Source organism: Streptomyces sp. NPDC096040, from assembly GCF_040303265.1.
In the GTDB taxonomy this organism is placed as follows: Bacteria; Actinomycetota; Actinomycetes; order Streptomycetales; family Streptomycetaceae; genus Streptomyces.
This window is the reverse complement of the sequence record NZ_JBEOTA010000017.1, coordinates 115,344-169,801: the sequence shown is the minus strand read 5'-3', so window position 1 is coordinate 169,801 and position 54,458 is coordinate 115,344. Positions and strand designations below refer to the sequence as shown.

Genomic DNA, 54,458 nt, shown 5'->3' with positions numbered 1-54,458 from the left:
AGGGGGCCTGAGGTACCGATGAGCACTGTTGACATCCTTTCGCCCGCTGGCGAGAAGGCCGGTAGCGTCGAGCTCCCCGCGGAGATCTTCGACGTAGAGAAGGTCAGCGTTCCGCTGCTTCACCAGGTCGTCGTCGCACAGCTGGCCGCTGCCCGCCAGGGCACCCACAAGACGAAGACCCGTGGCGAGGTCCGTGGTGGCGGCAAGAAGCCGTACCGCCAGAAGGGCACCGGTCGCGCCCGTCAGGGTTCGACCCGCGCCCCGCAGTTCGCCGGCGGTGGCGTCGTCCACGGTCCGCAGCCGCGTGACTACTCGCAGCGCACCCCGAAGAAGATGAAGGCTGCCGCTCTGCGCCACGCCCTCACCGACCGGGCGCGCCACAACCGCATCCACGTCGTCTCCGGCGTGGTCGAGGGCGAGAACCCCAGCACCAAGGCCGCTCGCACGCTGTTCGGCAAGATCTCGGAGCGCAAGAACCTGCTCCTGGTCGTCGACCGCGCCGACGAGGCCGCGTGGCTGTCCGCCCGCAACCTGCCCCAGGTCCACATCCTGGAGCCGGGCCAGCTGAACACGTACGACGTTCTCGTCTCGGACGACGTGGTCTTCACCCAGGCCGCTTTCGAGTCCTTCGTCGCCGGCCCGAAGGCCAACGACACCGAAGGGACCGAGGTCTGATGGCTACCCGTCACCCGAGCATCGCCTCGAAGGCGGCCAAGGCCGCCAAGGCCGCGCGCGTCGCCAAGGCGCGCCGCCACGCCGCCGAGGGCAAGAACACCGTCGAGACCCCGCTGAGCAAGTCGTTCACGGACCCCCGTGACGTGCTGCTCAAGCCGGTCGTCTCGGAGAAGAGCTACGCGCTCCTCGACGAGAACAAGTACACGTTCATCGTCGCCCCGGGCGCCAACAAGACCCAGATCAAGCAGGCCGTCCAGGCGGTCTTCGAGGTCAAGGTCACCGGGGTCAACACGATCAACCGCCAGGGCAAGCGCAAGCGCACGAAGACCGGCTTCGGTCAGCGTGCCGGCAGCAAGCGCGCGATCGTGACCCTCGCCGAGGGCGACCGTATCGACATCTTCGGCGGTCCGTCCGCGTAAGCGGGTCGGATCGTCCGATATCGGACGAGGACTGAGAAATGGGAATCCGCAAGTACAAGCCGACTACGCCGGGCCGTCGTGGCGCCAGCGTCGCCGACTTCGTCGAGGTCACGCGGTCCACGCCGGAGAAGTCGCTGGTCCGCCCGCTGCACAGCAAGGGCGGCCGTAACAACGCCGGTCGTGTGACCGTTCGCCACCAGGGTGGCGGACACAAGCGCGCCTTCCGAGTGATCGACTTCCGTCGTCACGACAAGGACGGCGTGCCGGCGAAGGTCGCGCACATCGAGTACGACCCCAACCGCACCGCGCGCATCGCGCTGCTGCACTACGCGGACGGCGAGAAGCGCTACATCCTCGCCCCGCGCAACCTGCAGCAGGGCGACACCGTGGAGAACGGTCCCGGGGCCGACATCAAGCCGGGCAACAACCTGGCCCTCCGCAACATCCCGGTCGGTACCACGATCCACGCGATCGAGCTCCGTCCCGGTGGTGGCGCCAAGTTCGCCCGCTCCGCAGGTGCCTCCGTGCAGCTGCTGGCGCGTGAGGGTGCCATGGCGACGCTCCGTATGCCGTCCGGCGAGATCCGCATGGTGGACGCGCGCTGCCGCGCCACCGTCGGTGAGGTCGGCAACGCCGAGCAGTCGAACATCAACTGGGGCAAGGCCGGCCGTAAGCGGTGGCTGGGCGTTCGCCCGACCGTCCGTGGTGTCGTCATGAACCCGGTCGACCACCCGCACGGTGGTGGTGAGGGCCGGACCTCCGGTGGCCGCCACCCCGTGTCCCCGTGGGGCAAGAAGGAAGGCCGTACTCGTTCGCCCAAGAAGGCGTCGAACAAGTACATCGTCCGCCGCCGCAAGACGAACAAGAAGCGCTAAGGACGGGTTGAGATGCCTCGTAGCTTGAAGAAGGGACCCTTCGTCGACGACCACCTGATCAAGAAGGTGGATGTCCAGAACGAAGCCGGTTCCAAGAACGTCATCAAGACCTGGTCCCGTCGCTCGATGATCGTCCCGGCGATGCTCGGCCACACGATCGCGGTGCACAACGGCAAGACCCACATCCCGGTGTTCGTCACCGAGGCGATGGTCGGTCACAAGCTCGGCGAGTTCTCGCCGACTCGTACCTTCCGGGGTCACGTCAAGGACGACCGGAAGTCGAAGCGCCGCTAACAGCGGATCGCATTCAGACAAAGAAACCTGAAAGGGACAACCATGGAAGCCAGGGCCCAGGCGCGGTACATCCGCGTCACGCCCATGAAGGCCCGCCGCGTGGTGGACCTCATCCGTGGCATGGATGCCACGGAGGCCCAGGCTGTTCTGCGATTCGCTCCGCAGGCAGCCTCCGTGCCGGTCGGCAAGGTGCTCGACAGCGCCATTGCCAACGCCGCGCACAACTACGACCACACCGACGCCGACAGCCTCTTCATTTCCGAGGCCTACGTCGACGAGGGCCCGACCCTGAAGCGGTTCCGTCCGCGTGCCCAGGGCCGTGCCTACCGGATCCGCAAGCGGACCAGCCACATCACCGTGGTCGTCAGCAGCAAGGAAGGAACCCGGTAATGGGCCAGAAGGTTAACCCGCATGGGTTCCGGCTCGGCATCACCACGGACTTCAAGTCCCGGTGGTACGCCGACAAGCTGTACAAGGACTACGTCAAGGAAGACGTCGCCATCCGTCGGATGATGACGTCCGGCATGGAGCGCGCCGGTATCTCCAAGGTGGAGATCGAGCGCACCCGTGACCGTGTCCGCGTGGACATCCACACCGCGCGTCCGGGCATCGTCATCGGCCGCCGTGGCGCCGAGGCCGACCGCATCCGCGGTGACCTGGAGAAGCTGACCGGCAAGCAGGTCCAGCTGAACATCCTCGAGGTCAAGAACCCGGAGACGGACGCTCAGCTGGTGGCCCAGGCCGTCGCCGAGCAGCTCTCCTCCCGCGTCTCCTTCCGCCGCGCCATGCGTAAGAGCATGCAGTCGGCGATGAAGGCCGGCGCCAAGGGCATCAAGATCCAGTGCGGTGGCCGCCTCGGCGGCGCCGAGATGTCCCGCTCGGAGTTCTACCGCGAGGGCCGTGTGCCCCTGCACACGCTCCGCGCGAACGTGGACTACGGCTTCTTCGAGGCCAAGACGACCTTCGGCCGTATCGGCGTGAAGGTCTGGATCTACAAGGGCGACGTCAAGAACATCGCCGAGGTCCGCGCCGAGAACGCCGCTGCCCGTGCCGGCAACCGCCCGGCCCGTGGTGGTGGCGCTGGTGACCGCCCGGCCCGTGGTGGCCGTGGTGGCGAGCGGCGCGGTCGCAAGCCGCAGCAGGCTCCCGCTGCCGAGGCCCCCCAGGCCGAGGCCGCTGCCGCTCCGGCTGCTGAGAGCACCGGAACGGAGGCCTGACCGACATGCTGATCCCCCGTAGGGTCAAGCACCGCAAGCAGCACCACCCGAAGCGGCGTGGTGAGGCCAAGGGCGGTACCACGGTCGCGTTCGGCGAGTACGGCATCCAGGCCCTCACGCCGGCGTATGTGACCAACCGCCAGATCGAGGCCGCTCGTATCGCGATGACCCGCCACATCAAGCGTGGCGGCAAGGTCTGGATCAACATCTACCCGGACCGCCCGCTGACGAAGAAGCCTGCCGAGACCCGCATGGGTTCCGGTAAGGGTTCTCCGGAGTGGTGGATCGCGAACGTGCACCCGGGCCGGGTCATGTTCGAGCTGTCCTACCCCAACGAGAAGATCGCCCGTGAGGCTCTGACTCGCGCAGCCCACAAGCTGCCGATGAAGTGCCGGATCGTCAAGCGCGAGGCAGGTGAAGCGTGATGTCGGCCGGTACCAAGGCGTCCGAGCTGCGCGAGCTGGGCAACGAGGAGCTGCTGAACAAGCTCCGCGAGGCCAAGGAAGAGCTGTTCAACCTCCGCTTCCAGGCGGCGACTGGTCAGCTCGAGAACCACGGTCGGCTCAAGGCCGTCCGTAAGGACATCGCGCGGATCTACACCCTGATGCGTGAGCGCGAGCTGGGCATCGAGACGGTGGAGAGCGCCTGATGAGTGAGAGCAACGTGACTGAGCAGACTGCAGAGGCCCGCGGCTTCCGCAAGACCCGTGAGGGTCTCGTCGTCAGCGACAAGATGGACAAGACCGTCGTCGTCGCCGTCGAGGACCGCGTCAAGCACGCGCTGTACGGCAAGGTCATCCGCCGTACGAACAAGCTCAAGGCGCACGACGAGCAGAACGCCGCGGGTGTCGGCGACCGTGTCCTCCTCATGGAGACCCGGCCGCTGTCCGCGACGAAGCGCTGGCGCGTCGTCGAGATCCTCGAGAAGGCCAAGTAATTCTCCTGCGGGGCACCCCTCGCAGGACAGTTCCGCCAGGCTCCGGGGGCCGTTCCCACTGAACGGCCCCCGGGGAACCGGCAGACACACAGGAGATAGACGTGATCCAGCAGGAGTCGCGACTGCGCGTCGCCGACAACACTGGTGCGAAGGAAATCCTTTGCATCCGTGTGCTCGGTGGCTCCGGTCGCCGCTACGCGGGCATCGGTGACGTCATCGTCGCCACCGTCAAGGATGCGATCCCCGGTGGCAACGTGAAGAAGGGTGACGTCGTCAAGGCGGTCATCGTTCGCACCGTCAAGGAGCGCCGCCGTCCGGACGGCTCGTACATCCGCTTCGACGAGAACGCCGCCGTCATTCTGAAGAACGACGGTGACCCTCGCGGCACCCGCATCTTCGGCCCGGTCGGGCGCGAGCTGCGCGAGAAGAAGTTCATGAAGATCATCTCGCTGGCTCCGGAGGTGCTGTAAGCATGAAGATCAAGAAGGGCGACCTGGTCCAGGTCATCACCGGTAAGGACAAGGGCAAGCAGGGCAAGGTCATCGCGGCCTACCCCCGCGAGGACCGTGTCCTGGTCGAGGGTGTCAACCGGGTCAAGAAGCACACCAAGGCCGGTCCGACCGCTCGCGGTTCGCAGGCCGGTGGCATCGTCACGACCGAGGCGCCGGTCCACGTCTCCAACGTCCAGCTGGTCGTTGAGAAGGACGGCAACAAGGTTGTCACGCGTGTCGGTTACCGCTTCGACGACGAAGGCAACAAGATCCGCGTTGCCAAGCGGACGGGTGAGGACATCTGATGGCTACCACCACGACTCCGCGTCTGAAGCAGAAGTACCGCGAGGAGATCGCGGGCAAGCTGCGTGACGAGTTCAAGTACGAGAACGTCATGCAGATCCCCGGTCTCGTCAAGATCGTGGTCAACATGGGTGTCGGCGACGCCGCCCGTGACTCCAAGCTCATGGACGGTGCCGTCCGTGACCTGACCACCATCACCGGTCAGAAGCCGGCCGTCACCAAGGCCCGCAAGTCCATCGCGCAGTTCAAGCTGCGTGAGGGCCAGCCGATCGGTGCCCACGTCACGCTCCGTGGCGACCGCATGTGGGAGTTCCTGGACCGCACCCTGTCGCTCGCGCTGCCGCGCATCCGCGACTTCCGTGGTCTGTCCCCCAAGCAGTTCGACGGCCGTGGCAACTACACCTTCGGTCTCACGGAGCAGGTCATGTTCCACGAGATCGACCAGGACAAGATCGACCGTACCCGGGGCATGGACATCACCGTGGTCACCACGGCGACCAACGACGCTGAGGGCCGCGCGCTCCTTCGTCACCTCGGCTTCCCGTTCAAGGAGGCGTGAGCGAGATGGCGAAGAAGGCTCTGATTGCCAAGGCTGCTCGCAAGCCCAAGTTCGGTGTGCGTGGCTACACCCGCTGCCAGCGCTGCGGCCGTCCGCACTCCGTGTACCGCAAGTTCGGCCTGTGCCGCGTGTGCCTTCGTGAGATGGCTCACCGTGGCGAGCTGCCGGGCGTGACCAAGAGCTCCTGGTAATCCCCGCTTTCAGGGATTCCGGAAGCTCTCGGTAAGCAATGGGCGTGTCAGGTGCCCACCCTTCCATGGCTTAGGCTTGGAGGGTTGGGCGCCTGACGCCCCGTACGACTTACTACGCCGTAGGTCCACCGCACCGCACCCGCCTCGTCTCGGATCGAGGAGAGGGATGGGCACCTGGAAACCCCGGCGAGAGAGGCCGAAGGCCAATTCATGACCATGACTGATCCGATCGCAGACATGCTTACGCGTCTGCGTAACGCGAACTCGGCATACCACGACACCGTGACGATGCCGGCATCGAAGATCAAGTCGCACATCGCGGAGATCCTCCAGCAGGAGGGCTTCATCACGGGCTGGAAGGTCGAGGACGCCGAGGTCGGCAAGAACCTCGTCCTGGACCTGAAGTTCGGGCCCAACCGTGAGCGCTCCATCGCGGGCATCAAGCGGATCTCCAAGCCCGGTCTCCGGGTCTACGCGAAGTCCACCTCCCTGCCCAAGGTGCTGGGCGGCCTCGGCGTGGCGATCATCTCCACGTCGCACGGGCTCCTCACCGACAAGCAGGCCGGCAAGAAGGGCGTAGGCGGAGAAGTCCTCGCCTACGTCTGGTAGCAGAAGGGAACGGAGGAAACAGCTATGTCGCGCATTGGCAAGCTCCCCATCACGGTTCCCGCCGGCGTGGACGTCACCATCGACGGCCAGACGGTCTCGGTCAAGGGCCCCAAGGGCTCGCTGACCCACACCGTCGTCGCGCCGATCGAGATCGCCAAGGGTGAGGACGGCGTTCTGAACGTCACCCGCCCCAACGACGAGCGTCAGAGCAAGGCCCTGCACGGCCTGTCCCGCACGCTGGTGGCGAACATGATCACCGGCGTGACCCAGGGTTACGTGAAGAAGCTCGAGATCAGCGGCGTCGGTTACCGCGTGACCGCCAAGGGTGCGAACCTCGAGTTCGCGCTCGGTTACAGCCACCCGATCCTTGTCGAGGCCCCCGAGGGCATCAGCTTCAAGGTCGAGAACCCCACCCGGTTCTCGGTCGAGGGCATCGACAAGCAGAAGGTCGGCGAGGTCGCGGCCAACATCCGCAAGCTGCGCAAGCCCGACCCGTACAAGGCCAAGGGCGTCAAGTACGAGGGCGAAGTCATCCGCCGCAAGGTCGGAAAGGCGGGTAAGTAAGCCATGGCATACGGACAGAAGATCCTCAAGGGCGACGCCTACAAGCGCGCCGCGATCAAGCGCCGTCACATCCGGATCCGTAAGAACATTTCCGGTACGGCGGAGCGTCCCCGTCTGGTCGTTACCCGCTCCAACCGCCACATCGTGGCCCAGGTGATCGACGACATCAAGGGTCACACCCTGGCGTCGGCGTCCACTCTGGACACCTCGGTCCGCGGTGGCGAGGGTGACAAGTCCGCGCAGGCCAAGCAGGTCGGCGCCCTGGTCGCCGAGCGTGCCAAGGCCGCCGGTGTCGAGGCCGTGGTGTTCGACCGTGGTGGCAACCAGTACGCCGGGCGCATCGCTGCCCTGGCGGACGCCGCCCGCGAAGCCGGGCTCAAGTTCTGAGCCGCTTGTAGCTAGCGGAAAGAGAGAGGTAATCCAATGGCTGGACCCCAGCGCCGCGGTGGCGGTGCCGGTGGCGGCGAGCGGCGGGACCGGAAGGGCCGTGACGGCGGCGCTGCTGCCGCCGAGAAGACCGCGTACGTTGAGCGCGTTGTCGCGATCAACCGCGTCGCCAAGGTTGTGAAGGGTGGTCGTCGCTTCAGCTTCACCGCGCTGGTCGTGGTGGGCGACGGTGACGGCACCGTGGGTGTCGGTTACGGCAAGGCCAAGGAGGTGCCGGCCGCCATCGCCAAGGGTGTTGAGGAGGCCAAGAAGCACTTCTTCAAGGTCCCCCGTATCCAGGGCACCATCCCGCACCCCATCCAGGGTGAGAAGGCTGCCGGCGTCGTCCTGCTCAAGCCCGCGTCCCCCGGTACCGGTGTTATCGCCGGTGGCCCGGTGCGTGCGGTGCTCGAGTGCGCCGGCGTTCACGACATCCTGTCGAAGTCCCTGGGCTCCGACAACGCGATCAACATCGTGCACGCGACCGTGGCGGCCCTCAAGGGCCTGCAGCGTCCCGAGGAGATCGCGGCCCGCCGCGGTCTGCCCCTCGAGGACGTCGCCCCCGCGGCTCTCCTTCGTGCACGTGCCGGGGCGGGTGCGTAATGGCTCGCCTCAAGGTCACGCAGACGAAGTCGTACATCGGCAGCAAGCAGAACCACCGTGACACTCTGCGGTCTCTTGGTCTCAAGGGGATCAACACCGTGGTCGTCAAGGAGGACCGCCCCGAGTTCCGCGGAATGGTGCACACCGTCCGCCACCTCGTGACGGTCGAGGAGGTCGACTGATCATGGCGGAGAACAACCCGCTCAAGATCCACAACCTCCGTCCCGCCCCGGGCGCCAAGACCGCCAAGACCCGTGTGGGTCGTGGTGAGGCGTCGAAGGGTAAGACGGCTGGTCGTGGTACCAAGGGTACGAAGGCCCGTTACCAGGTTCCGGAGCGCTTCGAGGGTGGCCAGATGCCCCTCCACATGCGTCTTCCGAAGCTGAAGGGCTTCAAGAACCCGTTCAAGACCGAGTTCCAGGTCGTGAACCTCGACAAGCTGGCCGCGCTGTACCCGGAGGGTGGCGAGGTCACCGTCGAGGGGCTCGTCGCCAAGGGTGCCGTTCGCAAGAACAGCCTCGTCAAGGTCCTCGGCCAGGGTGAGGTCTCCGTGGCGCTGCAGGTGACGGTCGACGCCGTCTCCGGCTCCGCCAAGGAGAAGATCACCGCTGCCGGCGGCACCGTCACCGAGCTCGTCTGAGCATCTCGGACGTCATCGATGACGTAAGCGATCCCGACCGGGGATACCCTCACAGGGGGGTATCCCCGGTTGGTCGTTCCTAGGGGGGCGTGGTCGCCGGTATGGTGGCCTGCGCTGTTCTTTTTTCCTATTCGTCGAACCTCAAGACCGTCGCCCTTGACGCAGTTGCGCGGGGGTCGCAGGAGGCACCGTGCTCACCGCGTTCGCCCGGGCGTTCAGGACGCCCGACCTGCGCAAGAAACTGCTCTTCACGCTGGGCATCATCGTGGTCTACCGGGTCGGTACGCACATCCCGATCCCGGGTGTGGACTACACGTCTGTGCAGCAGTGCGTAAAGGAGGCCTCTGGTAACCAGGGGCTCTTCGGCATGATCAACATGTTCAGCGGCGGCGCGCTGCTGCAGATCACGATCTTCGCGCTCGGCATCATGCCGTACATCACGGCCAGCATCATCCTTCAGCTGCTGACCGTGGTCATCCCGCGTCTGGAAGCCCTGAAGAAGGAGGGCCAGGCCGGTACGACGAAGATCACACAGTACACGCGGTACCTGACAGTGGCACTCGCCATCCTGCAGGGCACCGGCCTGGTCGCCACCGCCCGCAGCGGCGCGCTCTTCAACGGCTGCTCGGTCGCGTCCAGCATCGTCCCTGACCAGTCGATCTTCTCGACGATCACGATGGTCATCTGCATGACCGCCGGTACGGCCGTCGTCATGTGGCTCGGTGAGCTGATCACCGACCGCGGCATCGGCAACGGCATGTCGATCCTGATGTTCATCTCGATCGCCGCGACCTTCCCGTCCGCGCTGTGGGCCATCAAGAAGCAGGGCACCCTGGCCGACGGCTGGATCGAGTTCGGCGCGGTCATCGCGATCGGCCTGGTCATGGTCGGGCTCGTCGTCTTCGTCGAACAGGCCCAGCGACGCGTCCCGGTGCAGTACGCGAAGCGCATGATCGGCCGTCGGTCCTACGGCGGTACGTCCACCTACATCCCGCTCAAGGTGAACCAGGCGGGTGTGATTCCCGTCATCTTCGCCTCGTCGCTGCTCTACATCCCGGCACTCGTGGCGCAGTTCGCAGGAGGCAGCTCGGGCTGGAAGAGCTGGATCGAGCAGAACCTGACCAAGCAGGGCGACAGCCCCACCTACATCACCCTGTACTTCTTGCTCATCGTTTTCTTCGCGTTCTTCTACGTCGCCATCTCCTTCAACCCCGAAGAAGTAGCCGACAACATGAAGAAGTATGGTGGCTTCATCCCGGGCATCCGGGCTGGCCGACCGACCGCTGAGTACCTCTCGTACGTGCTCAACCGGATCACCTGGCCGGGTTCGCTGTATCTGGGGCTGATCGCTCTCGTACCGACAGTGGCGTTGGTCGGCTTCGGGGCGAGCCAGAACTTCCCGTTCGGTGGCACCAGCATCCTGATCATCGTGGGTGTCGGTCTCGAGACGGTGAAGCAGATCGAGAGCCAGCTTCAGCAGCGCAATTACGAAGGGTTCCTCCGCTGATGCGAATCGTCCTCGTCGGGCCGCCGGGTGCCGGTAAGGGAACGCAAGCCGTTCGCCTCGCCGAGAAGCTGAAGATCCCGCACATCTCCACGGGCGACCTGTTCCGGGCCAACATCAGCCAGCAGACGGATCTCGGGAAGCTCGCGAAGTCCTACATGGACGCCGGCAACCTCGTCCCGGACGAGGTCACCATCGCCATGGCCAAGGACCGTATGGAGCAGCCGGACGCCACCGGCGGTTTCCTGCTGGACGGGTTCCCGCGCAACGTCTCGCAGGCCGAGGCGCTCGACGAGCTGCTGAAGAACGAGGGCATCAAGCTCGACGCCGTACTCGACCTCGAGGTCCCGGAGGACGAGGTCGTCAAGCGGATCGCGGGCCGCCGCATCTGCCGCAAGGACAACGGCCACGTCTTCCACGTGACGTACAGTCCGCCGAAGGTCGAGGGTGTCTGCGACATCTGCGGTGGCGAGCTCTACCAGCGCGACGACGACTCCGAGGACACCGTCCGTACGCGGCTGGAGGTCTACCACACACAGACCGAGCCCATCATCGACTACTACAAGTCGCAGGGCCTGGTCCGTACGATCTCCTCGCTGGGCCCGGTGGAAGAGATCACCCGGCGGGCGCTGGACGCGCTGGGGTGGGACGAGGACGACAAGAAGTAGTTCCACGGCGGTTCTGGCCGCGGTGCCCCCCCGGGTGCCGCGGCCGTACTGTTGTACAGGTATCCGGTTGACGTTGACGTGAGTGACGGAGAGCGCAGGCCCCCATGGTGCAGATCAAGACCCCCGAGCAGATCGCCAAGATGCGGGCGGCGGGCCTGGTCGTAGCCGCCATCCACGCGGCGACCCGTGAGGTGGCGGTCCCCGGTGCCAGCACCAAGGACCTGGACGAGGTGGCCCGCAAGGTCCTCGCCGAGCACGGCGCCAAGTCGAACTTCCTCGGGTACGGCGGCTTCCCGGCCACCATCTGCACGTCCGTCAACGACGTGGTCGTCCACGGCATCCCCTCGGACGACGTCGTCCTCAAGGACGGCGACATCATCTCCATCGACTGCGGTGCGATCGTCGACGGCTGGCACGGTGACGCGGCCTACACGGCCTTCGTGGGTTCCGGTCACGCGCCGGAGCTGATCGAGCTCTCCCGGGTGACCGAGGAGTCGATGTGGGCCGGTATCGCGGCGATGAAGCAGGGCAACCGGCTGGTCGACGTCTCCAAGGCCATCGAGACGTACATCCGCCGGCAGCCGAAGCCGGGCGGCGGCAAGTACGGGATCATCGAGGACTACGGCGGCCACGGCATCGGCACCGAGATGCACATGGACCCGCACCTGCTGAACTACGTCGACCGGCGGCGGGGGAAGGGCCCGAAGCTGGTCCCCGGCTTCTGCCTGGCCATCGAGCCGATGGTGTCGCTGGGGACGCCGCGGACCGAGGTGCTGGAGGACGACTGGACGGTCATCACGACCGACGGGACCTGGTCCTCGCACTGGGAGCACTCCGTCGCCCTCACGGAGGAGGGCCCGCTGGTGCTGACGGCTCCCGACGGGGGCCGGGCGAAGCTGGCGGAGCACGGGGTCACGGCGGCGCCCGACCCGCTTGCCTGAAGACGACGTAGTACAACAACGGCAACCACTTCACCCACTACCGGTTCGCGATCAATGCGAACTGGAAGGACGGCACGCACGACGGCGGCACGGCCTGCGAGACCGTCGAGAAGTAAGTCAGTAGTAGGCGCGGTAGGGGGGAACTACCGCTCGCCCCGCCCGTCGTGCATAACGTGCCGACGGGCGGGGCACTGTCATGTGTAGCTGCGGAGTCCGAGCGAGTTCGTCTTTTTCTGGGTGCTGACGTAGACTGACTCGTCGGCTCTCGTGCACCCGCATGTCCGCATGCCCCTCGTGAGTCGATCAAGGTAGTCGATTCGAAGGGCGAAGCGTGGCCAAGAAGCAAGGTGCCATCGAGATCGAGGGCACTGTCGTCGAGTCTCTTCCGAACGCGATGTTCAAGGTCGAGCTCCAGAACGGCCACCAGGTCCTGGCACACATCAGCGGCAAGATGCGTATGCACTACATCCGCATCCTCCCTGACGACCGGGTCGTGGTGGAGTTGTCTCCGTACGACCTGACGCGTGGCCGGATCGTCTACCGATACAAGTAGATCTTGCCCAGGTCCCGTGCGAGCGGGGCTGCCGGCAACTGACCCGGAGAACCTCAATCCCATGAAGGTCAAGCCGAGCGTCAAGAAGATCTGCGACAAGTGCAGGGTGATCCGCCGTCACGGTCGGGTCATGGTCATCTGCGAGAACCCGCGCCACAAGCAGCGCCAGGGCTGACGCACGACCGATCCCTCTGCATCCATCGCAGAGTTTCGCGCGACGCAAGCTGAAATGTTCATACGCAGGGCCCGAGTCGAACACGGCTCGACACCCCCGGTTCGGAGGCCGGGGACCCAGTTCGTACCTGGTACGGCGGCTGGGATCCGGTCCTGCGGAAGACCTCCGAAGATCACCAGGAGCCATTGAAGTGGCACGCGTTTCCGGTGTTGACATCCCGCGCGAAAAGCGTGTGGAAGTCGCCCTCACCTACGTGTTCGGCATCGGCCGCACGCTCTCCCAGCTGACGCTGGCCGAGACCGGCATCGACCCGAACACCCGCGTCCGTGACCTGACTGAAGAGCAGCTGGTCGCGATTCGTGAGTACGTCGACAACAACATCAAGACCGAGGGTGACCTCCGTCGCGAGATCCAGGCCGACATTCGCCGCAAGGTCGAGATCGGCTGCTACCAGGGTCTGCGTCACCGCCGCGGCCTGCCCGTCCGCGGTCAGCGCACCAGCACCAACGCCCGCACCCGCAAGGGCCCGCGTCGCGCCATCGCCGGCAAGAAGAAGCCGGGCAAGAAGTAGTCCGCAGCGGACCTCTGTCCACGGTCTTCGCTGTAGGACCGACCACCTCCCGTAGGAGTTAGTAGATGCCCCCCAAGGGTCGTCAGGGCGCTGCCAAGAAGGTGCGCCGCAAGGAAAAGAAGAACGTCGCTCACGGCCACGCGCACATCAAGAGCACGTTCAACAACACGATCGTCTCCATCACGGACCCGTCCGGCAACGTGATCTCCTGGGCCTCCGCCGGCCACGTCGGCTTCAAGGGCTCCCGGAAGTCCACGCCGTTCGCCGCGCAGATGGCCGCCGAGTCGGCTGCCCGCCGCGCCCAGGAGCACGGCATGCGCAAGGTCGACGTGTTCGTGAAGGGCCCGGGTTCCGGTCGTGAGACCGCGATCCGTTCCCTGCAGGCCACGGGCCTCGAGGTCGGCTCCATCCAGGACGTCACCCCGACCCCGCACAACGGCTGCCGTCCGCCGAAGCGCCGCCGCGTCTGACGCGACGCCTTCGGGCCTGAGGTTTCCGGGCGGTACGGCTCCGTAAAAGGGCCGTATCGCCCGTACCCTTGCAGTACCAGCAGGGCGTCAAATAGCGGGCGCCCGCAACTGAAGGATCCACACCATGCTGATCGCTCAGCGTCCCTCGTTGACCGAAGAGGTCGTCGACGAGTTCCGCTCCCGGTTCGTGATCGAGCCGCTGGAGCCGGGCTTCGGATACACCCTCGGCAACTCCCTGCGCCGCACCCTCCTGTCGTCGATCCCCGGCGCTGCTGTCACCAGCATCCGCATCGACGGTGTCCTGCACGAGTTCACCACCGTGCCGGGCGTCAAGGAGGACGTCACCGACCTGATCCTCAACATCAAGCAGCTGGTCGTCTCCTCGGAGCACGACGAGCCGGTCGTGATGTACCTGCGCAAGCAGGGCCCGGGTCTGGTCACCGCCGCCGACATCGCGCCCCCGGCCGGTGTCGAGGTGCACAACCCCGACCTGGTCCTCGCCACCCTCAACGGCAAGGGCAAGCTGGAGATGGAGCTGACGGTCGAGCGTGGCCGCGGTTATGTCTCCGCCGTGCAGAACAAGCAGGTGGGTCAGGAGATCGGCCGTATCCCGGTCGACTCCATCTACTCGCCGGTGCTCAAGGTCACGTACAAGGTCGAGGCGACCCGTGTCGAGCAGCGCACCGACTTCGACAAGCTGATCGTCGACGTCGAGACGAAGCAGGCCATGCGTCCGCGTGACGCCATGGCGTCGGCCGGTAAGACCCTGGTCGAGCTGTTCGGTCTCGCCCGCGAGCTGAACATCGACGCCGAGGGCATCGACATGGGCCCGTCCCCGACGGACGCGGCTCTGGCGGCCGACCTCGCGCTCCCGATCGAGGAGCTCGAACTGACCGTCCGCTCCTACAACTGCCTCAAGCGTGAGGGCATCCACTCCGTGGGTGAGCTCGTCGCCCGCTCCGAGGCCGACCTCCTGGACATCCGCAACTTCGGTGCGAAGTCCATCGACGAGGTCAAGGCGAAGCTGGCCGGCATGGGCCTGGCCCTCAAGGACAGCCCGCCCGGATTCGACCCCACGGCCGCCGCCGACGCCTTCGGTGCCGACGACGACGTGGACGCGGGCTTCGTGGAGACCGAGCAGTACTGATCTCCACCATCTCCGGGGTTCGCTTCGGCGGCCCCCGGATCTCCGACAGGCGACCGCCTGCTCGGATACTGACCCCGGTACCTGATACGGCCGGGGCAGACACACAGGAGAAGAACCATGCCGAAGCCCACCAAGGGTGCCCGTCTGGGCGGCAGCGCCGCGCACGAGAAGCTGCTCCTCGCGAACCTCGCGAAGGCGCTGTTCGAGCACGGCCGTATCACCACCACCGAGGCGAAGGCCCGCCGTCTGCGGCCGTACGCCGAGCGTCTGGTCACCAAGGCGAAGAAGGGTGACCTTCACAACCGCCGCCAGGTGCTCCAGGTCATCACGGACAAGAGCATCGTGCACACGCTCTTCACCGAGATCGGCCCGCGGTACGAGAACCGTCCGGGTGGTTACACCCGTATCACCAAGATCGGTAACCGCCGCGGCGACAACGCGCCCATGGCTGTCATCGAGCTGGTCGAGGCGCTGACGGTCGCGCAGCAGGCGACGGGTGAGGCCGAGGCCGCCACCAAGCGTGCCGCCAAGGACGCCGAGGCTCCTGCTGAGGCCAAGGCCGAGGAGACCAAGGTCGAGGAGACCGAGGTCGCCGAGGACGCCAAGGCCGACGAGGCCGAGGAGTCGAAGGAGGCGTAAGGCCGTCCTTTGGCTGCCGGCCCGTTGTGGCTGGTCATGCAGTTCCCCGCGCCCCTGAAGGGGCGTGTCGGTGGGCCCGTCCCTTTCGAGGGGCGGGCCCACTTTTTGGTGCCTGAGAGGATTCTTCCGTGAGTGACGAAGTTCAGCCCGGCCATGTCCGGGTCCGTCTCGACCTGTCCTACGACGGGACCCACTTCCACGGGTGGGCCAAGCAGGCCGGGGGAAAGCGGACCGTGCAGGGGGAGATCGAGGACGCGCTGCGGATCGTCACCCGGTCGCAGGACAGGGCGTACGACCTGACCGTGGCCGGGCGGACGGATGCCGGGGTGCATGCGCGGGGGCAGGTGGCGCATGTCGATCTGCCGGTCGGGGTGTGGGAGGAGCAGCGCGAGAAGCTGCTGAAGCGGCTGGCCGGGCGGCTGCCGAAGGATGTGCGGGTGTGGGCGCTGGACGAGGCGCCGGCCGGGTTCAACGCGCGGTTCGCGGCGCTGTGGCGGCGGTACGTCTACCGGGTCGGCGACCGGCCGGGAGGCGTGGACCCGCTGCTGCGCAACCACGTCCTGTGGCACGACTGGGAGTTGGACGTCGAGACGATGGACGCCGCTGCCAAGTCCCTTGTGGGAGAGCATGACTTCGCGGCGTACGCGAAGAAGCGCGAGGGGGCGACGACCATTCGCGAGATCCTCGGCTTCGGGGTGAGCCGGCGGGATGACGGGGTCGTCGAGATCGAGGTGCGGGCCGATGCCTTCTGCCACAACCAGGTGCGGTCGATGGTCGGCGCGCTGCTCTTCGTGGGGGACGGGCACCGGGGCGTGGAGTGGCCGCGGAAGGTGCTGGACGCGGGGGTGCGGGACAGCGCCGTGCACGTCGTACGACCGCACGGGCTGACGCTGGAGGAGGTCGCGTACCCGGCGGACGACCGGCTTGCCCAGCGGCAGCGGGAGGCCCGCCGGGTACGGGGCGAGGTGCACGGGGTCAGCCGGCCAGGACCTTCTTCACCGTCGGCTGGATGAAGGGCACCAGGGTCTTCGCGTAGCCGGCCGTGATGTGGCTGGAGTCGAAGTAGACGATCTGGCCGGAGATCACCGTCGGGCAGACGCCGTCCGCGCAGAACGCGGGCAGGGTGTCGATGATCACGGCGCCGTGGCGCGTGGCCACCTTCTCCTCCATGGTTCGGAAGTCGGGGAACTCGATGGCCGAGTCCTGGCCCGGATTGCAGGCGGAGATGTCGTCGGTGTGGGTGGCGAGACAGTCCGGGACGTTCTTGCCGGGCTGCGGGGTGTCCGTCATGTAGATGAGGTCGGCACCGGAGTCCTCCAGGGCCTGGAAGGTCTTCTCGGCGCCGGTTTCGGTCGCTTCCTGACGGACCCGGCTGGTGACGACGACGATATTCGGCTTGAGCTCCTTGAGCTGCTCGAACGCCGATTCACGCCAGCTGTCGCATTCGGAGTACTCGCGGTTCAGCTCGGGGTTCTTGATGGCGTAGACCTCGGGGGAGCAGCCCCCCTTCGCCATGGTCACGACCTTGGCGTCGAGCTTCTTCCCGATCTCGTTGAAGGCGTCGCCCCACTGCCAGGCGTGGGAGTCGCCGATGACGACGATCGACTTCTTCCCTGCCGGGTCTCCGATGACGCAGTTGTCGCGCATGACGAACTTCTCGACGTCGGTGTCGTCGATGCAGCCGTAGTGAGTCCTGTCGTCCGGAGAATTCGGCAGAGCGGCTTGAGCGGCAGCGGTGAGCTTCTTCTGGAGCACGGAGCTCTTCACCGAGGCCGCGCCGCTGTACCCGACCGTGCTGGAGTCGACGGCCACGGCCGAGCCCGAGATGTTCAGCGGGAGGACGGTCATGGCGATGGCCGCGGCCCCGGCCGTTCCCGCGACCGCGGTGCCACCGGCGAAGATCCCCTTCCAGGGGCGGGCCACCAGCTGTGCGTTGTTCCGGAAGCGGAATTCGATCATGTGGTACATGGCGTAGGCCAGGATCAGCGACAGCGAGGCGACGCGGAAACGGTCCGAGTAGGAGAGCTCGCGTCCGGTGATGTCCGGCCAGAGGATGAGGAGCGGCCAGTGCCAGAGGTACCAGCCGTAACTTACCGTCGCGACTGAGTTGAGCACCGGGTTGTGCAGAAGCCACTCCGCGCCGAAGCGGGGAGCTGCGCACCCGCCGGCGATGATCATGGCGGCGCCCAGCACGGGCCCGGCCACCGCGTACCCCGGCAGGGGGGTTTCCGCGCTGATGAGGAGCGCGGTGCCGATCGCGGTGGCGAGTCCCAGCCAGGAGATCACCGCAGCGAGCCCGCGATTCATGCGGGACAGCAGCGGAGCACTCAGAGCGAGCAGGATGCCTGAGGTGAGTTCCCAGATGCGGGTCTGGGTGCCGAAGTAGGCGAGCGGCTGGTTCGACTTGGTCTGTGTGACGGACAGATACAGCGAGCCGGCCACCACCGCGGTGAGGAACAGGCCCACTAGGACGCGGTTGCGGAAGATCGCGCGGCTGAGCCAGACGGTGACGAACAACGTGATCGGGGCCGCCAGATAGAACTGTTCCTCGATGCCCAGCGACCAGAAGTGCTGGTACGGGGACTGGGTCCCGTCGTTGGCGAAGTAGTCGGTGCCCGTCTCGACCAGCCGCCAGTTCATGACGCTCAGCGAGGAGGCGAGACCGTCCTCCATGGTCTGGCGGAACCTGAGCGGGCTGGCGTAGATCCATGCCAGGGCCGCGGTGGCGAGGATGACGACGGACATGCCCGGGGCGAGGCGCCGGAAGCGGCGGGCCCAGAACTTGCTCAGCGACACCTTGCCCGACTTGTCGATCTCGGCGAGGATCTGGCCGCCGATGAGGAAGCCGCTGAGGACGAAGCTGACGTCCACGCCGCCGTGGATGTCGATGATGCCGCAGTGCATGGCGACGACCATCATGATGGCGACGGCACGCAGGCCCTGGATGTCCGGCCGGTACTTCCGCAGCCGGTCTTCCTTCGGGGCTCTGCGGCGGTGCTGGTCCGACCGGTGCTCGGGCGGCTCCGTCGGGTCGCCTACCGGGGTGGCTTGATGGGTGGTCACGTCTCTCCAGTAACTGTCCGGTCGGGCCGGCGAATTCAGTGGGCCGTCGGGCAGGCGGCAGCCGTGCCGCTGACGCGCACCCCCTGGGCGGGAATGCGGATGCCGCAGGACAGCCGCAACTGGGCAGGCAGCTCGTTCTCCGCGCCGACGTGGGAGTGGCAGCCCACCACGACCTCGCGAAGAATCGATTCGCTGCCGATGGAGGCGTCGTGGTCCACCACGGACTCATGGATCCGGGCGCCCTCGGACACGGTGACGCGCTCGCCGACGATGGAGCGGTCTACGACCACGTGCGGGGCGATGACGGCGTACGGGCCGATGGTCGAGCCGCCCGTGACACGGGCGGTCGGGTCCACGGTGGCCGTGGGGTGGATCAGGGCCTCGGCGGGCGGGCCGACCAGCGGCGAGGTCACCCTGCCGGTGACCAGGTCGGCGGAGCCGTGCACGAAGGCCAGCGGGGTGCCGAGGTCACGCCAGTAGTCGGCGGTGGTGTGGCCGAAGACGCGGCCGCCGCGGGCGACGAGCCGTGGGAAGGTCTCCTGTTCGACCGAGACCTCCCGGTCGGCCGGGATGGCGTCGAGGACCGATCGGCGGAAGACGTAGCAGCCGGCGTTGATCTGGTCGGTGACGCACTCCTCGGCCGTCTTGGGCTTCTCCAGGAAGGAGAGCACCCGGCCGCTCTCGTCGGTGGGGACGAGCCCGAAGGCGCGCGGGTCGGCGACCCGGGTGAGGTGCAGGGTCACGTCCGCGTCCCGGGCCTCGTGGTGCTCCAGGATGGCGCGCAGGTCGATGCCGGAGAGGATGTCGCCGTTGAGGATCAGGACCGGGGCGTCCTGCGAGCCGCGCAGCAGGCGGCCTGCGTTGCGGATGGCGCCGCCCGTACCGAGCGGGACCTCCTCGACGGCGTAGGAGATCTCCAGGTCCTGGGAGAAGCAACGGAACTCGTCCTCGAAGAGGTTCGCGAGATACGAGGTGGCGAACACCAGGTGCTCGACGCCGGCCTCCATCAGCTTGGCCACCTGGTGGCGGATGAAGGAGGAGCCCGCGACGCCGAGAAGGGGCTTGGGGGTGTGGTTCGTCAGGGGGCGCAGGCGGGTTCCCTTGCCGCCCACCAGAATGATGGCTTCTTGCATGATTGCCTCGCTCGGTCAGCTAGCGGTGTCAGTCCCGGGGCCCGCGTAGTCGGAGGTGAAACAGGACTTGATCGCCTTCTCGGAGAGGGGGCGACCGGCGAAGTCGAGCCGGGAGGCAACCTTGTCGTCGGGCTTGTCGTTGGGGTCGTCGTCGAAGTAGATCGACCACCAGTAGACGCCGCTCATCTTCCGTTCCTGGACCACCCGGCAGACGGCGGTGTACCAGTTGGCCTGCACCTGGAGGTTGACGGCGCGCTTGGTGTAGAAGTTGCCGGGGGAGTGGTAGGCGCCGTTCATGGCGCCGATGCCGGCCTCGGCGATGGTGATCTTCGGCAGGGAGCCGGTGGCCTTCTTGTCCAGCCACTTGTCCCAGCCGTCGACGAGGGTCTTCACCGAGGCGTCGTCGCCGACCTTGACGGGGAAGTACGCGTCGATGCCGAGGTGACTGACGGGCATGGAGATCGGGCCGCTGACGTAGTTGTCCCAGTTCGCGTCGTACGCGACCTCGCCGCTGAACACCTTCTCGGCGTCGTCCACGAGCGCGTTCCAACGGTCGTCGCCCTCCATGGAGTTCAGCTCGGTGCCGATGACGAAGGTTGCCGCCTGCTCGCCGTCCGCGGCTTTCAGGTAGGGCGTCAGGAACTTCTGGTACGAGGCGAACCAGGCGTCACGGCTGGAGGGGGCGATGTTCCCGCGCCAGTTGCCGTCCGCGATGTCGAGCGAGGTCTCGTCCATGAGCGGCCGTACGGTCGTGCGCAGTCCGGCCTCGTGGAAGATCGCCAGCACCCGGGCGAGCCGCTCGGGGGTGGGGGTCTTGGCACCGCCGCTGATCTTCGTCGAGGACTTGTTCCCGGTGAAGAACGGGAAGGAGACGCTGACGGAGTTGGCATGCAGGCCGACCAGGTAGTTCGCGTGCAGCCGGGCCTGCTTCTCCACGTATTCGAGGGAGTGCTTGGGGTTGTCCTCCCAGTAGAGCTGGACGCCCCACTGCGGCATGCCCTCCTTCCACTCCGTGTCGACCTTGGCGACCTCGGTGTTCTCCGAAGACGCCGTGGCGCCGGCGCTGGACTTGGAGCCGACCGGGTGGGTGGGCTCGCTGCCGTCGAGCACCAGGTGGGGCACGAGGGATCCGGACGACCACTGCAGCGGGTGATCGCCGATCACGAAGGGAGCCGCGACCACGAGGGAGATGACAGTGACGGGGAGCACGGCGAGCATGGGCAGGCGTGCGCGCTTCATGGGTGTGAGGTCTCTTCCGGGTCAGGCGGGCTTGGCGATGACGACGAACTTGTTCTCCTCGCGGCGGAGGAACCTCCAGAGGCCCTTGATGCCCCCGATTCCTTCGATGAGGGAGAAGTAGGGCAGCAGCAGGAGGACCGCGATGGGCTCCCACCATTTGCGGCGGCCGCTCACCGAGGCGATCGCGTTGAGCCGCAGCCCTTCCCAGTACGCCCAGATCACATACGCGAAGCTGATCGACCAAAGAATGACCACCGACTGGGTCACGGGCGAGGTGTTCATGTCGCCGATGAACCAGGCGACGAAGATGATCGTGCCGACGTGCTGGAGCGGGCCGAGGATCCAGCTCGTCACACAGATGGTCAGGAACCAGCGGTAGCGCAGCGGGACCCTGCGGTTGAAGCAGAGGGCGACCAGGCCCCACGCCCAGCGCTCGCGCTGCTTGATGAAGTCCTTGGCGTTGGTCGGGGAGGCGCCGTAGCAGCGGCCGTTGAACCAGTCGCTGCGGCCCGGGTAGAGACGGCAGAAGGTCAGGGCGAGCCGGGCGTCCTCGACGATCTCCTTGGGGCCGAAGTCCCAGCCGATCTCGGCCTCGATGGAGGCACGGATGACGAGCAGCTCACCGTGCACGCCGGCGGCCGGGGTACCCAGGCCGGTGAAGGCCCGGAAGCGCGCGATGTCGTCGGCGGGGCGGATGGCGTCGGCGAACCAGGTGAGCAGGCTCACCGCGTTCTCGCGCGGGTAGGTCAGGATGCCCTGCGCCATGTGCTTGACCTCTTCGGGGGTCGCACGGCGCTGGCGGTTGATGAACTGAGCGAGGGACGCCGAGGTGTCCGGGCCGACACCGGTGTCGTCGTCCATGTGCAGTACCCAGACGTGGTCGAGGGCCTCGCGCTCCTCGATACGCAGCTCGTGGGCGTAGTTGTTGGCGCGGGCCTTGAAGCGGGTGCCGTTCTCGGTCTCGTACGCCTTGGGCACGGTGACCACCCGGATCAGCGGGCTGACCGCGGCCAGCTCGTCGATCCGCTGTGCGGCCTCGCAGCCCTCCTCGGTGAGCACGTCCACGCGCATGTACGGGAACCACTCCGGCAGGTGCTCCACATAGGAGAGGACGGAGCGCTCCAGGGCCGGGTAGGTGTCGTGCCGCCCGATGGTGGGCACGAGGACGATCAGGAAGTCCTGGTCCACCAGAGCCGGCGGGGTCATCAGATGCGCCTTGCGGAGCCGGCGGCGGATGAGGAAGAACCCCTGGACTGACACGAGTACACCCGGAACCGGAAGGGCCCAGCAGATGGTGATCAGCCATGCCAGCGGCGAGTCGCTGGGTGTGTACGACCACAGGCTGAACGCGGTCAGGAAGACCAGCGGGATCAGGAACGGCAGGATGCCCGGTTTCCAGGCAGCGGTGCGCTTCGCCAGTTTCGCGGTGTGACGCGAATGCGGCGCACCGCCGTCGACCGTTGTCGATGCCATGACGACTGCGGAACTCCCCGTGAGATCGGTGGCGCGGAGGCATCGACGGACCACGGCCGTGGGTGGCATGGCAGATCACACCACGACGGCTTCGCTGTTCCGGGTTCGATCCCCCCACGCCGTTTGTCGGCGCATCGGTCAGTCGCCTCTCAGATGCCCCCCCGGGCGCCCGAACCACTGACCGAACAGAGACACGATCTTTGCATGTATGTGCGATACATGGGAATGCATGTGTGGCAACTGTGTTCAGAAGTTAACCTCACTGACTCTTGTGCAGCGATTCCCAGTCCACATCCCAAACGTGGACGGGGTGGCCACCGGTGATCACCTGGGGTGAGCCATAGGTCCGCTTCACATCGGCCGTGGTGTTCTTCCCCCGGGGCGCGGAGAGATTGTCGTACGACAGCGCCTGGCCCCACACAGTCCACATGACCCACGGCGTCCGGGTCAGGGTCCGGGGTTGCGCCGCGTTCAGCGGGACGTGGAATGACTCGGCGACGACGCGCGGCCTGCGGTACTCCTCCAGGCCCCGGTACCAGACCTCGGTCCAGGCGCCGCCCATCGGTTTGGCCGGGGTGTCTGTGTAGTCGTCGACGCCGACGATGTCGACGTAGCCGCCGCCCGGGTAGTACGCCCCGGGCCGCCGGTCGTCGGTGCCGTCCCAGGAACTCGGCGACCAGACGAAGATCAGGTTGTGCAGGCCGCGACGGTGCACCAGATAGTCGTGGGTCAGCCGCCACAGCTTCCGGAAGGCGGCAGGATCCTGCCCCGCCCACCAGAAGCCATGGCCCGGCCGGGTGTTCATCTCGTGGTACGGGCGCAGCAGCACCGGCACCCCCTGGTCGGCGAGATAGCCGAGGTGGTCCGCGAGAAAGTCGAGGTCGTGCAGCAGCGACCGGTGCTCGGCGCTGCCCGCGGTGGCCACCCGGCCGAACCAGCCGCGGTCCTTCGCGCCGGGGGAGTTGCGCAGCAGGGTCTGTTCGAAGCCCTTGACCGGGCTGCCCGGATACGGCTGGTGGAAGGACAAGCCGACCAGGCCCGCGGGGCCACCGCCGTTGTGCGGCAGGGAGACGTCGGCACCGGAGGCGCACTCCTGGTGGGTGCCGGAGGGCCGGTAGGAGCCGTCGGCCGCCCGGGGCAGGCCCGACCACACACCGACGGCGAGGTCCACGGCGTCCTCTACGTACCCCCAGTAACGCCGGCAGGCCGGCCACGCCTTGGAATACGGGCGCGCCGTGCCCACCGCCCATCCCGGCTGCCCGTAGCCGGGGCCGAGGTCCAGTTCCACGAAGCCGGGCAGGCGTCCGGTGATGTCCCGGGCCTTGCGGTAGTAGTAGCCCGGCTGCTTGGTCCCCCGGTAGTCGCCGTACCCCGCGTTGTAACGCTCGTTCTGCAGCTCCACGTGCTGCCCGATCACGGTACGGGTCGCACGGCCACGGCGGGCGTCGTTCTCCAGGCCGGCCAGCAGCGCGTAGACCCGGCGGGCCGCGGGCGTCGCCTCGGGGTCACGGTCCCGCAGATCGGTGGGGACGAGCCGCGGGGCCCGCGCGCCGTCCAGCCAGGCCCGCCACAGCGCCAGCGGACCCAGCAGCCCGGCGGTGATCCCCGCCCCTATGAGCCCCACCCGTCCCCGCATGCGCATGACCCTCGCCCGCCCCCGTCCCCTCCCCGACCGAACCCCTATGCCATTGTGCCGCCGGTCAGCGACTGAGCGGGCTCGACGACGAAGCCACGCCACCGTCGGGGCGCATAGACCACCCGGCCCGTGTTCCGCCGGGTGCCTGGACCGTGAGAAAGACACGGCTCGACGCGGTCACCGCCGTCGCCCCGTTCGGCGTCAGCGGGCCCATCTTCGCGTTGGTGCGGGCTCGGGGGAGACTCTCACGCGCTCCGCGGATACGTCACTGACCGGCGGCCGCCGAGGCCTGGGCCTCGCCGCGCCTGCGGATCTGCCGGAAGGTGAACTCGGCCAGGTCGTCACCGGTCTGGAAGACCTTGGTGTCCTTGGTGGTGACGTCCTTGCCGTTGAGGAAGCCGGCGGTGGTGAAGTAGGCGTACCGGCCGTAGGAGTTGGTCGTCGTACGGCAGACGCCGGAGGTGCAGAATGCCTTCGCCCCGGAGCCGGCCAGCGCGCTGACGAAGCCCTTCTTGTCGGCCTCGGTCTTGGCCTTGGCCGCCTGCGTCTCGGTGTCGAAGACGGCGACGCCGACCGTCACCGCGACGCCGTCCTTGAAGTAGGTGACGCGCATCAGCCGGGTGCAGTCGTTCTTGGTGAGGACGTTCGGGAGGGTGCCCTTGGCGGCCGTGGCGCACTTCTTGGTGTCGGCCGTGGCGCCCTTCTTGTACACCGTCTCGCCCATGGTCAGCTGGGTGCCGGGGAAGAGGGTCTCGGCGCTGAGCGGCGCCGTGTCCTTCTTCACGCTGGATATGAAGTCCTCGGGGTCCAGCGGCGGCGGCGCGCTGGTCGGCGCGAAGGAAGGCGTCGAGTCGGCCGAGTCACTCGGCAGCGAGGCGCTCGCGGGCAGGTTGGAAGGCGCGCCCGAGGCGTTGTTGTCGCCGTTCGCGGACACCACGGCCATGGCGACGGCGGTGCCGATCGCCAGCGTGGCGACCACACCACCGCCGATGAACAGCACTCTGCGCCGTTTGTTGCGCGTCTCCGATGCCTCGGCGAGCGCGGCCCAGTCCGGGCTCTGGTCGGTGCCACCGTTCCAGGGCTGCTGCGACTGCGGTTTCCAGGGATCCCACTGGGACTGGGGTCCCCCCTGCCCATAACTCATGGGGCGCATCTTAGACGGGGGCCGGGGGGTACCGGTGCGACAGTACGAAGGGGGATAGTGGACCTTTGGGGCACGGGGGAGCATCCCGGCGCCATCGCGCGCTTCCGATGTCTGCGCGAGCTCGTTTTGACCCGTCCGGGGGCGCCCCGGTACGCTGACTGTTCGTTGTGTATTGGCTTGCTCATTCTCACGGGACGGGCCCTTACACCGGTCCACCGGGCCGATGACCAGCAACCCCACGTACGCGGTATGCGTCGCCGCAGTGGCTCAGGCTGTCGTGATCGTTTCGGTGACCTGTTCAGGACCATTCACTCGAAGCGAAGGCTACGAACCGTGCGTACGTACAGCCCCAAGCCCGGCGATGTGACGCGCCAGTGGCACGTCATCGACGCTCAGGACATTGTCCTGGGTCGTCTCGCCACTACCGCCGCGTCCCTTCTGCGGGGCAAGCACAAGCCGATCTACGCCCCCCACGTCGACACCGGTGACTTCGTCATCATCGTCAACGCCGACAAGGTGCACCTGTCCGGCAACAAGCGGACCCAGAAGATGGCGTACCGCCACTCCGGCTACCCGGGTGGTCTGCGCTCCGTCCGCTACGACGAGCTGCTTGACAAGAACCCCGAGAAGGCCATCGAGAAGGCCGTCAAGGGCATGCTCCCCAAGAACACCCTGGGCCGTCAGATGCTCTCCAAGCTGAAGGTCTACCGAGGCGAGAACCACCCGCACGCTGCGCAGCAGCCGGTTCCTTTCGAGATCACCCAGGTCGCGCAGTAAGTCCGGCCACCCCCTAAGACGAAAAGAAATCTGAGGAGAATCGTGGCCGAGACCACCGTTGAGCAGCCGGTCGAAGAGACTGAGCTTGTCGACATTGACAGCTACACCACCGAGTCCGAGGTCCCCGTCGAGGGCGAGTACACCTCGGAGTCGATGGCGTCCCGCTTCGGCGACCCGCAGCCGGCCGCCGGCCTGGGCCGTCGCAAGAACGCCATCGCCCGCGTCCGGATCGTCCCGGGCACCGGCAAGTGGAAGATCAACGGTCGCACCCTTGAGGACTACTTCCCCAACAAGGTGCACCAGCAGGAAGTCAACGAGCCCTTCAAGGTGCTGGAGCTCGAGGGCCGTTACGACGTCGTCGCCCGCATCGCCGGTGGCGGTGTCTCCGGCCAGGCAGGTGCGCTCCGACTCGGTGTCGCCCGCGCGCTGAACGAGGCCGACGTCGACAACAACCGCGGCCCGCTCAAGAAGGCCGGCTTCCTCAAGCGCGACGACCGTGCGGTCGAGCGCAAGAAGGCCGGTCTGAAGAAGGCCCGCAAGGCCCCGCAGTACAGCAAGCGTTAATCGCCCGCTGCCTGCTCGTACGTATATACGGGCCTGGCCCGCGTATCCGGGTTCTGGCCCGACGCGTACTCCGAACGCCCCGGCGGCACGCCACATGTGCCGCCGGGGCGTTCGTTTATCCCAGTCAAGGGCGTATAACGACACAAGACGCTCAAAGGCTGGTGTGATCGCATGACTAAGCGCCTGTCATTATTTCCTGGCAGCAAGGACGCTTCTTCAGGAGGACAAGTGGGACGACTCTTCGGCACGGACGGCGTGCGCGGCGTCGCCAACGCGGACCTGACGGCCGAGATGGCGCTCGGGCTGTCGGTCGCGGCGGCGCACGTGCTGGCCGAGGCGGGCACGTTCGCGGGCCACCGGCCGAAGGCGGTCGTCGGACGGGATCCACGCGCGTCCGGGGAGTTCCTGGAGGCAGCCGTGGTCGCGGGCCTGGCCAGCGCCGGCGTGGACGTGCTGACGGTAGGTGTCCTCCCGACGCCCGCCGTGGCCCACCTGACCGGCGCACTCGGCGCCGACCTCGGTGTCATGCTCTCCGCCAGCCACAACGCCATGCCCGACAACGGCATCAAGTTCTTCGCCCGCGGCGGCCACAAGCTCGCCGACGAGCTGGAGGACCGGATCGAGGCGGTCTACGAGTCCCACCGGCACGGCGAGCCCTGGGAGCGGCCCACCGGCTCCGGCGTCGGCCGGGTACGGCCCTACGACGAGGGCTCCGAGCAGTACATCGCCCACCTCCTGTCGGTCCTCCCGAACCGGCTCGACGGGCTGAAGATCGTCCTGGACGAGGCGCACGGCGCGGCCGCGGGGGTCTCGCCGGAGGCGTTCCGCCGGGCCGGCGCGGAGATCATCACGATCGGCGCGGAGCCGGACGGGCTCAACATCAACGACGGCTGCGGCTCCACGCATCTCGGCAAGCTGAAGGCCGCGGTCGTCGAGCACGGGGCCGCCTTCGGCATCGCGCACGACGGCGACGCGGACCGGTGCCTCGCCGTCGACCACACCGGCGAGGAGATCGACGGCGACCAGATCCTGGCGGTGCTGGCGCTGGCCATGCGGGAACGGGGGGCGCTGCGCGCCGACACCGTCGTCGCCACCGTCATGTCCAACCTCGGCTTCAAGCTGGCGCTGGAGCGGGAGGGGCTGCACCTCATCCAGACCGCGGTCGGCGACCGGTACGTCCTGGAGGAGATGAAGGAGCACGGATACGCGCTCGGCGGTGAGCAGTCCGGGCACGTCATCATCCTCGACCACGCGACCACCGGTGACGGCACGCTGACCGGGCTGCTGCTCGCGGCGAGGGTCGCGGAGACCGGGCGGTCGCTGCAGGAGCTGGCGGGCGTGATGGAGCGGCTGCCCCAGGTGCTGATCAATGTGCCGGACGTCGACAGGTCCCGGGTGAAGACCTCCGGGGACCTGGCGGCGGCGGTCGCGGAGGCGGAGCGGGAACTGGGGGAGACCGGGCGGGTACTGCTGCGCCCTTCGGGCACGGAGCCGTTGGTGCGGGTGATGGTGGAGGCCGCGGACATCGAGCAGGCCCGGTCGGTGGCGGGGCGGCTGGCCGACGCGGTGAAGTCGGCGCTGGGGTGAGCCCCAAGGCCTAACAGGAAGTGCACGACTGGTCACCGAGTATTTCTCTGGCGTCGAGGCCGCTCAGCGCGGCGCCCCCTCGGTGGGAAGAGACACACAGCATGAACTTCGTGCTCAGCACCCTGAAGCGAGCGGCCGGTCCGGTCCTGGTGGCGGGTCTCGCCCTCACCTCGTCCGCCACGCCGGCCGCCGCCGCCCAGGCACCGGGCTCCACGGCGTTCCGGATCTTCGGTGGCCTGGTCGGGCTCCAGGCCCGCGCCGGCGTGAACAACCACGTCACGGCCGTCAGCTCCGGTGGCCGTCTGATCCTCACGGACAGCACGGGCATCGCGATCGGCCCCGGCTGCACCCGGGTGAGCGCCACGAGCGCCGACTGCGGCAGCGTCCTGACCGTCACCCGGCTCGCGATAGCGCTGGGCGACGGGAACGACACCTTCGACGGCTCCGCCGCTGCGGTCCGCACCACCGCCGACGCCGGCACGGGCACCGACAGCGTGACCACCGACGGCAGCGACGACGTGATCGGCGTGGAGGACAACGCCGGGGGTGACACGGTGAACTGCGGCTCCGGCGCCGACACGGTGTTCGCCGACCCCGGCGACAACATCGCCGCGAACTGCGAAAGGCAGCTCTAGATACCGCCCGCCTTCGCCGTACGCTCCCGCTGTCTGGCCCAGAACCACTTCTGGGCCAGCAGCGTCAGCGTTCCCGCCAGGACGATCCCCAGCAGGTTCAGCAGCAGTTGCTCTGTCGATCCCCACGCCTGCCGGTACTCCGTGAACGCGAAGGCCACCGCGGCGTTCGCCGCTGCCGGGACCGTCGTCACCGAGATCGCCACGCCCACGAGGGCGCCCGACTTCGCCGAGGTCAGGGAGAGTATGCCCGCGATGCCGGCCAGCACCGCCACCACGAACGAGAACGCGTCGGGGCGGTAGATGAAGTTGGTGTTCGGGCGTTCCGCCTCCAGCTGCACCTTGGTGAACAGACCTACGCCGTCCATGAAGTAGGTGAAGCCGACCGTCACCAGCATCGCCGCGGCGAAGCCGACGAGCAGCGCGGTGAGGGAACGCACGGCCAGGCGGGGGTGGCGCCGGACCAGTGCCGTGCAGATACCGGCCAGCGGGCCGAACTCCGGGCCCACCGCCATCGCCCCCACGATCAGGATCGCGTTGTCCAGGACGACACCGCAGGCCGCGATCATCGTGGCCAGGGTGATGAAGGCGACGTAGGTGACCGACAGCGTCGACTCCTCGTGGGTCGCCTCGGTCAGCCCCTCCCACAGCACGGCGTCCGCACCCTCGCCCGGCGCCTCCGCCTCGGCCTGGTCGGCCCGGTGAGACAGGCTCAGGTCGATGTCCTCGACGGCGATCGAGCCGGTGCGTTCGAGGTCCAACGCCTTGAGCGCGCCGATGAGTTCGTCGCCCGCCTCACGGGCCGCGTCACACATCACGACGTCCCCGGCGGGGTTGCGGGCGGCGCCCGGCAGCACCACGAGGTGGGCGGTGCCGACCGTTCTCTCGATCAGCCGAACCACGTCGTCCGTGCGGTCCGCCGGGGTGATCAGGCGCAGATGCAGCATGACGCCTTTCTAACAGGCGCCGGTGTCAGAGCTTGCGCAGCCTCAGCCGCTGCACCTTGTGGTCCGGGCCCTTGCGGACGACCAGGGTGGCGCGGCCGCGGGTGGGGGCGATGTTCTCGACCAGGTTGGGCTTGTTGATGGTCCGCCACAGACCGCGGGCGTAGTCCACCGCCTCCTCCTCGGAGACCTGGGTGTACTTGCGGAAGTACGAGTCCGGGTTCTGGAAGGCGGTGGCGCGCAGCTTGCGGAAGCGGTTGAGGTACCAGCGCTCGATGTCCTCGACGCCGGCGTCGACGTACACACTGAAGTCGAAGTAGTCGGCGAGGCCGACCCGGGTGCGGCCGTCCGAGCCCGGCAGGGCGGGCTGGAGGACGTTGAGGCCCTCGACGATCAGGATGTCGGGTCGCCGGACGGTGAGCTTCCGGTCCGGGACGATGTCGTAGATGAGGTGGGAGTAGACGGGGGCGGTGACCTCGTCCTTGCCGGCCTTGATGTCGGCGACGAAGCGGGTCAGGGCCCGGCGGTCGTACGACTCGGGGAAACCCTTGCGTGCCATCAGACCGCGGGCTTCGAGCTCCTTGGTGGGCAGCAGGAAGCCGTCCGTCGTCACCAGCTCGACGCGCGGGTGCTCGGGCCAGCGGGAGAGCAGGGCCTGGAGGAGCCGGGCGACGGTCGACTTCCCGACGGCCACCGAGCCCGCCACGCCTATGACGAACGGGGTGCCGGACTGGGAGCCCTGCTCACCGAGGAAGGTGTTCAGGGCGCCTCTGAGCCCGTCCGTGGCACCGACGTACAGATTGAGCAGCCGGGACAGCGGGAGGTAGATGTCCCGCACCTCGTCGAGGTCGATGACGTCGCCGAGGCCACGCAGCTTCTCGACCTCCTCGGCGGTGAGCGGCAACGGCGTCTTGTCGCGCAGCGCGCTCCACTCGGAACGGGTGAGGTCGACATAGGGAGTCGCCTCCGGCCTGTGCCGGTGGGCGCTCCGGGGTATCGAGGAGACCGGTGAGATCACATTCCATTGTTAACGGAGTTTGAACGGGGTGGGGGGTGGGGTGGGTCACGTGGGGAGCACGGCGGGAGCCCGATATGGAGGTGGGTCGGGGGCGGAAGCCCGTTACATGGACCATGCTCCCGTGTGCGTGCCGATCCGGTGTCTCGACCGGGAATCCCGCCGCGTCCACGTGCCGGTTCACGAAGACCCCGCCTTCGACGAAGGGGTCCACGTGCAGGTGGCGCTTGGCGATGACCAGCGATGGGGCTTTGGGAGGCAGGTCGATCTGGGTTCAGTCATGTGCTCTCGTCTCTCCGCCTGCTGATCCTCCGCCACGGCGCGTACGCCCCGCTTCCCGCTGGCCTGCCTCACGGATTTGCCCTGCAGACAGCTCTTGCCTTCAACTTGTCCGGATCTGTGTCGGCGCCATAATTTCCGATTTCGGGCACGCTGAGCCGTGTTCGGGCGCGGATCGGCGCTTAGGCTGCCGCTCATGTGCGGAATCGTGGGATACGTGGGGGCGCAGTCGGCGCTCGATGTGGTGGTCGCCGGGCTGAAGCGGCTGGAGTACCGCGGGTACGACTCGGCGGGCGTCGCCGTGCTCGCGGACGGCGGGCTGGCCTCGGCCAAGAAGGCCGGGAAGCTGGTCAACCTGGAGAAGGAGCTGACGGAGCGGCCGCTGCCGGCCGGTGCCACCGGGATCGGGCACACCCGCTGGGCCACACACGGCGGGCCGACCGACGCCAACGCGCATCCGCATCTCGACAACGCGGGCCGGGTCGCCGTCGTCCACAACGGGATCATCGAGAACTTCGCCGCGCTGCGCGCCGAGTTGGCGGAGCGCGGGCACGACCTGGCCTCCGAGACGGACACCGAGGTGGTCGCGCATCTGCTGGTGGAGGAGTTCTCCGTCACCGCCGATCTCGCGGAGGCGATGCGGCTGGTGTGTCGGCGCCTGGAGGGTGCTTTCACGCTGGTCGCGGTGCACGCGGACGACCCGGACGTGGTCGTGGGTGCGCGCCGGAACTCCCCGCTGGTGGTGGGCGTTGGAGAGGGCGAGGCCTTTCTCGCCTCGGACGTCGCCGCGTTCATCGCCCACACGCGGTCGGCGATCGAGCTGGGCCAGGACCAGGTGGTGGAGCTGCGCCGGGACGGCGTGACGGTGACGGGCTTCGACGGCGCCCCGGCGGACGTCCGCTCGTACCACGTCGACTGGGACGCGTCGGCCGCGGAAAAGGGGGGTTATGACTACTTCATGCTCAAGGAGATCGCCGAGCAGCCCAAGGCGGTCGCCGATACGCTCCTGGGCCGCATCGACGCGGCCGGCTCCCTGACGCTGGACGAGGTCCGGATCGGCGCCGCCGAGCTGCGGGAGGTCGACAAGGTCGTCATCGTCGCGTGCGGTACGGCCTTCCACGCGGGCCTGATCGCCAAGTACGCCATCGAGCACTGGACGCGCATCCCGTGCGAGGTGGAACTGGCGAGCGAGTTCCGGTACCGCGACCCGATCCTGGACTCGCGGAGCCTGGTGATCGCCATCTCCCAGTCCGGCGAGACCATGGACACCCTGATGGCCCTCAGGCATGCGCGGGAACAGGGCTCCAAGGTCCTGGCGATCTGCAACACCAACGGCTCTACGATCCCGCGCGAGTCGGACGCGGTGCTCTACACCCACGCCGGGCCGGAGGTCGCGGTCGCCTCGACCAAGGCGTTCCTCACCCAGCTGGTGGCCTGCTATCTGGTCGCCCTCTACCTCGCCCAGGTGCGGGGCACCAAGTGGGGCGACGAGATCGGCGCCGTGATCCGGGACCTCTCGCACATCTCCGGTGAGGTCGAGCGGGTCCTGGAGACCATGGAGCCGGTACGGGCGCTCGCACGCTCTCTCGCCGACAAGAAGACGGTGCTGTTCCTGGGCCGGCACGTCGGCTACCCGGTCGCCCTCGAAGGCGCCCTGAAGCTGAAGGAACTGGCGTACATGCACGCCGAGGGCTTCGCGGCGGGCGAGCTGAAGCACGGGCCGATCGCGCTGATCGAGGAGGACCTGCCGGTGGTGGTCGTAGTCCCGTCCCCGCGTGGCCGGTCCGTCCTGCACGACAAGATCGTCTCCAACATCCAGGAGATCCGGGCCCGGGGTGCGCGCACGATCGTGATCGCGGAGGAGGGGGACGAGGCGGTGGCCCCGTACGCCGACCACCTGATCCGCATCCCGGCCACGCCGACGTTGCTTCAGCCGCTGGTGGCCACGGTGCCGTTGCAGGTGTTCGCGTGCGAGCTGGCCACGGCCCGCGGCAACGAGGTGGACCAGCCGCGGAACCTGGCGAAGTCCGTGACGGTGGAGTGAGGAGACGCGGCCCGACGAGGCGAGGTGCTGGGCGTTCCCTTGTCCGAGAAGGCGACCGTGGACGCCGTCACGACGGATGTGACGGAGGTCCGGCCGCTGGAGCGGCGCGTGGACACCGTGCTGCGCGTCGGTCCGTCCGACGGCGAGAACTTTTTGCTCACCATCGAGTCGCAGCCGGGCAAGAAGGAGGAAAGGCTTCGAGTTGGGCGTATAAGAAGCTGAGGGAAATCATGGTGCACATCACCTTTTTCCCTGTCGCGGGACGGTCCGCGAGACGGCCTACCTGGAGGGCAGGGCAGGGCAGAAGGCAAGGCCGAGGGCAGGGTCGAAGGCCGGGCCGAGGACCGGGCCTTCGGGTGCTGGAGAAGCGCGGCATCCCTGTTCCCGAGGAGACGCGGGAGCGCATCACCTCGTGCACCGACCTCGACACGCTCGCCGTCTGGTTCGACCGTTCCCTGGGCGCCACGTCGGCCGAGAACCTCTACGCCACGATGTAGCTCCGCGTGGTAGGCGGGTGGATCGTAGAGTGCCCGGGTGAGCATCATCGGGGTAGGGATCGACGTCGCTGAGATCGACCGGTTCCGGGAGTCGTTGGAGCGGACTCCCGGGCTGGCCCAGCGGCTGTTCGTCGAGCGGGAGTTGTTGTTGCCGAGTGGGGAGCGGCGCGGAATCGCCTCGCTCGCGGCACGGTTCGCGGCCAAGGAGGCGCTGGCCAAGGCGCTGGGCGCGCCACCGGGGCTGCTCTGGACGGACGCGGAGGTGTTCGTGGAGGACAGCGGGCGGCCCCGGTTGCAGGTGAAGGGGAGCGTGGCCGCGTGCGCGGCGGACCTCGGTGTGCGGTCCTGGCATGTGTCCCTCAGCCATGACGCCGGGGTGGCGTCGGCGGTGGTGATCGCCGAGGGTGACCCGGGTGGGGTGGGCGGATGCGCGTCCCGGCGGTTCCGGGGGAGACTCGGGGCATGCGGACTGCTTACAGCGTGGAGACGGTACGGGCGGCCGAGCGGGAGTTGATGGCGCGGCTGCCGGAAGGGGCGCTGATGCAGCGTGCCGCCGCCGGGCTGGCCGCCGCCTGCGCCGAGTTGCTCGGACGGGTGTACGGCAGCCGGGTGGTGCTGCTGGTCGGCAGCGGGGACAACGGCGGGGACGCGCTGTACGCCGGGGCGCGGCTCGCGAGGAGAGGGGCGGGGGTGACCGCCGTACTCCTGACGCCGGATCGGGCGCATGACGGGGGGCTGGCGGCGCTGCGGCGCGCCGGGGGGGCCGTCGTCACGGCTGATGCCGCCGACGAGTTGATTCCGCGGTCCGATCTCGTCGTCGACGGGATCGTGGGGATCGGTGGGAAGGGCGGGCTGCGGCCCGAGGCGGCCGCGCTGGTCGGTGTGGTGGAGCGGTCTCGGGCCGCCGTCGTCGCCGTGGACCTGCCCAGTGGGGTGGAGGCGGACAGCGGGCAGGTGCGGGGAGCGGCCGTACGGGCGGACCTGACCGTCACCTTCGGGACGCACAAGCCGGGGCTGCTGATCGATCCGGCGCGGGAGTACGCCGGTTCGGTGCGGCTGGTCGACATCGGGCTTGAACTGCCCGAGGAGGCCGAACTGGAGGCGTTGCAGGACGTGGACGTGGCGCGGCTGCTGCCGATGCCGTCGGCGGAGAGCGACAAGTACCGGCGGGGGGTGGTGGGCATCGCGGCCGGGTCGGCCCGTTATCCCGGGGCCGCGGTGCTCGCCGTCGCGGGGGCGTTGCGGGGCGGGGCCGGGGCCGTACGGTACGCCGGGCCCGCCGGGGACGAGGTGCTGGCCCGCTTTCCCGAGACGCTGGTGTCGGACGGGGGGCCGCGCAAGGCCGGGCGGGTGCAGGCGTGGGTGGTCGGGCCGGGGGTCGGGGACCACGCCGAGGGCGTCGCCGAGGTGCTGGAGGCGGACGTACCGGTGCTGATCGACGCGGACGGGCTGCGGCTCGCCGACCGGGACGCGGTACGCGGTCGTACGGCGCCCACGCTGATGACGCCTCACGCCGGGGAGGCGGCCGCCCTGTTGGGGGTACGACGAGAGGAGGTCGAGGCCGGCAGGCTCGCGGCGGTACGGGAGCTGGCGGGGGCGTATCGGGCGACGGTGCTGCTCAAGGGGGCGACGACGCTGGTGGCGGAGCCGGGGGGTGCGGTGGCCGTGCGGGTGAACTCGACGGGGACACCGTGGCTTGCCACCGCCGGGAGCGGAGACGTGCTGTCGGGACTTGCGGGGTCGCTGCTGGCGTCCGGGCTGGACGGGCGGGACGCGGGGAGTGTGGCGGCGTATCTGCACGGCCTCGCGGGGCGGTTCGCGGCGGAGGGGGCGCCCACCGTCGCGCATGCGGTGGCTGACGAGTTGCCGTCGGCGTGGCGGGGAGTTTTCCCACCTACCCGCCCGACTCGGTAGGCCGGGACCTCACCGTCACGGGGCTGCGCCCCTGCCCCGTGGGGGCGGCGGTAGTTTCGGGTGCGGGTGAGTGGGGGCTGGTCGCGCAGTTCCCCGCGCCCCTGAGGGGCGCTCCTCTCGCGTCGGCCGCATACGTTCCCCTGCCTGGAAGAGGCGCCCCGCTTGCGTCGGCTGGATGGTTGCGGGTGCACGGGCCTGTGTCCCCCGTCCCGCCGGAGGCACGTGCATCCGTCGGGTGACCTGGCCGCGCGGCTCCCCCGGATTCCCCGGGGCTCGGGGTTGTCTGATCGCATGATTAGTGGACGAATCATGCGTCATCGGTGCGGGCTTGCGCGCGGCGCCGCCGGGACCCTCGTCGCCTCCGTGGCCGTTCTCTGCCTAGGGGCCGGAAGTGTCGCCGCGGACACCGCTCCCCAACCCCCCGCCGCCATCGCCGAGTCGGACCTGGTGCCCGGGGTCGCGCCCGGCCCCGGGCAGTCCTGGCAGGTCGACACCCCCGACCAGATGCTGCCGCCGAAGGTGTACACGCCCAGCGCCAAGGAGGACGCCGTCGAGCCCAAGGCGGCGGCGCCGGGGGCGTACGACCTCGTCGAGTACGTGCCGCTCAGCGACGCCGTCTCCAAGGTGAGCTGCTCCAAGCTGACCGGGCCGTACCAGCGGCAGATCGAGCAGTGGCTGAAGCTGAAGGTGGACGGGAAGCAGTCCGTGTCCGACTGCAAGGCCATCCAGACGTTCCAGAAGAAGTACAAGATCAAGCCGGCGATCGGGTTCGCGGGGCCCGTGACCTGGTACCAGATGATGCTCCTCTCGGCGAAGAAGAACCCGAACGCCAAGAAGAACTGCCCCGTGAAGTCGTACCGGGTCGCCTGCGTCGATCTCAACCGGCAGGTCACCTGGGTGCAGAAGGGCGGCAAGGTCGTCTTCGGGCCGGTGCAGATGCGCAGCGGGCGGAAGGGGTACGCGACCCGGGCCGGGTGGCACTCCGTCTACTGGCGGCACAAGAACCACTGGTCCACGCTCTACAACTCGCCCATGCCGTACGCCCAGTTCTTCGACGGCGGCCAGGCCTTCCACGCCGTCTACGGCTCCATCTACACCACCGTCGGCTCCTGGGGCTGTGTGAACCTCAAGCTCGGCGACGCGAAGAAGCTGTGGGGCGTGCTGAAGAAGGGCGACAAGGTATACGTGTGGGGGCACCGGACGGGTACCTGATCCGCCGCCCGGCGGGTACCCGAGAGTGACCGGGGCCCGCGCCGGGGCCGGTACCAGGGCCTGTGCCGGGGTGCTGTCAGAGGCCTCTGAGACACTGGGGGCGCGATGAGTGAGACAGCGACTGCACCGACCGCGCCCCTGCGCGCCCGCGCCGAGATCGATCTGGCCGCCCTGCGGGCCAACGTACGGACCCTGCGCGCCCTCGCGCCGGGCGCGGCCCTGATGGCCGTGATCAAGTCCGACGCGTACGGCCACGGGGCCGTCCGGTGTGCCCGCGCGGCCGTCGAGGCGGGCGCGAGCTGGCTCGGTACGGCCACCCCCGAGGAGGCCCTGGCGTTGCGCGCGGATCCCGGGCTTCCCGCTGACCTGCGGATCATGTGCTGGCTGTGGACCCCGGGCGGCCCGTGGCGGGAGGCCGTCGAGGCCGACCTCGACGTGTCGGTGAGCGGGATGTGGGCCCTGCGTGAGGTGGTGGCGGCGGCCGGGGAGGCCGGTCGCCCCGCTCGCGTGCAGCTCAAGGCCGACACCGGCCTCGGGCGCAACGGCTGCCAGCCCGACGACTGGCCCGCGCTGGTCGGCGCGGCCCGGCGCGCCGAGGAGGCGGGGCTGATCCGGATCACCGGTATGTGGTCCCACTTCGCCTGCGCCGACGAGCCCGGCCATCCCTCCATCGCCGCCCAGCTCACCCTCTTCCGCGAGATGCTCGGGTACGCCGAGGAGCGGGGCGTGCGCCCCGAGGTGCGGCACATCGCCAACTCGCCGGCCACCCTCACCCTTCCCGAGTCGCACTTCGACCTGGTGCGCACGGGTATCGCCCTCTACGGCCTCTCGCCCAGCCCCGAGCTGGGCAGCGCGGCCGACTTCGGGCTGCGCCCGGTGATGACCCTCTCCGCCTCCCTCGCCCTGGTGAAGCACGTCCCGGGCGGCCACGGCGTGAGTTACGGGCACCAGTACGTCACACCGGGCGAGACCACCCTCGGGCTGGTCCCCGTCGGCTACGCGGACGGCATCCCGCGCCACGCCTCCGGCACCGGACCGGTGCTGGTCGGCGGCAAGTGGCGGACGGTCGCCGGGCGCGTCGCCATGGACCAGTTCGTCGTCGACCTCGGCGGCGACGAGCCCGAAGTCGGCTCCGAGGCCGTGCTGTTCGGCCCGGGCGACCGGGGCGAGCCCACCGCCGAGGACTGGGCCCAGGCCGCGGGCACGATCGCATACGAAATCGTCACCCGCATCGGAACCCGGGTTCCCCGCGTCTATGTGAACGGGGAACCGAGTGGGCAAGAACCAGGGGACGGCGGCTGACCTCCGGGGTTCGGCAGGGGCAGAACCCGGTTACACCTGTAACAAAAGCGGCACTCGTAACAACAGCGACATCTGTAACTAACAGCAACAGTCACCTCGTCAGCATCACCCGTATAACCGAACGAGCGAACTGCAGTACGGCGAAGAGGAGCGGTACGTGAGCGAGAGCAGTGCGGAGGCCGTAGCGGACGCCGCCGCGGTGGCCGTCGCCTCCGCCGCGGCGGCTGGGGGCTGGCGCAAGGTGACCGGTGTCGCCGGGGCCGCCATAGGCGTGCTCGCCGCCGGGGCGGCCGCCGGGGTCGCCCTGGAGCGGATGACCGTCGGCCGCGGGATGCGCCGCAAGGCCCGGCTGGCCCTCGACTCGGCGGGACCGTACGGCAGCCTGCGCGGCACGCCCGGCAAGGCGACCTCCGACGACGGCACCGAGCTGTACTACGAGGTCGACGAGGTGGAGCCCGACCTGGGCGCGGCCGTCTCCCCGCGCCGCCGCCGGCTCTTCGGCCGTAAGTCCCCCGCCCCCGTCACCGTCGTCTTCAGCCACGGCTACTGCCTCAGTCAGGACTCCTGGCACTTCCAGCGGGCGGCCCTGCGGGGGGTCGTCCGCACCGTGCACTGGGACCAGCGCAGCCACGGCCACTCCGGGCGGGGCGTCGCCCAGCACGAGGGCGGCACTCCGCTCACCATCGACCAGTTGGGCCGGGACCTGAAGGCCGTACTCGACGCGGCCGTCCCCGAGGGGCCGATCGTGCTGGTCGGGCACTCGATGGGCGGGATGACGGTGATGGCACTGGCCGCGCAGTACCCCGAGCTGATCCGGAAGCGGGTCGTCGCCACCGCCTTCGTCGGTACGTCGTCCGGGCGGCTGGGCGAGGTCAACTTCGGGCTGCCGGTCGCCGGCGTCAACGCGGTGCGCTGGGTGCTGCCCGGAGTGCTGAAGGCGCTGGGTACCCAGGCCGCGCTGGTGGAGAGGGGGCGGCGGGCCACCGCCGATCTGTTCGCCGGGATCATCAAGCGGTACTCGTTCGCGTCCCGGGACGTGGACCCGGCGGTCGAGCGGTTCGCCGAGCGGATGATCGAGTCCACCCCGATCGACGTGGTCGCCGAGTTCTATCCGGCCTTCTCCGACCACGACAAGACCGCCGCGCTCGCCTACTTCCAGGATCTGCCGGTGCTGGTGCTGGCCGGGGTGCAGGACCTCGTCACCCCCAGCGAGCACAGCGAGGTCATCGCCGATCTGCTGCCCGACGCCGAACTGGTGCTCGTCCCGGACGCCGGCCACCTGGTCATGCTGGAACACCCGGAAGTGGTCACCGACCGCCTCGCCGACCTGCTCACCCGCGCGGGTGCCGTGCCGGCAGGGGCTACGGTAAGTGGCTATGGAAGCACCAGCAGCACGGCACAGCCAGGCTGACGACCTGGCGGGGGCCGGGGCCGACGACCTGGCCGGGGCCGCAGCCGGCCGCCATGGCACGGAGTTGATCATCAATTCTCCCGGGCAGATGGGGGAGCTGGGCCGCCGACTGGCCAAGTTGCTGCGCGCCGGTGACCTCGTGATGCTCAGCGGGGAACTCGGCGCCGGCAAGACGACGCTCACCCGCGGGCTGGGCGAGGGGCTCGGTGTGCGCGGGGCAGTCACCTCCCCGACCTTTGTGATCGCCCGCGTCCATCCGTCCCTCGGGGAGGGGCCGCCGCTCGTCCACGTCGACGCGTACCGCCTGGGCGGCGGGCTCGACGAGATGGAGGACCTGGACCTCGACGTCTCGCTGCCCGAGTCGGTGATCGTCGTGGAGTGGGGCGAGGGCAAGGTCGAGGACCTGACCGAGGACCGGCTCGCCGTACGGATTCATCGGGCCGTCGGGGACACGACGGACGAGGTACGGCACGTGACCCTGACGGGGCTCGGGGAGCGGTGGGCCGGGGTGGATCTGGGGGTGCTGTCGGCCTGAGGACCGCGTCGACATTCCGACGAGGCGTCGGCAAGATGTTGCGTTTCGTGTCCCGGGCGTGGTCACATGGTATCCAGCCCGTAGTTAGGTGTACCTAACTTCGTCCGCCCCCGCAGCTCAGGAGGCGTCCATGCCCGCGTCCCAGTCCAAGGAGCGGCGGCCGTTCGCGGTCGCCGGAGTTTCCATGCGCGAGCTGCTGGCGTCCTGTGCGGCCGCTGACGCGGTGTCTCGGCCGCCGAGAGTGCCGGAGCCGGTGTCGAGGCGGGTCGAGCAGGGCCGTAAGGCCGCGTAGGCGGGGCTCGGCCGGCGTCCCTCAGGGCCGCTGGAAAGATCGGTCCCTAGGGCCTGTCTGACACTCCCCGTCGTCGCCCGGAGGGCGGCCTCGCGGCGTCAGGTGCGTGCTCTGGGGGTCCCCCCGGCCGGAGGCTGGGGGAGTTGCCGGGCGTAGGCACTCGTACTGGACGTACTTGGGTCTGCGCCCGGTGCGGCGAGAGTGCGTGCATGGCGTCGCGAGGCGGACGGGAATTGTCAGACCGGCCCTGGTGTCAGCGGATCACCATCACCTTCACCCCGATCGTCGCGAAGTTCCACATCGCGTCGCCGTCGGCTCGGGTCTCGCGGATGCCGCCCGTTCTCACCGTCGGGTCGGGGGTTTCCGTCACCGCGTTGCCGGTGACCGCGCTGAAGCCGATCGCCGAGCCGTCCTTCGTGGTGGAGAAGCGGACCACGTGCTCGATGGGCAGGCCGTCCGTACCCGTGACCGCCTTGGAGCGGGACGACACCCAGTAGGCCCCCGGAAGCGGGTCGATCGTGCCTGGCTTCACCGTGAAGGTGCGCTCGACGCGGTTGCGCTCGTTGACGAGCCAGACCCGGTCGTCGTCCACCGAGTACACCACCCGTTCACCCGTTCCGGAGTTGTTCGGCAGGGCGGTGGGGTGGCGCTGGTCCCGGGGTTCCTTGGCCGCTTCCGCTCCCGGGGCGGGGCTCGACGCGGGCCTGCTGCCGAGGCCGGGCGGTACGGTGGCCGAGGCCTGGTAGGCGAGGAGACCGACCGCTCCGACGGCCGCCGCGGTGAGGCCGGCCACGATTCCCGAGCTGGTCCCTGACACGTGCGCCACCTCTGACTCGCCGTATATGTCGTACTTCGTACAGACCGTAGCAGCCAGTGACCGTCCGCCCCTGGCGGCCGTGCTCGCGGCGCCGGAGCCGTAGGCTGTTCGCGTGCTCTTGCTCGCTCTCGATACCGCCACCCCCGCCGTCACCGTCGCGTTGCACGACGGTGAGGCCGTCATCGCCTCGTCGAGCCAGGTGGACGCGCGCCGGCACGGCGAGCTGCTGCTGCCGGCCGTCGACCGCGTTCTCACCGAGACCGGGGTGAAGCTGGACGCCGTCACCGGGATCGTCGTAGGCGTCGGTCCCGGTCCCTACACCGGGCTGCGGGTCGGTCTGATGACCGCGGACACCTTCGGGCTCGCGCTGGGCGTGCCCGTGCACGGCCTGTGCACGCTCGACGGGCTCGCCTACGCGGCCGACGTCGAGAAGGGCCCGTTCGTGGTGGCGACCGACGCCCGCCGCAAAGAGGTCTACTGGGCGACGTACGCCGACTCGCGCACCCGGCTCACGGATCCGGCCGTCGACCGGCCGGACGACATCGCCGAGCAGGTCGCCGGTCTGCCCGCCGTCGGGGCCGGGGCGCTGCTCTACCCCGGCACCTTCCCGGTCGCGCACGAACCCGAGCACATCTCCGCGGCCGCCCTCGCCTCGCTCGCCGCCGAGCGGCTGGCCGCGGGCGAGGAACTGCCGGCGCCCCGGCCGATGTATCTGCGCCGGCCGGACGCCCAGGTGCCCAAGAACTACAAGGTGGTCACGCCGAAGTGACCGCACAGTTGCGCGAGATGCGCTGGTGGGACATCGACCAGGTCCTTGAGCTGGAGAAGGGCCTGTTTCCCGAGGACGCCTGGTCGCGGGGGATGTTCTGGTCCGAGCTGGCGCACGCGAGGGGCCCGGAGGCGACCCGGCGGTACGTGGTCGCCCTGGAGGACGGCCGGGTCGTGGGGTACGCGGGGCTGGCCGCCCAGGGCGAACTCGGCGACGTCCAGACCATCGCCGTCGCCCGCGACCACTGGGGCACCGGCCTCGGCGGGGAGCTGCTCACCGAGCTGCTGCGGGCCGCGACCTCCTTCGAGTGCGCCGAGGTCATGCTGGAGTGCCGGGTCGACAACACCCGCGCACAGAAGCTCTACGAGCGGTTCGGCTTCGAGCCCATCGGGTTCAGACGCGGCTACTACCAGCCGGGGAACGTGGACGCCCTGGTGATGCGCCTGACGACGAAGCCCGGCGGTGGCCCCGCCGACGGACCCATCTCCGAACAAGGAACCGAGACCAATGGCTGACGAACCCCTGGTTCTGGGGATCGAGACCTCCTGCGACGAGACCGGCGTCGGCATCGTCCGGGGTACCACCCTGCTCGCCGACGCCGTCGCCTCGTCCGTCGACGAGCACGCCCGCTTCGGCGGAGTGGTGCCCGAGGTGGCGTCCCGGGCGCACCTGGAGGCGATGGTCCCCACCATCGAGCGTGCGCTGAAGGACGCGGGCGTGAGCGCGAAGGACCTGGACGGCATCGCGGTCACGGCAGGCCCCGGCCTGGCCGGCGCGCTGCTGGTCGGCGTCTCGGCGGCGAAGGCGTACGCGTACGCGCTCGGCAAGCCGCTGTACGGCGTGAACCACCTCGCCTCCCACATCTGCGTCGACCAGCTGGAACACGGTCCGCTGCCGGAGCCGACGATGGCCCTGCTGGTGTCCGGCGGGCACAGCTCCCTGCTGCTCTCCTCGGACATCACCTCCGACGTACGGCCGCTCGGCGCGACCATCGACGACGCGGCAGGCGAGGCCTTCGACAAGATCGCCCGCGTGCTGAACCTGGGCTTCCCCGGCGGCCCGGTCATCGACCGCTACGCGCGCGAGGGCGACCCGGAGGCGATCACCTTCCCGCGCGGCCTCACCGGCCCGCGCGACCCGGCGTACGACTTCTCCTTCTCCGGTCTCAAGACCGCCGTGGCCCGCTGGATCGAGGCCAAGCGAGCAGCGGGCGAAGAAGTCCCGGTCCGCGATGTGTCCGCCTCCTTCCAGGAGGCGGTCGTGGACGTCCTGACCCGCAAGGCCGTACGGGCCTGCCGTGACGAGGGCGTCGACCACCTGATGATCGGTGGCGGTGTCGCCGCCAACTCCCGGCTGCGCGCCCTCGCGCAGGAGCGCTGCGAGGCGGCGGGCATCCGGCTTCGCGTCCCCCGCCCGAAGCTGTGCACCGACAACGGCGCGATGGTGGCCGCCCTCGGTGCCGAGATGGTCGCGCGCAACCGGACCCCGTCCGGCTGGGACCTCTCGGCGGACAGTTCCCTGCCGGTGACGGACCCGCATGTCCCGGGCCACGACCACGACCATGTGCACGAGGTCAGCAAGGAGAACCTCAACTCGTGACGGTCGCGTTGATGTGGGAGGCGCGGGCGGTGGCGGGACGGGGCGCGGAGCTGCTGACGTGGGCGCGGCGACAGAGCCTGCCCGAGGCCCCGCTGCGCCGGGAGACCTTCCGTGCACCGCAGGACCGGGTGCTGGTGATCACCTGGTGGGACGGGGCGTACGACGACTCGGACCGCCCTGAACTCCCCGAACCGCCGGGAGACCTGGTGACCCGGCCGGTGCACCGCTGGCGCTTCGAGTCGGCCGGAGTGGAGACTCCCTAGGCCCCGGCCACGTCTGTCGGATCCGGGCGTCGGTCATCGCGGACGTGTGGGCCGTCGGGGCCGGTTCCAGGCCGAAGCCGATCCGCAGGACCACGCCGACGCACACCACCGTGAACACCAAGCGGATATTTCTATCCGCTTGGTGCTGGTCCGTCATCCGGTGCGCCCCGACTGCGCTCAGACCACCTCCGTCTCGCAGCGCAGCACCCGGTCCGGCCCCAACCGCCGTACCGGACCTGTCAGTTGCAGCCGTACCGTGCCTCGGGCCGCCGCGCTGGAAGCGCCCACCCGCAGTTCCAGCGCGCCCGGCTCCACCACCCGGGCCCCCTCCCGATCGGTGAACGCCGACAGATCCGCGTGGAAGCGGAAGGTCACCCTTCTTGAATCCCCTGGGGCCAACTCCAGCCGCCGGTAGCCGATCAGGCGGACGTCCGGGCGGGTCACCGACGCCACCGGGTCATGCAGATACAGCTGCACGACCTCCGCGCCGGCCCGCTCGCTCGTGTTGCGGACCGCCACGGTCACGTCGTACGAACCGTCCGTGTCGATCTCGGCGGTGCCCTGCGAGACCAGCTCCCATGCGAACGTCGTGTACGAGCGGCCGTGCCCGAACGGGTACAGCGGGGTCGGGTCCAGGTTGCTGACCTCGCCCGCCAGGCCGAGCGGGGGCTGGAGGTAGGTCCAGGGCTGGCCGCCGGGCACCCGCGGGACGCTCACCGGCAGCCTCCCCGACGGGTTGACGCGGCCCGACAGCACTCCCGCCACCGCCGGGCCGCCCTCCTCCCCGGGGAAGAACGCCTGCACCACCGCGCCGAGCCGGCCCTGCCAGCGGCCCAGTGCGTACGGGCGTCCGGTGAGGAGGACCAGGACCACCGGGACGCCCGTCGAGAGCAGCGCGTCCAGCAGGCCGGCCTGGACGCCGGGCAGCGACAGGTCGGCGACATCGCAGCCCTCGCCCGACGTGCCCCGCCCGAACAGGCCCGCCCGGTCGCCGAGCACCGCCACGCACACGTCCGCCTCGGCCGCGCGTGCCACCGCCTCCTCGAAGCCGGCGGTGTCCGGGCCGGAGACATCGCAGCCCTCGGCGAACGTCACCTTCGCGTCCGGGAGTTCGGCGCGCAGCGACTCCAGGACGGTGGGGATGGCGATGCCCAGGTCGGCCTCCGGGTGGTGGGCCAGGACATGGGACGGGAAGGAGTAGCAGCCGAGCATGGCCAGGGCGTCGGCCGCGCGCGGGCCGACCACCGCTATGCGGGTGTCGGGGGCCAGCGGCAGGACGCCGTCCGGGTTGTCCAGCAGGACGACCGACTCCTCCGCCAGACGGCGGGCCAGGTCGCGGTTGGCGGTCGAGTCGAGGTCGATCGGGCCGTCCGGCTCCGGATCCCAGTCCTCGTCCAGCAGCCCCAGTTCGCACTTCTGGAGCAGCACCCGGCGGACCGCCCGGTCCACCAGGGACTCGGGGACCGTGCCCTCCCGCACCGCCGCCACCAGCGGGCGGCCGTAGCACTTGAGGGTCGGTAGTTCGACGTCGATCCCGGCCGCCAGTGCCAGTTGCGCCGCCTCCGCCTCCGTGCCCGCCACCCGGTGCAGCGTCCGGAGGAAGCCGATGCCGAAGTAGTCGGCGACCACGGTTCCCGTGAAGTCCCATTCGTCGCGGAGCAGTTCGGTCAGCAGGCGCGGGTCCGCGGACGCCGGCACGCCGTCCGTCTCGTTGTACGCCGCCATCACGGAGCGGGCTCCGCCGTCGCGCAGCGCCATCTCGAACGGGGGGAGGGTGACGTCCGCGAACTCCCTTACCCCGGCCCGGACCGGGGCCAGGTTGCGGGCTCCGGCGGAGGAGGCGTAACCCGCGAAGTGCTTCAGCGTGGCGACGATCCCGGCCGACTCCAGGCCCCGGACGTAGGCCGTGCCGATCGTGCCCACCAGATACGGGTCCTCGCCGATCGTCTCCTCGACCCGCCCCCAGCGCGGGTCGCGGACCACGTCCAGGACGGGGGCCAGGCCCTGGTGGACGCCGACCGAGCGGAGGTCCTCGCCGATGCGCCGGCCCAGTTCCTCGACCAGCGGCGGGTCGAAGGCGGCGCCCCACGCGAGCGGGACCGGGTAGGCCGTCGCCTGCCAGGCCGTGAAGCCGGCCAGGCACTCCTCGTGGGCGATCGCCGGGATACCGAAACGGCCCGCGGCGGTGATCCGGCGCTGGGCGCGGGCCAGTGCGCGCGCGCCCAGCGCCGGGGCCACCGGGGCGGTACCGAAGGAACGGGTCAGCTGGCCGAGGCCCCGGGTGATCAGCTCGTCCCAGTCGTAGTCGGCGGTCATCTCCCGTTGCAGCGGGGCGACTCCGTCGCCGTCCGTGGCGGCGCCCACCCACACGCCGTAGAGCTGGGCGGTCTTCTCCTCCAGGGTCATCCGGGGGAGCAGGTCGTCGACGCGGGCCGGGGCGGGCAGTGCGGGGTCTCGCCAAGGAGCGGTGGTCATGAAACTCCCGTCGCGAATGTTTCGTACAACACACCGAATGTTCCGGGAACCTATGGCGTGCGAAGGTCTTCGTCAAGGGGGAGCGCAGGGATACGATCGCGGGCATGACGCCTCCCAAGTCCGCAGAAACGCAGACGGCGACGCTCGCCGAAATCGCCCGTGAGGCCGGCGTGTCCGCTCCGACTGTTTCGAAGGTCCTCAACGGGCGTGCCGACGTCGCTCCGGCGACCCGCACCCGGGTCGAGGAGCTGCTGCGCGCCTACGGCTACCGGCGGCGCCGCGCCGAGGCCTCCCGGTCGCCGCTGATCGACCTGGTCTTCCACGAGCTGGAGAGCGCTTGGGCGATGGAGGTCATCCGGGGGGTGGAGAACGTGGCCCGGGACGCCGGGCTGAGCGTGGTGCTCAGCGAGAGCGCCGGACGGCTCACCCCGGGGCGGACCTGGGCCGACCAGGTGGCGGCGCGACGGCCGCACGGTGTGGTGCTGGTGCTGTCGGGGCTGGACGAGTCGCAGCGGGCGCTGCTGCTGAGCCGGTCGATCCCGTTCGTGGTGATGGACCCGGCGGGGGACCCGGGGCCCGACGTGCCCTCGATCGGGGCGACGAACTGGCAGGGGGGCCTGGCCGCCACCCGGCATCTCGTCGAGTTGGGGCACCGGCGCATCGGGGCCATCAGCGGGCCCTCGCGGATGATGTGCAGCCGGGCCCGGGTGGACGGCTACCGGGCCGCGCTGGAGACCGCCGGGCTGCCTGTCGACCAGAGCCTGGTCAAGGCCGGGGACTTCCACCACGACGCCGGCTACCGGCTCGGCCTGGAGCTGCTGCGCATGCCCGACCGGCCCACCGCCGTCTTCACCGGCAACGACCTCCAGGCCCTCGGGCTGTACGAGGCCGCGCGCGAGCTGGGACTGCGGATCCCGGAGGACGTGAGCATCGTCGGGTTCGACGATCTGCCGGTGGCCCGCTGGGTGGGGCCGCCGCTGACGACCGTACGGCAGCCGCTCACCGAGATGGCCGAGGCGGCGGCGCGGCTGGTGCTGGAGATGGGGCGGGCGGAGGAGGCCACCACCGCGACCCGGGTGGAGCTGGCGACCAGCCTGGTGGTGCGGTCGAGTACGGCGGCGCCCATGCCCCGCTGAGGCGGGCCTGGCCGGAAGTTGACGTATTGACGGGTGGGGCGGGCGTCTCCACACTCCTCCGAAGCCAATCGGTTGTACGACCGAAAGTTTCGGAGGCACCCGCAATGAGATCTCTGAGAACAGGCTGGTCCACGGGCTTATCCCTGGCGGCACTCGTCACCGGCGCCGCGCTGCTGTGCACGGCGCCCGCGGCGCACGCCGCCGACACCCCGCTGCGCGACCTCGCCGCCGCCAGGGGCAAGGTCATCGGCACCGCGGTGACCGGCTCCAAGCTCACCGGGACGTACGGCGACATCGCCGGCGCCCAGTTCAGCTCGCTGACCCCGGGCAACGCCATGAAATGGGGGTCGGTCGAGCCCACCCAGGGCACCTTCAACTGGACCGAGGCGGACCAGATCGTCGCCTTCGCCCAGAGTCACAACCAGCAGGTACGCGGCCACACCCTGGTCTGGCACAGCCAGAACCCGAGCTGGCTGACCAACGGCACGTGGACGTCCGCCCAGCTCAGCAACCTGCTGCAGAACCACATCAGCACCGAGGTCGGCCGCTACAAGGGCAAGATCGCCGCCTGGGACGTCGTCAACGAGCCCTTCAACGAGGACGGCACCTACCGCTCCACCCTCTGGTACAACGGCCTCGGCACCGACTACATCGCCAACGCCCTGACCTGGGCCCACGCGGCCGATCCGGCGGCCAAGCTGTACATCAACGACTACAACGTCGAGGGCGTCAACGCGAAGTCCACGGCTCTGTACAACCTGGTCAAGTCCCTGAAGGCGGCGGGCGTCCCGGTCGACGGGGTCGGTCTCCAGGCGCATCTCGTCCTCGGCCAGGTGCCATCGACCCTCCAGCAGAACATCCAGCGCTTCGCGGACCTCGGCGTGGACGTGGCGATCACCGAGTTGGACATCCGGCTGGCACTGCCCTCCGACAGCACCGAACTCGCCCAGCAGAAGGCCGACTTCAAGTCGGTGGTCGCCGCGTGCGTGGCCGTGAGCCGCTGCGTCAACGTCACCGTGTGGGGCTTCACCGACTCCGACTCCTGGGTGGACAGCACGTTCCCGGGGTACGGAGCGGCCACGCCGTACGACGCGAACTACGCGCCGAAACCGGCGTACTACGGGATCGCCGAGGCGCTCGGCGGGACCGCGACCACCCCGCCGACGGGGGCGTGCACCGCCGCCTACAGTGTGAGCAGCCAGTGGAACACCGGTTTCACGGGCCAGGTGACCATCTCCTGCTCGGGTGCCGCCCTCTCGTCCTGGAAGGTGAACTGGACCTACGGCGCCGGACAGCAGATCACCCAGGCCTGGAACGCCACCTGCACCCAGTCGGGCACGGCGGTGTCCTGTGCGAACGCCTCCTACAACGGGGCGGTGTCGGAAGGCGGTTCGGTGACGTTCGGGTTCAACGGGTCCTGGAGCGGCAGCAATCCGTTGCCGTCCGTGACCTTGGGCTGAACCACGCCTGAGAAGAGTGAGATTTTCCGAAGAAAACGCCTTTGCGGCGCTCGCGCTAACAGTCCCCTAATAATTCGGACTTACGTTCTGTCTCGTGACGGGACACGAGGAACAAGGCGGCGCGGGCACACGGGTGGGCCGGCGGTCGAGAGGGCTGAAGATCGTCGGCCTCACCCTGGCGGGGGTCATGACGCTGGGCATCGCGGGCGCGGGGTGGGTGTACTGGCACCTCAACGACAACATCAAGAGCGTCGACATCAACAGCGCGCTCGGCGACGACCGTCCGGCGAAGGCGGTGACGACCCCGACGGCAAGCGCGTCCGCCTCCGCCTCCCCGCTGCCCACCGATTCCGTCAACATCCTGGTGCTGGGCTCGGACTCGCGCAGTGGCAAGGAGAACCAGAGACTCGGCGGCGGTGACAGCTCGGGCGCCCGCTCCGACACGGCGATGGTGGTGCACATAGACGCGGGCCGCACGGAGGCCACCGTCGTCAGCATCCCCCGCGACACCCTCGTCACCCGCCCCTCCTGCCCGCTGTCCTCCGGCGGCTCGACGTCCGTCGCCTACAACGCGATGTTCAACAGCGCCTACTCGGTGGGCGGGGCGGTGTGCGCGGTCAAGACGGTCGAGTCGATCACCGGGGTCCGCATGGACCACTATCTGGAGATCGACTTCTCCGGCTTCGCGAAGCTGGTGGACGCGCTCGGCGGGGTGACCGTGACCACCGACCAGGACATCGACGACGACGACAGCCATCTGCACCTGAAGAAGGGCACTCACCACCTCGACGGCACCACGGCCCTGGCCCTCGCCCGCACCCGGCACGGCATAGGCGACGGCAGCGACCTCGGCCGGATCGGCCTCCAGCAGAAACTGGTCAAGGCCCTGCTGGACCAGATGGCCTCCATCAGCCTCCTGACCAACCCGGCCAAGCTCTACGAGGTCGCCGACGCGGTCACCTCCAGCCTCACCACCGACACGGGCCTGGACTCCCTCAGCGAACTGATGCGCCTCGGCCAGAGCCTCAAGGGCCTCACCTCGGACCACGTCAGGACGGTGATGATGCCCGTGGTGACCGCACCCTCCGACCCCAACCGGGTGGTCGCGAAGGAGCCGGCGGCGAGTGAACTGTGGGACTCGCTGAAGTAGCCGGAGCCGCGCCGGAAAAAAACTCCGGGGAATTTCGGCGTGCGTGTCGATCCCGGGGCGGGTCGTTCGACGCAAGGGTGAGAGGCGGGGAGATACCCCGCACCGCACCGGAACACCAGGAGTCACCATGCCCCGTTACCTGTCGCTCGTGAAGATCGACGAGGCCGCCGCCCCCGCCGAAGGCCCCAGTCAGGAGCTGATGCAGCGGATGGGCGAGCTGATCGAGGAGATCACCAAGGCCGGCGTGATGCTGGACACCGCAGGGCTCACGCCGACCGCCCAGGGCAGCCGGGTGCACTGGGAGGGCGGGAAGATCTCCGTCACCGACGGGCCGTTCACCGAGTCCAAGGAGGTCGTCGGCGGTTACGCGATCATGCAGTGCAAGGACAAGGCCGAGGCCCTGGAGTGGACCAAGCGGTTCCTCAAGGTGCACGAGGAGTTCTGGACGGTGACCTGCGAGGTGCGGGAGATCGCGGAGGGCTGACCCTCCTGGCGTACCGCCGTCCGGGGGTGTCGAATGGGGGGCTGTGAGACCACAGCCCTCCGCCGACGCCGATCCCCGGCACGCCATCGAGACCGTCTTCCGCCTGGAGTCGCCCCGCGTGATCGCCGGCGTCGCCCGGATCGTCCGGGACGTCGGCATCGCGGAGGAACTGGCGCAGGACGCGCTGGTCGCCGCCCTGGAGCAGTGGCCCCGGGACGGGGTGCCCGACAACCCGGGCGCCTGGCTCATGACCACCGCCCGCCACCGCGCCGTCGACATGGTCCGGCGCCGGGAGAACTACGCCCGCAAGCTGGCGGAGATCGGCCGCGGCATGGAGACGGCCGCCCCGCTGGAGGAGCCCGCCGCCCCGGACGACATCGACGACGACCTGCTCCGCCTGGTCTTCACCACCTGCCATCCGGTGCTGTCGCCGGAGGCCCGCACCGCCCTCACCCTGCGCCTCCTCGGCGGTCTGAGCACGGCCGAGATCGCCCGCGCCTTCCTCGTCCCCGAGCCGACGATCGCCCAGCGCATCGTCCGCGCCAAACGCACCCTCGCCACCAGGAACATCGCCTTCGAGGTGCCGTACGGACCGGACCGCGAGGCCCGGCTCGGCTCCGTGCTCGACGTCATCTACCTGATCCACAACGAGGGGTACGCGGCCACGGCGGGCGACGACTGGCTGCGCCCGTCGCTGTGCGAGGACGCGCTGCGGCTGGCCCGCGTCCTGTCCTCCCTGATGCCGAAGGAACCGGAGGTGCACGCCCTCACCTCGCTCCTGGAATTCCAGTCCTCTCGTACGGCCGCCCGTACCGGCCCCGACGGCGAACCGGTCCTCCTCAGGGACCAGAACCGCCGCCGCTGGAACCGCATGCTCATCGCCCGCGGGATCAGGGCGCTGGCCCGCGCCGACGCCACGGCGACGGGCGCCCCGGGGCCGTACACCCTCCAGGCGGCCATCGCGGCCTGCCACGCGCACGCGTACACCTACGAGGAGACCGACTGGACGGCGATCGCCACCTTGTACGGTCTGCTGGCGGCCCGGTCCCCGTCCCCGGTCGTCGAGTTGAACCGGGCGGTGGCCGTGTCGATGGCGGACGGCCCGGCGGCGGCCCTGGCGATCGTGGAACCGCTGACGGCCGAACCCGCCCTCCGTGACTACCACTTGCTGCCCAGCGTGCGCGGCGACCTGCTCGCCCGTCTCGGGCGTACGACCGAGGCCCGCGCGGAGTTCGAAAGGGCGGCGGGACTGGCGCGCAACGAGCGGGAGCGGGAGTTGTTGCTGGCCAGGGCACGGGAGTGCGCTTCGTAACCTGGAAGCACACAGCTGTTCACCCGTAACTCTGTTCCCATGGCAACTAGTTGGCCACTACAGTGACCCGGCCCCTGTGCAGGGGCTGTAGACCATGGGGGGTCGACAACTTGAAACTGTTCACACGCCGCCGAGGCGCGGCGCTCGCGACCGCGGTCGTCCTGGCCGCGATGGGCACCCTGGCGACCGCGCCGGGCGCCGTCGCCGACGACGCCGGCAGCTGGCCGGGGACCGAGGGCAAGGTCCTGGTCGACGGCGGCACGCTGATCGATCCGGCGACGGGCAAGGCCACACAGATCCCGGGCGTCGGCGGCGACTACGCCGCCTGGGCGCCGGACGGCAGCCGGCTGATCACCAGCGCGAGCCAGATCTCCAGCTACCGTCCCAGCGGCTCCACGAAGATCACCCTGCCCTGGGCGGACGGCGTACGCGCCAGCTCCGTCTACGAGGACCTCGCCTACGGCTGGGGCGGCCGGTACGTCGTCTTCTCCACTGCGGGCCAGCTGGTCTACGGCCCCTCGGACGGGTCATGGGCCCCCGAGCCGCTGATCAGCAGCAGCCTGGAGCCGTCCACCGTCTGCGACACGCACCCGACCGTGAACGCGGAGTCGGGTCTGGTGGCCTTCCAGCGGAACACGAACTACGGCTGCTACGACAACGCGGGCGTCTACGTCTACGACTCCACCGCGAAGACGGTCAAGCGCGTCCTGACCGACGCCGAGCAGCCCGACTGGTCGCCCGACGGCACCAAGCTGGCCTTCGTCCGCAAGGACACCGACGGCAACTACCAGGTCTTCACGGCGAACGCGGACGGCACCGGCGTCAAGCAGCTGACCACCGGACCGCGTTGGTACGCCAACCCGTCCTGGTCGCCGGCCGGCACCCGGATCGTCTTCGACGCGCACACCTCGCCGAACAGCGACGACGTGCACACCGTCGAGTACGCCGACGTGGCCACCGGCGAGCTGACCAAGGTCGCGGACACCGCGGGGCAGAACTTCAGCGTCAACCCCAGCTGGCAGCCGGTGCGCAAGAACACCACCGCCCGGGTGTGGGGCGCCGACGCGGGCGCCACCGACATCGCCTCGTCCCGCTGGAGCTGGAACACCGTCGGCCAGAGCGAGGCGGGCCTGCTGGCCGCCAAGGCCGCGGTCCTGCTCAACCAGGACGACGTGTCCGACGCGCCCACCGCGACCGCGCTGGCCGGCAAGCGGCAGGGACCGGTGCTGACGACCGCGAAGACCGGGCTGTCGACGGCGGTGAAGAACGAGCTGACGCGCACCCTGAAGAAGGGCGCCAACGTCTGGATGGTCGGCGGGACCTCGGTCCTCACCAGCAATGTCTCCACGCAGCTGAAGTCCCTGGGCTACATCCCGAAGCGGGTCTCCGGCACCGACCGCTACGACACCTCGGTCAAGGCCGCGCAGACGGTCACCACCAGCCCGTCGTACGTCTTCCTGGCCAGCGGCACCGACTACCAGGCGGCCCTCCCGGCGGCCGCCGCGGCCGGCGCCGAGGGCACGAGCAGCACGGGCAGCGTGGTCCTGACGAACGGCAAGTCGCTGACGTCGTCGGTGAAGTCGTACCTCAACGGCCTCAACCCGGCCAAGACCATGGTCATCACGGTCGGGTCCGACGCGAAGTACGCGCTGACCCACTCGTCCTTCTCCAAGTGGCCGTCGACGTACTACTACTATCCGATCACGGGGACCACCAGCGAGGCCCTGTCGGTGGCCGTCGCCAAGTTCTGGTGGACCGCCCCGGGCCAGGTCGCCCTCGCCTACGCCGGCTCCTGGCGGGACGGTGTCTCCGCGGGCTCGGCGATGAACATCTACGGCCCCGTGCTGTGGACCTCCAGGCCCGCCCTGTCCGACGAGGTCAAGAGCTATCTGCTGCGCGAGTCCGCCGGCACCCAGTCCGCGATTGCCTTCGGCGACACCGGCTCGGTCACGATGGGCGCGCTGAACACGGCCGGCTCGTCGATCAGCGCGAGCGGGAACGACTTCGTGTACCGGCCGTACTACAACGGCGTCGCCTCCACCGCGCGCACGTTCGCGCTGCGCACGGACGCCGGTGACCCCGTCTCGGCCGCCACCAAGTCCGGCCGTCCGGCCGCCGAGCCGAACCTCGGCTCGCTCAGGACGGCTCAGCACCAGTAGCCGGTGCGGGGGCGCCGACGAGCATGGTCGGCGCCCCCGCCACCCGGGTCAGGAAAACGGTCGCCGCGTTCGGCCCCTGCGGCTTGACCTTCCTGCGCAACTCCTCCGGCTCCACCGCCGACCCGCGCTTCTTCACGGTCAGCGTGCCGACCTCGCGCTCCCGCAGCAGCGCCTTCAGCTTCTTCACGTTGAAGGGGAGCCGGTCGGTGATCTCGTACGGCGTCGCGTAGGGGGTGGCGCGCAGTGTGTCGGCCGTGACGTACGCGATCGTCGGGTCGACCAGCCCGCCGTCCAGTTCCTCGGCGACCTCGGCCACCAGATGGGCGCGGATGACGGCGCCGTCGGGCTCGTACAGGTACCGCCCCACCGGACGGACCTGCGGGTCGGGCAGGCCCCTGCCGAGCAGGGTGCGCGGGCCGGGCAGGAGGGTGGCGCGGATCGTGCCCGGCGCCGTCCCGAACCACAGCACCGCCTCCTTCACATCGCCCGCGTCCGAGATCCACTCCGCCTCGGCGTCCGCCGGGACCGCTTCGTGCGGGACACCGGGGGCGATCTTCAGGGCGGCGGTGTGCGCGGCCCTGCGGGCCGCCTCGATCGCCCAGGACAGGGGCGGTGAGTAGGCCTCCGGGTCGAAGACGCGGCCGCGACCGCCGCGCCGGGCCGGGTCGACG

64 protein-coding genes and 1 pseudogene (2 of these 65 cut by a window edge) are annotated in these 54,458 nt (G+C 69.2%); 54 read left to right on the top strand and 11 right to left on the bottom strand.

Annotated elements, in window-relative coordinates; genetic code table 11:
- From rplC to truA, 30 genes are all read left to right on the top strand, one after another.
- On the top strand, window positions 1-11 hold the 3' end of the coding sequence (gene rplC / locus ABTY98_RS24470) for a 50S ribosomal protein L3 (protein WP_352223084.1). The gene continues 634 nt to the left of window position 1, outside the view; 11 of the gene's 645 nt are visible here — the last part of the coding sequence; its start codon lies off the left edge, out of view; it ends in the stop codon at window positions 9-11.
- Between the two features lie 7 nt (window positions 12-18).
- Window positions 19-675 carry a 50S ribosomal protein L4 gene (rplD, locus tag ABTY98_RS24465; protein ID WP_352223083.1) on the top strand — a complete coding sequence of 219 codons (657 nt, stop codon included), beginning with the start codon at window positions 19-21 and terminating at the stop codon, window positions 673-675.
- Window positions 675-1,094 (top strand): 50S ribosomal protein L23, encoded by a 420-nt coding sequence (rplW, locus tag ABTY98_RS24460; RefSeq protein WP_352223082.1) that lies wholly within the window; start codon window positions 675-677, stop codon window positions 1,092-1,094. Before rplD ends, rplW begins: the two co-directional genes overlap by 1 nt.
- A 38-nt stretch (window positions 1,095-1,132) precedes the next feature.
- On the top strand, window positions 1,133-1,969 hold the full coding sequence (gene rplB / locus ABTY98_RS24455) for a 50S ribosomal protein L2 (RefSeq protein ID WP_189268841.1): 837 nt from the start codon (window positions 1,133-1,135) through the stop codon (window positions 1,967-1,969).
- 12 nt (window positions 1,970-1,981) lie between these two features.
- Window positions 1,982-2,263: a 30S ribosomal protein S19 gene (gene rpsS, locus ABTY98_RS24450; RefSeq protein ID WP_330459294.1), complete on the top strand. Its 282-nt coding sequence runs from the start codon at window positions 1,982-1,984 to the stop codon at window positions 2,261-2,263.
- Between the two features lie 42 nt (window positions 2,264-2,305).
- On the top strand, window positions 2,306-2,653 hold the full coding sequence (gene rplV, locus ABTY98_RS24445) for a 50S ribosomal protein L22 (protein WP_003974262.1): 348 nt from the start codon (window positions 2,306-2,308) through the stop codon (window positions 2,651-2,653).
- Entirely contained in the window at window positions 2,653-3,480 is an 828-nt protein-coding gene (gene rpsC / locus ABTY98_RS24440; protein ID WP_217549193.1) for a 30S ribosomal protein S3, read from the top strand. Before rplV ends, rpsC begins: the two co-directional genes overlap by 1 nt.
- A gap of 5 nt (window positions 3,481-3,485) precedes the next feature.
- Window positions 3,486-3,905: a 50S ribosomal protein L16 gene (gene rplP, locus ABTY98_RS24435; RefSeq protein ID WP_030788270.1), complete on the top strand. Its 420-nt coding sequence runs from the start codon at window positions 3,486-3,488 to the stop codon at window positions 3,903-3,905.
- Window positions 3,905-4,129: a 50S ribosomal protein L29 gene (gene rpmC, locus ABTY98_RS24430; RefSeq protein WP_010036720.1), complete on the top strand. Its 225-nt coding sequence runs from the start codon at window positions 3,905-3,907 to the stop codon at window positions 4,127-4,129. Before rplP ends, rpmC begins: the two co-directional genes overlap by 1 nt.
- Entirely contained in the window at window positions 4,129-4,416 is a 288-nt protein-coding gene (rpsQ, locus tag ABTY98_RS24425; protein ID WP_003992363.1) for a 30S ribosomal protein S17, read from the top strand. Before rpmC ends, rpsQ begins: the two co-directional genes overlap by 1 nt.
- Before the next feature lie 101 nt (window positions 4,417-4,517).
- Window positions 4,518-4,886, top strand: coding sequence for a 50S ribosomal protein L14 (rplN, locus tag ABTY98_RS24420; RefSeq protein WP_003998823.1), 369 nt, complete (start codon window positions 4,518-4,520; stop codon window positions 4,884-4,886).
- A gap of 2 nt (window positions 4,887-4,888) precedes the next feature.
- Window positions 4,889-5,212: a 50S ribosomal protein L24 gene (gene rplX / locus ABTY98_RS24415; RefSeq protein ID WP_030967306.1), complete on the top strand. Its 324-nt coding sequence runs from the start codon at window positions 4,889-4,891 to the stop codon at window positions 5,210-5,212.
- Window positions 5,212-5,769 (top strand): 50S ribosomal protein L5, encoded by a 558-nt coding sequence (rplE, locus tag ABTY98_RS24410; protein ID WP_352223081.1) that lies wholly within the window; start codon window positions 5,212-5,214, stop codon window positions 5,767-5,769. Before rplX ends, rplE begins: the two co-directional genes overlap by 1 nt.
- A 5-nt stretch (window positions 5,770-5,774) precedes the next feature.
- On the top strand, window positions 5,775-5,960 hold the full coding sequence (locus tag ABTY98_RS24405; protein ID WP_003948630.1) for a type Z 30S ribosomal protein S14: 186 nt from the start codon (window positions 5,775-5,777) through the stop codon (window positions 5,958-5,960).
- 210 nt (window positions 5,961-6,170) lie between these two features.
- Window positions 6,171-6,569 carry a 30S ribosomal protein S8 gene (gene rpsH, locus ABTY98_RS24400; protein ID WP_352223080.1) on the top strand — a complete coding sequence of 133 codons (399 nt, stop codon included), beginning with the start codon at window positions 6,171-6,173 and terminating at the stop codon, window positions 6,567-6,569.
- A gap of 24 nt (window positions 6,570-6,593) precedes the next feature.
- The gene (rplF, locus tag ABTY98_RS24395; RefSeq protein ID WP_352223079.1) at window positions 6,594-7,133 is read left to right on the top strand and encodes a 50S ribosomal protein L6; all 540 of its coding nucleotides are present in this window, start codon (window positions 6,594-6,596) and stop codon (window positions 7,131-7,133) included.
- A gap of 3 nt (window positions 7,134-7,136) precedes the next feature.
- Entirely contained in the window at window positions 7,137-7,520 is a 384-nt protein-coding gene (gene rplR / locus ABTY98_RS24390) for a 50S ribosomal protein L18 (protein WP_089099426.1), read from the top strand.
- Window positions 7,521-7,556: 36 nt separating this feature from the next.
- On the top strand, window positions 7,557-8,162 hold the full coding sequence (rpsE, locus tag ABTY98_RS24385; protein WP_016645168.1) for a 30S ribosomal protein S5: 606 nt from the start codon (window positions 7,557-7,559) through the stop codon (window positions 8,160-8,162).
- Entirely contained in the window at window positions 8,162-8,344 is a 183-nt protein-coding gene (gene rpmD, locus ABTY98_RS24380) for a 50S ribosomal protein L30 (protein ID WP_006376032.1), read from the top strand. The genes rpsE and rpmD overlap by 1 nt, the downstream gene beginning before the upstream one ends.
- A 2-nt stretch (window positions 8,345-8,346) precedes the next feature.
- Window positions 8,347-8,802: a 50S ribosomal protein L15 gene (gene rplO, locus ABTY98_RS24375; protein WP_007443991.1), complete on the top strand. Its 456-nt coding sequence runs from the start codon at window positions 8,347-8,349 to the stop codon at window positions 8,800-8,802.
- Window positions 8,803-8,992: 190 nt separating this feature from the next.
- Window positions 8,993-10,309, top strand: a complete 1,317-nt coding sequence (gene secY, locus ABTY98_RS24370) for a preprotein translocase subunit SecY (RefSeq protein WP_352223078.1) — start codon at window positions 8,993-8,995, stop codon at window positions 10,307-10,309.
- Window positions 10,309-10,974, top strand: coding sequence for an adenylate kinase (locus ABTY98_RS24365; protein WP_352223077.1), 666 nt, complete (start codon window positions 10,309-10,311; stop codon window positions 10,972-10,974). Before secY ends, ABTY98_RS24365 begins: the two co-directional genes overlap by 1 nt.
- Window positions 10,975-11,078: 104 nt before the next feature.
- The gene (map, locus tag ABTY98_RS24360; RefSeq protein WP_352223076.1) at window positions 11,079-11,915 is read left to right on the top strand and encodes a type I methionyl aminopeptidase; all 837 of its coding nucleotides are present in this window, start codon (window positions 11,079-11,081) and stop codon (window positions 11,913-11,915) included.
- A gap of 331 nt (window positions 11,916-12,246) precedes the next feature.
- Window positions 12,247-12,468 carry a translation initiation factor IF-1 gene (gene infA / locus ABTY98_RS24355; RefSeq protein ID WP_003948620.1) on the top strand — a complete coding sequence of 74 codons (222 nt, stop codon included), beginning with the start codon at window positions 12,247-12,249 and terminating at the stop codon, window positions 12,466-12,468.
- Between the two features lie 61 nt (window positions 12,469-12,529).
- Window positions 12,530-12,643 (top strand): 50S ribosomal protein L36, encoded by a 114-nt coding sequence (gene rpmJ / locus ABTY98_RS24350; protein WP_003998809.1) that lies wholly within the window; start codon window positions 12,530-12,532, stop codon window positions 12,641-12,643.
- Window positions 12,644-12,833: 190 nt separating this feature from the next.
- Entirely contained in the window at window positions 12,834-13,214 is a 381-nt protein-coding gene (gene rpsM / locus ABTY98_RS24345; RefSeq protein WP_020941684.1) for a 30S ribosomal protein S13, read from the top strand.
- A 65-nt stretch (window positions 13,215-13,279) separates the two neighbouring features.
- Window positions 13,280-13,684 carry a 30S ribosomal protein S11 gene (gene rpsK, locus ABTY98_RS24340; RefSeq protein WP_003956432.1) on the top strand — a complete coding sequence of 135 codons (405 nt, stop codon included), beginning with the start codon at window positions 13,280-13,282 and terminating at the stop codon, window positions 13,682-13,684.
- 124 nt (window positions 13,685-13,808) lie between these two features.
- Window positions 13,809-14,831: a DNA-directed RNA polymerase subunit alpha gene (locus ABTY98_RS24335; RefSeq protein ID WP_019055532.1), complete on the top strand. Its 1,023-nt coding sequence runs from the start codon at window positions 13,809-13,811 to the stop codon at window positions 14,829-14,831.
- A 117-nt stretch (window positions 14,832-14,948) separates the two neighbouring features.
- Entirely contained in the window at window positions 14,949-15,470 is a 522-nt protein-coding gene (rplQ, locus tag ABTY98_RS24330) for a 50S ribosomal protein L17 (protein WP_352223075.1), read from the top strand.
- 128 nt (window positions 15,471-15,598) lie between these two features.
- Window positions 15,599-16,483 carry a tRNA pseudouridine(38-40) synthase TruA gene (truA, locus tag ABTY98_RS24325; protein ID WP_352223074.1) on the top strand — a complete coding sequence of 295 codons (885 nt, stop codon included), beginning with the start codon at window positions 15,599-15,601 and terminating at the stop codon, window positions 16,481-16,483.
- On the opposite strand, the gene ABTY98_RS24320 is transcribed toward truA, so the two are convergent.
- The 6 genes from ABTY98_RS24320 to ABTY98_RS24295 all read right to left on the bottom strand — a co-directional run bounded on the left by ABTY98_RS24320 (window position 16,446) and on the right by ABTY98_RS24295 (window position 25,158).
- A complete protein-coding gene (locus ABTY98_RS24320; protein ID WP_352223073.1) occupies window positions 16,446-18,533 on the bottom strand; it encodes an acyltransferase family protein in 2,088 nt (695 codons plus the stop codon). The two genes, truA and ABTY98_RS24320, sit on opposite strands and share 38 nt — an antisense overlap.
- A 35-nt stretch (window positions 18,534-18,568) precedes the next feature.
- On the bottom strand, window positions 18,569-19,666 hold the full coding sequence (gene manB / locus ABTY98_RS24315; RefSeq protein WP_352223072.1) for a mannose-1-phosphate guanylyltransferase: 1,098 nt from the start codon (window positions 19,664-19,666) through the stop codon (window positions 18,569-18,571).
- 15 nt (window positions 19,667-19,681) lie between these two features.
- Entirely contained in the window at window positions 19,682-20,905 is a 1,224-nt protein-coding gene (locus ABTY98_RS24310) for a glycoside hydrolase family 113 (protein ID WP_352223071.1), read from the bottom strand.
- Between the two features lie 21 nt (window positions 20,906-20,926).
- Window positions 20,927-22,378: a glycosyltransferase family 2 protein gene (locus tag ABTY98_RS24305; protein WP_352223069.1), complete on the bottom strand. Its 1,452-nt coding sequence runs from the start codon at window positions 22,376-22,378 to the stop codon at window positions 20,927-20,929.
- Window positions 22,379-22,637: 259 nt separating this feature from the next.
- On the bottom strand, window positions 22,638-24,014 hold the full coding sequence (locus tag ABTY98_RS24300; RefSeq protein ID WP_352223067.1) for a glycoside hydrolase family 26 protein: 1,377 nt from the start codon (window positions 24,012-24,014) through the stop codon (window positions 22,638-22,640).
- 265 nt (window positions 24,015-24,279) lie between these two features.
- Window positions 24,280-25,158, bottom strand: coding sequence for a hypothetical protein (locus ABTY98_RS24295; RefSeq protein WP_352223066.1), 879 nt, complete (start codon window positions 25,156-25,158; stop codon window positions 24,280-24,282).
- A 333-nt stretch (window positions 25,159-25,491) separates the two neighbouring features.
- Between ABTY98_RS24295 and rplM the strand changes: the two genes are divergently transcribed.
- From rplM to ABTY98_RS24275, 4 genes are all read left to right on the top strand, one after another.
- Window positions 25,492-25,935, top strand: a complete 444-nt coding sequence (rplM, locus tag ABTY98_RS24290; protein WP_352223065.1) for a 50S ribosomal protein L13 — start codon at window positions 25,492-25,494, stop codon at window positions 25,933-25,935.
- Window positions 25,936-25,977: 42 nt separating this feature from the next.
- Window positions 25,978-26,499, top strand: coding sequence for a 30S ribosomal protein S9 (gene rpsI / locus ABTY98_RS24285; protein WP_352223063.1), 522 nt, complete (start codon window positions 25,978-25,980; stop codon window positions 26,497-26,499).
- A gap of 228 nt (window positions 26,500-26,727) precedes the next feature.
- Window positions 26,728-28,086: a phosphoglucosamine mutase gene (gene glmM / locus ABTY98_RS24280; RefSeq protein ID WP_352223062.1), complete on the top strand. Its 1,359-nt coding sequence runs from the start codon at window positions 26,728-26,730 to the stop codon at window positions 28,084-28,086.
- Between the two features lie 101 nt (window positions 28,087-28,187).
- Entirely contained in the window at window positions 28,188-28,721 is a 534-nt protein-coding gene (locus ABTY98_RS24275; protein WP_352223061.1) for a hypothetical protein, read from the top strand.
- Here the strand turns inward: ABTY98_RS24275 and ABTY98_RS24270 are convergent.
- Window positions 28,718-29,665: a DUF389 domain-containing protein gene (locus ABTY98_RS24270; protein WP_352223059.1), complete on the bottom strand. Its 948-nt coding sequence runs from the start codon at window positions 29,663-29,665 to the stop codon at window positions 28,718-28,720. The two genes, ABTY98_RS24275 and ABTY98_RS24270, sit on opposite strands and share 4 nt — an antisense overlap.
- Before the next feature lie 25 nt (window positions 29,666-29,690).
- A complete protein-coding gene (coaA, locus tag ABTY98_RS24265; protein WP_352223058.1) occupies window positions 29,691-30,680 on the bottom strand; it encodes a type I pantothenate kinase in 990 nt (329 codons plus the stop codon).
- A gap of 472 nt (window positions 30,681-31,152) precedes the next feature.
- Between coaA and glmS the strand changes: the two genes are divergently transcribed.
- The 10 genes and pseudogenes from glmS to ABTY98_RS24215 all read left to right on the top strand — a co-directional run bounded on the left by glmS (window position 31,153) and on the right by ABTY98_RS24215 (window position 40,163).
- Window positions 31,153-33,000, top strand: a complete 1,848-nt coding sequence (gene glmS, locus ABTY98_RS24260) for a glutamine--fructose-6-phosphate transaminase (isomerizing) (protein ID WP_352223057.1) — start codon at window positions 31,153-31,155, stop codon at window positions 32,998-33,000.
- Window positions 33,001-33,057: 57 nt separating this feature from the next.
- Complete coding sequence (locus tag ABTY98_RS24255) at window positions 33,058-33,222, top strand: hypothetical protein (protein WP_352223056.1); 165 nt, start codon at window positions 33,058-33,060, stop codon at window positions 33,220-33,222.
- A gap of 134 nt (window positions 33,223-33,356) precedes the next feature.
- The gene (locus tag ABTY98_RS24250) at window positions 33,357-33,497 is read left to right on the top strand and encodes a hypothetical protein (protein WP_352223055.1); all 141 of its coding nucleotides are present in this window, start codon (window positions 33,357-33,359) and stop codon (window positions 33,495-33,497) included.
- Between the two features lie 37 nt (window positions 33,498-33,534).
- Window positions 33,535-33,903: pseudogene (locus ABTY98_RS24245) on the top strand (holo-ACP synthase); the annotation flags it as partial.
- A 56-nt stretch (window positions 33,904-33,959) separates the two neighbouring features.
- Complete coding sequence (locus tag ABTY98_RS24240) at window positions 33,960-35,411, top strand: NAD(P)H-hydrate dehydratase (RefSeq protein WP_352223053.1); 1,452 nt, start codon at window positions 33,960-33,962, stop codon at window positions 35,409-35,411.
- Between the two features lie 309 nt (window positions 35,412-35,720).
- Complete coding sequence (locus ABTY98_RS24235) at window positions 35,721-36,623, top strand: L,D-transpeptidase (protein WP_352223052.1); 903 nt, start codon at window positions 35,721-35,723, stop codon at window positions 36,621-36,623.
- 105 nt (window positions 36,624-36,728) lie between these two features.
- Window positions 36,729-37,925, top strand: coding sequence for an alanine racemase (gene alr, locus ABTY98_RS24230; RefSeq protein WP_352223051.1), 1,197 nt, complete (start codon window positions 36,729-36,731; stop codon window positions 37,923-37,925).
- Window positions 37,926-38,082: 157 nt separating this feature from the next.
- Window positions 38,083-39,336 (top strand): alpha/beta fold hydrolase, encoded by a 1,254-nt coding sequence (locus ABTY98_RS24225; RefSeq protein ID WP_352223050.1) that lies wholly within the window; start codon window positions 38,083-38,085, stop codon window positions 39,334-39,336.
- Window positions 39,302-39,871, top strand: coding sequence for a tRNA (adenosine(37)-N6)-threonylcarbamoyltransferase complex ATPase subunit type 1 TsaE (gene tsaE / locus ABTY98_RS24220; RefSeq protein ID WP_352223049.1), 570 nt, complete (start codon window positions 39,302-39,304; stop codon window positions 39,869-39,871). Before ABTY98_RS24225 ends, tsaE begins: the two co-directional genes overlap by 35 nt.
- Window positions 39,872-40,001: 130 nt before the next feature.
- Window positions 40,002-40,163: a hypothetical protein gene (locus ABTY98_RS24215; RefSeq protein WP_352223048.1), complete on the top strand. Its 162-nt coding sequence runs from the start codon at window positions 40,002-40,004 to the stop codon at window positions 40,161-40,163.
- Window positions 40,164-40,416: 253 nt separating this feature from the next.
- On the opposite strand, the gene ABTY98_RS24210 is transcribed toward ABTY98_RS24215, so the two are convergent.
- The gene (locus ABTY98_RS24210) at window positions 40,417-40,980 is read right to left on the bottom strand and encodes a hypothetical protein (protein ID WP_352223047.1); all 564 of its coding nucleotides are present in this window, start codon (window positions 40,978-40,980) and stop codon (window positions 40,417-40,419) included.
- Between the two features lie 112 nt (window positions 40,981-41,092).
- Between ABTY98_RS24210 and tsaB the strand changes: the two genes are divergently transcribed.
- The 4 genes from tsaB to ABTY98_RS24190 are packed head-to-tail and all read left to right on the top strand — an operon-like array spanning window position 41,093 to window position 43,611.
- Window positions 41,093-41,749 (top strand): tRNA (adenosine(37)-N6)-threonylcarbamoyltransferase complex dimerization subunit type 1 TsaB, encoded by a 657-nt coding sequence (gene tsaB / locus ABTY98_RS24205; RefSeq protein ID WP_352223046.1) that lies wholly within the window; start codon window positions 41,093-41,095, stop codon window positions 41,747-41,749.
- Window positions 41,750-41,766: 17 nt separating this feature from the next.
- Entirely contained in the window at window positions 41,767-42,264 is a 498-nt protein-coding gene (gene rimI / locus ABTY98_RS24200; protein ID WP_352223104.1) for a ribosomal protein S18-alanine N-acetyltransferase, read from the top strand.
- Entirely contained in the window at window positions 42,257-43,348 is a 1,092-nt protein-coding gene (gene tsaD, locus ABTY98_RS24195) for a tRNA (adenosine(37)-N6)-threonylcarbamoyltransferase complex transferase subunit TsaD (protein WP_352223045.1), read from the top strand. The genes rimI and tsaD overlap by 8 nt, the downstream gene beginning before the upstream one ends.
- Window positions 43,345-43,611, top strand: a complete 267-nt coding sequence (locus tag ABTY98_RS24190) for a hypothetical protein (protein WP_352223044.1) — start codon at window positions 43,345-43,347, stop codon at window positions 43,609-43,611. Before tsaD ends, ABTY98_RS24190 begins: the two co-directional genes overlap by 4 nt.
- Before the next feature lie 177 nt (window positions 43,612-43,788).
- On the opposite strand, the gene ABTY98_RS24185 is transcribed toward ABTY98_RS24190, so the two are convergent.
- The gene (locus ABTY98_RS24185; RefSeq protein WP_352223043.1) at window positions 43,789-46,086 is read right to left on the bottom strand and encodes a beta-xylosidase/alpha-l-arabinosidase; all 2,298 of its coding nucleotides are present in this window, start codon (window positions 46,084-46,086) and stop codon (window positions 43,789-43,791) included.
- A gap of 104 nt (window positions 46,087-46,190) precedes the next feature.
- On the opposite strand from ABTY98_RS24185, the gene ABTY98_RS24180 reads away from it, so the two are divergent.
- From ABTY98_RS24180 to ABTY98_RS24155, 6 genes are all read left to right on the top strand, one after another.
- On the top strand, window positions 46,191-47,222 hold the full coding sequence (locus ABTY98_RS24180; RefSeq protein WP_352223042.1) for a LacI family DNA-binding transcriptional regulator: 1,032 nt from the start codon (window positions 46,191-46,193) through the stop codon (window positions 47,220-47,222).
- 104 nt (window positions 47,223-47,326) lie between these two features.
- A complete protein-coding gene (locus ABTY98_RS24175) occupies window positions 47,327-48,682 on the top strand; it encodes a glycoside hydrolase family 10 protein (RefSeq protein WP_352223041.1) in 1,356 nt (451 codons plus the stop codon).
- A 94-nt stretch (window positions 48,683-48,776) separates the two neighbouring features.
- Window positions 48,777-49,832 (top strand): LCP family protein, encoded by a 1,056-nt coding sequence (locus tag ABTY98_RS24170; RefSeq protein ID WP_352223040.1) that lies wholly within the window; start codon window positions 48,777-48,779, stop codon window positions 49,830-49,832.
- Between the two features lie 127 nt (window positions 49,833-49,959).
- Window positions 49,960-50,316, top strand: coding sequence for a YciI family protein (locus ABTY98_RS24165; protein WP_352223039.1), 357 nt, complete (start codon window positions 49,960-49,962; stop codon window positions 50,314-50,316).
- Window positions 50,317-50,359: 43 nt separating this feature from the next.
- Complete coding sequence (locus ABTY98_RS24160; RefSeq protein WP_352223038.1) at window positions 50,360-51,628, top strand: RNA polymerase sigma factor; 1,269 nt, start codon at window positions 50,360-50,362, stop codon at window positions 51,626-51,628.
- A gap of 110 nt (window positions 51,629-51,738) precedes the next feature.
- On the top strand, window positions 51,739-53,787 hold the full coding sequence (locus ABTY98_RS24155; protein WP_352223037.1) for a cell wall-binding repeat-containing protein: 2,049 nt from the start codon (window positions 51,739-51,741) through the stop codon (window positions 53,785-53,787).
- Here the strand turns inward: ABTY98_RS24155 and ABTY98_RS24150 are convergent.
- Window positions 53,765-54,458 carry the 3' portion of a THUMP-like domain-containing protein gene (locus ABTY98_RS24150; RefSeq protein WP_352223036.1) on the bottom strand. The gene runs 497 nt beyond the window's last position, so 694 of the gene's 1,191 nt are visible here — the last part of the coding sequence; its start codon lies off the right edge, out of view — the gene reads right to left on this strand; it ends in the stop codon at window positions 53,765-53,767. The two genes, ABTY98_RS24155 and ABTY98_RS24150, sit on opposite strands and share 23 nt — an antisense overlap.

What these genes read in the sequence shown, in the direction of transcription:
- rplD (WP_352223083.1), top strand. Translation starts at nt 19, where the DNA reads ATGAGCACTGTTGACATCCTTTCGCCCGCTGGCGAGAAGGCCGGTAGC.
- rplW (WP_352223082.1), top strand. Translation starts at nt 675, where the DNA reads ATGGCTACCCGTCACCCGAGCATCGCCTCGAAGGCGGCCAAGGCCGCC.
- rplB (WP_189268841.1), top strand. Translation starts at nt 1,133, where the DNA reads ATGGGAATCCGCAAGTACAAGCCGACTACGCCGGGCCGTCGTGGCGCC.
- rpsS (WP_330459294.1), top strand. Translation starts at nt 1,982, where the DNA reads ATGCCTCGTAGCTTGAAGAAGGGACCCTTCGTCGACGACCACCTGATC.
- rplV (WP_003974262.1), top strand. Translation starts at nt 2,306, where the DNA reads ATGGAAGCCAGGGCCCAGGCGCGGTACATCCGCGTCACGCCCATGAAG.
- rpsC (WP_217549193.1), top strand. Translation starts at nt 2,653, where the DNA reads ATGGGCCAGAAGGTTAACCCGCATGGGTTCCGGCTCGGCATCACCACG.
- rplP (WP_030788270.1), top strand. Translation starts at nt 3,486, where the DNA reads ATGCTGATCCCCCGTAGGGTCAAGCACCGCAAGCAGCACCACCCGAAG.
- rpmC (WP_010036720.1), top strand. Translation starts at nt 3,905, where the DNA reads ATGTCGGCCGGTACCAAGGCGTCCGAGCTGCGCGAGCTGGGCAACGAG.
- rpsQ (WP_003992363.1), top strand. Translation starts at nt 4,129, where the DNA reads ATGAGTGAGAGCAACGTGACTGAGCAGACTGCAGAGGCCCGCGGCTTC.
- rplX (WP_030967306.1), top strand. Translation starts at nt 4,889, where the DNA reads ATGAAGATCAAGAAGGGCGACCTGGTCCAGGTCATCACCGGTAAGGAC.
- rplE (WP_352223081.1), top strand. Translation starts at nt 5,212, where the DNA reads ATGGCTACCACCACGACTCCGCGTCTGAAGCAGAAGTACCGCGAGGAG.
- ABTY98_RS24405 (WP_003948630.1), top strand. Translation starts at nt 5,775, where the DNA reads ATGGCGAAGAAGGCTCTGATTGCCAAGGCTGCTCGCAAGCCCAAGTTC.
- rpsH (WP_352223080.1), top strand. Translation starts at nt 6,171, where the DNA reads ATGACCATGACTGATCCGATCGCAGACATGCTTACGCGTCTGCGTAAC.
- rplF (WP_352223079.1), top strand. Translation starts at nt 6,594, where the DNA reads ATGTCGCGCATTGGCAAGCTCCCCATCACGGTTCCCGCCGGCGTGGAC.
- rplR (WP_089099426.1), top strand. Translation starts at nt 7,137, where the DNA reads ATGGCATACGGACAGAAGATCCTCAAGGGCGACGCCTACAAGCGCGCC.
- rpsE (WP_016645168.1), top strand. Translation starts at nt 7,557, where the DNA reads ATGGCTGGACCCCAGCGCCGCGGTGGCGGTGCCGGTGGCGGCGAGCGG.
- rpmD (WP_006376032.1), top strand. Translation starts at nt 8,162, where the DNA reads ATGGCTCGCCTCAAGGTCACGCAGACGAAGTCGTACATCGGCAGCAAG.
- rplO (WP_007443991.1), top strand. Translation starts at nt 8,347, where the DNA reads ATGGCGGAGAACAACCCGCTCAAGATCCACAACCTCCGTCCCGCCCCG.
- ABTY98_RS24365 (WP_352223077.1), top strand. Translation starts at nt 10,309, where the DNA reads ATGCGAATCGTCCTCGTCGGGCCGCCGGGTGCCGGTAAGGGAACGCAA.
- map (WP_352223076.1), top strand. Translation starts at nt 11,079, where the DNA reads ATGGTGCAGATCAAGACCCCCGAGCAGATCGCCAAGATGCGGGCGGCG.
- rpmJ (WP_003998809.1), top strand. Translation starts at nt 12,530, where the DNA reads ATGAAGGTCAAGCCGAGCGTCAAGAAGATCTGCGACAAGTGCAGGGTG.
- rpsK (WP_003956432.1), top strand. Translation starts at nt 13,280, where the DNA reads ATGCCCCCCAAGGGTCGTCAGGGCGCTGCCAAGAAGGTGCGCCGCAAG.
- ABTY98_RS24335 (WP_019055532.1), top strand. Translation starts at nt 13,809, where the DNA reads ATGCTGATCGCTCAGCGTCCCTCGTTGACCGAAGAGGTCGTCGACGAG.
- rplQ (WP_352223075.1), top strand. Translation starts at nt 14,949, where the DNA reads ATGCCGAAGCCCACCAAGGGTGCCCGTCTGGGCGGCAGCGCCGCGCAC.
- manB (WP_352223072.1), bottom strand. Translation starts at nt 19,666, where the DNA reads ATGCAAGAAGCCATCATTCTGGTGGGCGGCAAGGGAACCCGCCTGCGC.
- ABTY98_RS24310 (WP_352223071.1), bottom strand. Translation starts at nt 20,905, where the DNA reads ATGAAGCGCGCACGCCTGCCCATGCTCGCCGTGCTCCCCGTCACTGTC.
- ABTY98_RS24305 (WP_352223069.1), bottom strand. Translation starts at nt 22,378, where the DNA reads ATGGCATCGACAACGGTCGACGGCGGTGCGCCGCATTCGCGTCACACC.
- ABTY98_RS24300 (WP_352223067.1), bottom strand. Translation starts at nt 24,014, where the DNA reads ATGCGGGGACGGGTGGGGCTCATAGGGGCGGGGATCACCGCCGGGCTG.
- ABTY98_RS24295 (WP_352223066.1), bottom strand. Translation starts at nt 25,158, where the DNA reads ATGAGTTATGGGCAGGGGGGACCCCAGTCCCAGTGGGATCCCTGGAAA.
- ABTY98_RS24275 (WP_352223061.1), top strand. Translation starts at nt 28,188, where the DNA reads ATGAACTTCGTGCTCAGCACCCTGAAGCGAGCGGCCGGTCCGGTCCTG.
- ABTY98_RS24270 (WP_352223059.1), bottom strand. Translation starts at nt 29,665, where the DNA reads ATGCTGCATCTGCGCCTGATCACCCCGGCGGACCGCACGGACGACGTG.
- glmS (WP_352223057.1), top strand. Translation starts at nt 31,153, where the DNA reads ATGTGCGGAATCGTGGGATACGTGGGGGCGCAGTCGGCGCTCGATGTG.
- ABTY98_RS24240 (WP_352223053.1), top strand. Translation starts at nt 33,960, where the DNA reads ATGCGGACTGCTTACAGCGTGGAGACGGTACGGGCGGCCGAGCGGGAG.
- ABTY98_RS24235 (WP_352223052.1), top strand. Translation starts at nt 35,721, where the DNA reads ATGCGTCATCGGTGCGGGCTTGCGCGCGGCGCCGCCGGGACCCTCGTC.
- alr (WP_352223051.1), top strand. Translation starts at nt 36,729, where the DNA reads ATGAGTGAGACAGCGACTGCACCGACCGCGCCCCTGCGCGCCCGCGCC.
- tsaE (WP_352223049.1), top strand. Translation starts at nt 39,302, where the DNA reads ATGGAAGCACCAGCAGCACGGCACAGCCAGGCTGACGACCTGGCGGGG.
- ABTY98_RS24215 (WP_352223048.1), top strand. Translation starts at nt 40,002, where the DNA reads ATGCCCGCGTCCCAGTCCAAGGAGCGGCGGCCGTTCGCGGTCGCCGGA.
- rimI (WP_352223104.1), top strand. Translation starts at nt 41,767, where the DNA reads ATGCGCTGGTGGGACATCGACCAGGTCCTTGAGCTGGAGAAGGGCCTG.
- tsaD (WP_352223045.1), top strand. Translation starts at nt 42,257, where the DNA reads ATGGCTGACGAACCCCTGGTTCTGGGGATCGAGACCTCCTGCGACGAG.
- ABTY98_RS24185 (WP_352223043.1), bottom strand. Translation starts at nt 46,086, where the DNA reads ATGACCACCGCTCCTTGGCGAGACCCCGCACTGCCCGCCCCGGCCCGC.
- ABTY98_RS24180 (WP_352223042.1), top strand. Translation starts at nt 46,191, where the DNA reads ATGACGCCTCCCAAGTCCGCAGAAACGCAGACGGCGACGCTCGCCGAA.
- ABTY98_RS24175 (WP_352223041.1), top strand. Translation starts at nt 47,327, where the DNA reads ATGAGATCTCTGAGAACAGGCTGGTCCACGGGCTTATCCCTGGCGGCA.
- ABTY98_RS24165 (WP_352223039.1), top strand. Translation starts at nt 49,960, where the DNA reads ATGCCCCGTTACCTGTCGCTCGTGAAGATCGACGAGGCCGCCGCCCCC.